Source organism: Stenotrophomonas sp. pho (genome assembly GCF_006228405.1).
GTDB lineage: Bacteria > Pseudomonadota > Gammaproteobacteria > Xanthomonadales > Xanthomonadaceae > Stenotrophomonas > Stenotrophomonas sepilia.
In genome coordinates this window covers 4,137,213-4,193,612 of record NZ_CP029759.1, presented here as the reverse complement: position 1 = coordinate 4,193,612, position 56,400 = coordinate 4,137,213, and the positions used below count along the sequence as shown (strand labels likewise).

The following is a 56,400-nucleotide window of genomic DNA, read 5'->3' as shown; positions in this document are numbered from 1 at the left end:
TCCCGCCCATGTCCGTCGACAACAACCAACGCGATCTCGAAGCCGGCATCCACACCGACCTGCAGGGACGCCTGACCTACGGCGGCTACCTGCGGCTGGACCAGCTGCTCAGCGCGCAGCAGCCGCTGTCCAGCCCGCCGCACCATGACGAGATGCTCTTCATCATCCAGCACCAGACCTCGGAGCTGTGGCTGAAGCTGCTGGGCCATGAGCTGCGTGCCGCAATCGGCTTCCTGCAGCGCGATGAAGTCTGGCAGTGCCGCAAGGTGCTGGCGCGCAGCAAGCAGGTGCTGCGCCAGCTGACCGAGCAATGGTCGGTGCTGGAAACGCTGACCCCGTCCGAGTACATGGGCTTCCGCGACGTGCTGGGCCCGTCGTCGGGCTTCCAGTCGCTGCAGTACCGCTACATCGAATTCCTGCTGGGCAACAAGAACGCGCAGATGCTGCAGGTGTTCGAGCATGACCCGGCCGGGCAGGCGCAGCTGCGCACCGTGCTGGAGGCGCCCAGCCTGTACGAGGAATTCCTGAAGTACCTGGCCCGCTTCGGCCATGCCGTGCCGGCGGTCTACGAGGCCCACGACTGGACCCAGCCACACGTGGCCGACGACGCATTGCAGCCGGTCTTCGAGCGCATCTACCAGGACACCGACCGCTACTGGCGCGAGTATGCGCTGTGCGAGGACCTGGTGGACCTGGAGACGGCTTTCCAGCTGTGGCGATTCCGACACATGCGCACCGTGATGCGGGTGATCGGCTTCAAGCGTGGCACCGGCGGTTCGTCCGGCGTGGGCTTCCTGGCCAAGGCGCTGGAACTGACCTTCTTCCCCGAGCTGTTCCAGGTGCGCACCAGCCTGCAGGCCGCGCCCCCGGCAGCGCTGGGCTGATCCCCATTCAGCTTGGTTCCCGGCCCGCGGCTGGATCGTTTCAGATGCAAGTTCAGGGAGCAGGCTGCCACCTGCCTCAAACGGCGTGTATTTGACGTGAACGCCAGAAGTCGGTGATCCTCGCGCGTTGCTCCAACTGCACAGCGGACGTGCTCGTCATCCACCGAACCAGGAAATCCGCATGAGCGTAAACGCCACTGCGAACACCCCAGAGCCGGCACTGCCGGACTTCAAGACCACGCTGGGCCACCCGCGCCCGTTGTGGATGCTGTTCATGACCGAGTTCTGGGAACGCTTTGCGTTCTACGGCATCCGCTGGGCGTTGGTGCTCTACATCGTTGCCCAGTTCTACAACGGCAGCGCTGCCGGTGAAGGCGACGCCAGCCGCATCTATGGCGCCTACCTGGCCCTGGTGTACGCCGCGGCCATCTTCGGCGGCTACGTGGCCGACCGGGTACTGGGCTACCAGCGCTCGATCCTGACCGGCGCGATCATCATGGCCGCCGGCCTGTTCATGATCTCGCTTCCGCAGGAGCACATCTTCAAGCTCGGCCTGGCCACGATCATCGTCGGCAACGGTCTGTTCAAGCCCAACATCTCGACCATGGTCGGCAAGCTGTACGGCCTGAAGGACGAGCGCCGCGATTCGGGCTTCACCATCTTCTACATGGGCATCAACATCGGCGCGATGATCGCCCCGGTGCTGACCGAGTACCTGGCCCGCAAGGTGTTCGGTACCGATGCGATGCCGTCCTACAAGGTCGTGTTCATCGCCTCGGGCGTGGGCATGCTGATCTCGCTGGTGTGGTTCTACATCGGTCGTGCCGGCCTGAAGGGCATCGGCGCACCGCCGGCCGGCGCGGAAGGTTTCGGCCGCATCATCATGGTGCTGGCCGGTGCCGTGGTCGCCATCCCGGTCGCGTACTTCCTGCTGGCCACCGGCGCCACCGCGCTGGCCTGGATCCTCGGCGCGATGTTCACCGCGCTGGCCATCCTGCTGCTGGTCGAGGGCATCCGCGAAGGCAAGGTGCAGCGCGACCGCGTGATCGCCATGCTGATCATCTTCGCCTTCAACGTGATGTTCTGGATGTTCTTCGAGCAGGCCGGCAGCTCGTTCACCTTCCTGGCCGAGAACATCGTCAACCGCCAGTTCAGCAGCTGGACCTTCCCGACCGCGTGGTTCCAGTCGGTCAACTCGGTGGCGATCATCACCCTGGCCCCGGTCATCGCCTGGATCTGGGTGGCGATGGGCCGCGCCAATCCGTCCATCCCGCGCAAGTTCGGCCTGGGCCTGCTGTTCAACGGCGCCGCCTTCGCGCTGCTGATGTTCGCCCTGTCGCAGATGGTGGTGGACGGCAAGATCCCGTTCTGGACCCTGTTCATGGTCTACGTCATCCAGTCGGTGGGTGAGCTGTGCCTGTCGCCTATCGGCCTGTCGATGGTGACCAAGCTGGCCCCGGTGCGCTTGGTCGGCTTCGGCATGGGCGGCTGGTTCCTGTCCACCGGCATCGGCAACAACCTGTCGGGCATCTTCGCTGGTGTGGTCAGTGGTGAAGGCGGCATGACGGTCGAGTCGGCCCTGAAGGGGTATACCTTCGGGTTCTGGGCCCTGATCGGCTCCGGCGTGGTGCTGTTCCTGATCGCCCCGCTGATCAACAAGCTGATGCACGGCGTCAAGTAATGAAGCGAGGGTAGAAGGCATGCGCAGCAAGCTCGGTGGTGCAATGGTGGTGGTCTGTGCGGCGCTGATCGGCGCCTGTTCCCAACCGCAACCGCCTGCCACCGCCGAGCCCACGCAGCCCCTGGATACCCGGCCCACCGAGCCGCCGGTCGCTGACCCCAGCGAACCGGTGGCCTCGGGCAACACCCCGGTGGCGGCGGACATTGCCGCCATCGCCGGGCTCGGCGCGCAGTTCGACCCGGCCCGCGACCCCGCCGATGACCTGGCCACCGCCAAGGTGGAAGCCCAGCGCGGCAAGAAGCGCATCCTGCTCGAGATCGGCAACGCCGCCTGCGATCGCTGCCGGGCGCTGGACGAAATGGTCGAGGGCAACGGCGACCTGCGCCGCTTCCGCGACGCCCACTACGTGTGGGTGAAGGTCAACGCCAGCGACGAACAGCCCAACACCGCCTTCTTCGCCCAGTTCCCGGTGATGGAGCGCGACTACCCGCACCTGCTGGTACTGGACGCCGATGGCAGCCTGCTGGTCTCGCAGGCCACCGGCGAACTGCGCAGGGGCGAAGCCTTCCAGCCTGCGCGGGTGAGCGCGTTCCTCAAGCAGTGGGCACCTGATAAACCGGAGTAGGGTAGTGCCGGCCGCTGGCCGGCAGCTGTGGTGGGGGCCGACCGCTGGCCGCCTACCCCGGTGGGTGCCGACCGCTGGCCGGCACTGATGCCGGGTCGCATCCACGCATGGCGTGGCTCTACTGCGCGCGCCGTCACACTCCCTGAATCGGCATCTCAACTTCGCAACGCGCTCGCCGTTACCGGCAAGGACCTCAGTCGACATCCCGTCGATGCTACCTACCGGAACGCCCATGCACAGCGACCACGCCGAACGATTGCCCGAACCTGCCAGCCACCTGGCCGAGGGTGGGGCAGGCGAGGGCGTGACTTTGCCGGCACAGGAAACCCTGTTGGACGACGCCGGCACCGGCGAGGAAACTGTCGAACTGGCCCCGCCCCGCCACCGCCTGCCGCAGATCGCGTTGCCCGACAACGTGGTGCTGAAGGGTGCGGTGCAGAAACTGGTCGAGCAGAAGGCGCGCCTTGATGCGCTGGCCGCCGAAGGCCAGCTGGCCGGACTGCTGCCGCCGGAATGGCAGGGCCATGGCGCGCGCGCGATCGAGCTGTCCACCTTCATCCGGGGCGTGCTGCCGTTCCTGCAGACCGGGGAGCGTGGCGAAACCGCGCCTGCCCGTCTGCCGGTGCGGCACGTGCTGGGGGATGACAGCCGATGGGGCCTGGAGGATGTCACCGAGCCGAAGTCGTTGGCGTGGTACCTGGCCAGTGACGAGCGCGCCACGGCGGGCAGCAAGGACGTCGCCGAGGCCTGGCTGGTCGGCGCGCTGGGCCTGGCGTGGATGCAGGAAGGGCGCAGCCGCCCGGGCTTCCTGCGTGCGATGGGCCAGGACAGTCTGGCGGCGCGGGTGACCATGCTGGGTTATCCGCCCGCCAACGAACTGGCGCTGTACAACGTCACCGCGCAGGGACAGCCGCAGATCTGGTGCGTGCATGGCCGCCGCCGCATGCGCCCGCTGGTGGCGCCGTGGCTGAGCGTGCCGCTGCTGACCGCTTACGGCGTGCCCGCCCCGGTGGCGTGGCCGTCCAGCTTCCCACCGGTGGAGGCCGTGGCCGAACTGCTGGCGACCGCCCGCCTGGGGCGCGCGCTGCCGGAAGTGGATCTGGCCAAGGCCGTGGCGAAGATCACCGAAGAGGCCGCATCTGAAGCCTGGCAGCCGGTCAGCCTGCTGCAGCTCAATACCTGGTCACCGCGTTGGCATTTCTTCCTGGGCACCTTCGTCGGCCTGCCGTCGCTGCTGCTGGTGGCTGCGGCGCTGGCGCTGCCCGGGGCCGTCGAAGCCGCCACGGTTGCCGCCTCGCTGGGCTTCGCCGGCGGCGCCATCGCAGCACTGGCCGTGCCGTGGATCCACGCAAGGCGCAAGCACCTGAGCTGAAAAAAGGGGACGGAGGGGATTAAGTCGTTTCAGGCACACCTGTGCTCATTACGACTTAATCCCCTCCGTCCCCTTTTTCGTTCAGACCCCTTCGCCCATCCGCTCCAGACCTTCGCCGGCCAGGCGCAGGATCAGCTTTTCCAGCAGTTGCTCTTCCTCGTCGCTCAGGACCGACATCAGCTTGCGGGTGATCTCGATCACCATCGGCGCGATGGTCTCGTACACCTCGAAACCGGCGGCCGACAGCGCCAATACCGAGCGGCGGCGGTCGTCGCCATGCGTCTCGCGCTTGATGAAGCCGCGCTCCAGCAGTCGGGCCACGGCGCGGCTGACCGCCACCTTGTCCATCGCCGTGCGGTCGGAGACCTCGCTGGCCGAGGAGCCCGGGTACAGCGCCAGGATGGTGATCACCCGCCACTCGGGGATCGCCAGACCGTAACGATCGCCGTACAGCTTGGCGATGTTGCCGCTGACCCGGTTGGACAGCACGCTCAGCCGGTACGGCAGGAACTGTTCCAGGTCGAGCAGGACGTGCGAGGAACGCAGGCGGGTCGAGGCGGGATCGGGGCTCATGTTGCGGTGCACCTTGCTGGTGGTTTCAAGTGTAACTATAAGGGGTAGGTCCAGACCCTGCATTCTCGCCGGGTCCCTACCTGCCCGCACCTGGTTTGTACCGATGCGGTACCGATTCGGAGCCACGCCATGAATACCGCAGTCCCGACCGCCTCGCATCCCAACCCCGGCATGCAGGTCACCACCTTCGAGAACCCGATGGGCATCGACGGCTTCGAGTTCGTCGAATTCGCCGCCCCGGCCGGCCGTGGCCAGGAGCTGCACGAGTACTTCCGGAAGATGGGCTTCAGCGCGGTGCTCAAGCACAAGCAGCGTCCGATTACCGTCTATCGCCAGGGCGACGTCAACTTCCTGGTCAACGAAGACCCCGATTCGTTCGCCGCCGACTTCGCCGAAAAGCACGGTCCGTGCGCCTGCGGCTTCGCCATCCGCTTCAAGAAGCCGGGCCAGGAGGTCTACCAGGCCGCGCTGGGCAACGGCGCCGAAGCCATCGCCTTCAAGCCGGACAGCAAGGCGGTCAGCGCGCCGGTCATCAAGGGCATCGGCGACTGCATGCTGTACCTGGTCGACCGCTACGGCGCGGCCGGCAGCATCTACGACGGCGACTACGAGCCGATCGCCGGTGCCGACCTGCACCCGGTGGGCTTCGGCCTGACCTTCATCGACCACCTGACCCACAACCTGTACTTCGGCAACATGCAGCAGTGGTCGGACTACTACGAGCGCCTGTTCAACTTCCGCGAGATCCGCTACTTCGACATCAAGGGCCTGAAGACCGGCCTGGTGTCCAAGGCGATGACCGCGCCGGATGGCATCGTGCGCATCCCGCTGAACGAATCGTCCGACCCGAAGAGCCAGATCAACGAGTACCTGGACGCGTACAAGGGCGAGGGCATCCAGCACATCGCCTGCTTCACCGAGAACATCTACGACACGGTCGAAGCGATGCGCGCGCAGGGCGTGGACTTCCTCGACACGCCGGAGACCTACTTCGACGTGATCGACCAGCGCGTGCCGAACCACGGTGAAGACGTGCCGCGCCTGGCCAGGAACAAGATCCTGATCGATGCCGATCCGGAAACCCACCAGCGCAAGCTGCTGCAGATCTTCACCCAGAACTGCATCGGCCCGATCTTCTTCGAGATCATCCAGCGCAAGGGCAACGAAGGCTTCGGCGAAGGCAACTTCACCGCGCTGTTCGAGAGCATCGAGCGCGACCAGATCCGCCGCGGCGTGCTGTAAGGTCTGCAGGCAATGTCGGCTTCCGGTCGACATTGCCTGTCCGAATGGTAGTGCCGGCCGCTGGCCGGCCATCTCTGGAGTTCCCATGTCCCCCGCCATCATCGCCCGCGGCTACCAGTCCGGCTTTGGCAACGAGTTCGCCACCGAGGCCGTCGCCGGCGCGCTGCCGGTCGGGCAGAACTCGCCGCAGAAGGTGGCCCACGGCCTGTACGCCGAACAGTTGACCGGCACCGCCTTCACCGCGCCGCGCGGCAGCAATCGCCGCAGCTGGCTGTACCGGATCCGTCCGGCGGTGACCCATGGCGAGTTCACCCCGTTCGCGCAGTCGCAGCTGCAATGTGATTTCGGCGCACAGCCGGCCTCGCCGAACCAGCTGCGCTGGAGTCCGCTGCCGCTGCCGGAGCTGCCGACCGACTTCGTCGAAGGCCTATACACGATGGGGGCAACGGTTCGCCCGATGCGCATGCTGGCGTGGGCATCCACCTCTACGCTGCCAACCGCGACATGGTCGGCCGCTACTTCTACGATGCCGACGGTGAGCTGCTGATCGTGCCGCAGCTGGGCGCGCTGCGCCTGCTGACCGAGCTGGGCGTGATCGAGATCGAGCCGCAGCAGATCGCGGTGATCCCGCGCGGCGTGCGCTTCCGCGTCGAGCTGCCGGACGGCCCCAGTCGCGGCTACATCTGCGAGAACTACGGTGCGCTGCTGAAGTTACCCGACCTGGGCCCGATCGGTTCCAACGGACTGGCCAATCCGCGCGACTTCGAGACCCCGCACGCAGCGTTCGAGGACATCGACGGTGACTTCGAGCTGATCGCCAAGTTCGAGGGCCGCCTGTGGCGTGCGCCGATCGACCATTCGCCGCTGGACGTGGTGGCCTGGCACGGCAATTACGCGCCGTACCGCTACGACCTGCGCCGCTTCAACACCCTCGGTTCGATCAGCTACGACCACCCGGATCCGTCGATCTTCCTGGTGCTGCATTCGCCCAGCGACACGCCGGGGACCAGCAACATGGACTTCGCGATCTTCCCGCCGCGCTGGCTGGTGGCGCAGAACACCTTCCGCCCGCCGTGGTTCCACCGCAACATCGCCAGCGAGTTCATGGGCCTGGTGCATGGCGCCTACGATGCCAAGGCCGAAGGCTTCGTGCCGGGTGGCGCGTCGCTGCACAACTGCATGAGCGGCCACGGCCCGGACGCGCCGACCTTCGACAAGGCGTCCAATGCCGATCTGTCCAAGGCGGACGTGATCAAGGACACGATGGCCTTCATGTTCGAGACCCGCGCGGTGATCCGCCCGACCGCACAGGCCCTGGCCGCCGGCCACCGTCAGGGCGACTACCAGCAGTGCTGGAACGGCCTGCGCAACAACTTCCGCTGACCCGAAAAAGGGGACGGAGGGGATTAAGCCGCAATCAGCACACGTGTGCTTGAAACGACTTAATCCCCTCCGTCCCCTTTTTCTTCAGGCCACCTCGGCGAACGCGTCGCAGTGCTCCAACGGCAGCGCTTCCAGCAGGCGTTGGCGTACACGCTGGCAATAGCCTTCCGAAGTCAGCCCGGGCAGCATCCGCATCGCCGAGTGCAGCACCTGCAGTACTTCACTTTCGGCGCGTGCCTGCTGCAGGTCGCGGAACAGCGCCGCCGCCTGCGGGTGGCGCTGCATTTCCAGGATGCCCAGCACATAGATGCGCGCGGACACCAGCGAGCGGCGGCGTTCGACCGCTGTGGCAGCAGCTGCGGCAGGTGTCGCGGGCTGCGGCTCTACCGTGGCTGCCGGCGGCGGTGGCGGGGCTGCGGCACCGGTGCCGGTGCTCAGGTAGCCGGCCTGCACCAGCTGGATGACCATCGCGGGCGCATCCTGGCCGAGCAGACCGGTCAGGTCGGTGATGCTGCGTTGGCCGTCGCACAGGATCAGCAACCGGCGCTGGCGCATGTCCAGCGGCGCGCGATGGGCCTGCAGCGCGGTTCGGGCGAGTTCGGTCTTGCGCGGTTGCATGGAAGGGACAGCCAGGTCGGTGCATGCCGAGCCTGAACGAGGGCGATGAAACCGCGATGACAATGCAGCCTCTGCACGCGCGCTGCGCTAGCGTGCAGCTACCTTCGTGCCAGGGAACCGCACCGATGAAGCACCTCCCGATTGCTGGTCTGTTGCTCCTTTCGCTCGCCGCATGCAGTGGCGGCCCCGACAAGCAGGGCGCCGCCGGCAGCGGCAGCGATACCCCGGCGGAAACCGCCTCGGCGACCGGTCCGGCCCAGTCGACGGATCCTGATCTGGCGGCCCGCCCGGCGAACGACCTCCGCAAGGACAGTCCGGCCCGCCTGGACGGCTTCGCGGGTGCGAAGCTGGGCACCGGCATCGCCGAAGTCCGCAGTGGTTTTGGCACGCCACTGCAGGGGCTGGGCACCGATGCCGCCGGCAAGCCGCTGTCCGCCGACGACGGCAACGACGGCTGCTACTTCCTTCGCCCGCAGGATGCCGAGGACCCGCGGCTGATGATCGAAGGCCGCAAGCTGGTGCGCTACGACGTGCGCAGCGCCGCCATCACCGCACCGGGCGGCGGCAAGGTCGGCATGACCCTGGGCGAGCTGCAGGTGCTGTATCCCGAGCGCGCAGACGTCGGTCCCGACAAGTACGACGAGAAGGCCCAGCACCTGCGCGTGCGGCCGGCGCAGGAGGGCGGGGCAGTGATCGACTTCGCGCTCGGTGCCGATGGCCGGGTGGGGGCCTGGCGGGTCGGGCAGACCCCGCAGGTCGACTATGCGGAAGGCTGTGGCTGATCCTTGATCCATCGCCCAGCCATGCGCTCGGGCCAAGCGTAGAATCGCGCCACCACTGCTGGGGAGTGCTCGATGATCGCCATTGCCATTGCCTGGTTCCTGCTCGGCCTGCTGCTGCTGGCACTGGGCGGGGACTCCATCGTGAAGGCCGTCTCTGGCCTGGCCCAGCGCTTCGGGGCCAGCCCGTTCACTGCCGGGCTGCTGCTGCTCGGCGTGACCACCTCGTTGCCGGAACTGGCGGTCAACGCACGTGCGCTGGCGGTCGGCCAACCGGAGCTGGCACTGGGCAATGCAGTGGGCAGCAGCATCGTCAATCTGGGCTTGACCCTGGCGGTGGCCGCCGTCGCCGCCCCCCTGCTGCTGCGCGCGCGCCTGCAGGCGGTGCTGTGGTGGTCGCTGCTGGCGGCCGCCGTGCTGCTGATCCTGTTCGGCCTGGATGGTCACCTGGTGCGCTGGGAAGGCGGCGTGCTGGTGGCGGGCTTCATCGTCGTGCAGGTGCTGCTGCTGCGCCGCGGCCGCGTCGAGAGCGCCGAGGTGCAGGTAGCCATCGCCGAATCCGCGCTGAGCCGCACCAGCCTGCCGTTGAACGTGCTGCGCGTGTTGATCGCCGCACTGACCCTGTACTGGGGCGCGCGCCTGGTGGTGGGGGCTGCCGCCGACTTCGGTGCCGCACTGGGCTGGACGCCGTTGCTGGTCGGCCTGCTGCCGGTGGCGATCGGCACCGCACTGCCCGAGGCGGCCACCGCCATTGCCGCCTCGCGTCGCGGGCATGGCGACATGGTGCTCGGCCACGTGCTGGGTTCCAGCGTGGTCAACCTGCTGCTGGTGATCGGCGCGATGGCGATGTTGCAGCCGTTGGCCTTGCCGGCCTCGTTCGTGCGCCTGGAACTGCCTGCGCTGTTGGCGTTCGCGCTGGTGCTGTACCCGATGCTGCGCGGCGACCTGAAGATCAGTCGTGGCGAAGGCGGGATCCTGCTGGTCGCGTTCGTAGGCTGGTTCGTGCTGGAGCTGCTGCTGGTCGGCGCACCGGCGTTGTAGATCCACGCCATGCGTGGATGCAGTCGATTTCGTGCCGACCAACGGTCGGCACCCACGGGGCGTCACCCTGCCGGCCAGCGGCCGGCACTACCGGTTCTGCGTGGTTTCTTCTTCCCGCACCGGTTCCGGCGGCGGCAGCTGCTCCTCGGCGGCCGGCTCGTTGCCCGGCAGGCTGGGGCGGGTTTCCATCAGCAGCGACAACGCCGCCTTGGCCATCATGTGCGCGCTGATCGGTGCGGTGATGAACAGGAACACGGTGATCAGCAGCTCGCGTGGCTGCGGGTCCTGGCCGAGGAAGATGTGGTAGCACACCGAGCACACCAGCACGCAGCCCACGCCCAGCGTGCTGGCCTTGGTCGGTGCGTGCAGGCGCTTGAAGAAGGTGGACAGCTTCACCAGGCCCAGTGCGCCGACCAGGATGAAGAAGCAGCCGAACAGCAGCAGGATCGACAGGACGATCTGGATCGCGGTGATCATTCGACGATGTCCCGGCGCAGCACGAACTTGCTCAGCACCACGGTGCTGCCGAAGCCGAGCATGGCGATGATCAGCGCCGCCTCGAAGTAGATCGGCGAGTTGAGGTACATGCCGAACAGCATCAGCTCAGCGATCGCGGTCACCGACAGCGTGTCCAGCGCGAGGATGCGGTCGGGCACGGTCGGCCCGCGCAACAGCCGCCAGGTGGCCAGCAGCATCGCCAGGCCGACCACGTGCATGCACACCACCAGGGTGGTCTGGATGACTTCAAAACCGGTCATGGGAAGATCTCCATCAACGGCGCCTCGTAACGGCGCTTGATCGTATCGATCAGGTCCTGCGGGTCCTCCAGGTGCAGCACGTGCACCAGCAGGTACTTGCGGTCGTCGCTGAGCGCGGCCGAGACCGTGCCCGGGGTCAGCGTGATCATGCTGGTCAGCGCAGCGATGCCATGGATGTTGGCAATGTCCAGCGGCAGCCAGATGAAACCGGGGTGGATGTTCTTCTCCGGCCCCAGTACCTGCAGGGCGACACGGATGTTGGACATCAGGATGTCCCACAGGGTCACGCACAGCAGTTTCGGCAACGGGCGCAGGGTGCCGATGCGGGCGAACTCGCGGTCCAGGCGTGCGGCGAACAGCGGCACCACCACGCCCAGCAGCAGGCCCAGCACGATCTGGCCAAGGGTGAAGCTGTCGGACATCAGCAGCCAGAACGCCACCACCATGATGCTCAGCATCGGCGACGGAATCAGGCGACGGAACAGGGAGCGCTGGGCGGTCATGGCTGGCGGATCTCCGGTGCAGTCGCACGCAGCTGCTGCACGTACTCGCTGGGGTGCAGCAGCTGCGCGGCGGTGGCGTCGGTGTAGCGCATCAGCGGTGCTGCGGCCAGGGTCATGCCGATGCCGTAGGCCAGCAGGATGCAGGCCGCGTACAGCTCGACCCGGCGCAGCCGCGCCTTGCGCGGTACCGGCGCTTCCGGATCGACCGGTGGCACGCGCCAGAACAGGCGGATGCCCCCCCGGGTCAGGCCCATGATCACCAGCAGGCTGCTGACCAGAACGGCGGTCCAGACCGGGCCGGTGTACTGCGCCGGCATGCCGGCCAGCAGCGCAGCCTTGGCCAGGAAGCCGGACAGCGGCGGCAGGCCGGCCACCGACACCGCGCCGATCAGGAACAGCACGGCGGGCGTCTCCTTGCCTGGCATCGGCGCGACCACTTCCTTGCGGTCGCTGGCGCCACCGCGACGGCGGCGGATCAGGTCGGCAACCAGGAACAGCGCGGCAGCGACGAAGCTGCTGTGTGGCAGGTAGTACAGGCCAGCCGAGAGCACCTGTGGCGTGCCCACCGAGAAGGCGATGAACAGCGTAGCCGCCGACACGATCACCAGGTACGAGATCAGCACGCGCAGGCGGGTCGCGGCCAGCGCGCCGAGGCCGCCCAGCACCAGCGTCGCGACGCCGGCCCACAGCAACCAGTCGCGGCCGTAGCCGGCCATCGCGCCGGCATCGTCGCCGAACCACAGCATCTGGATGCGCAGCACCGAGTACAGGCCGACCTTGGTCATGATCGCGAACAGTGCGGCCACGGCGGCCGGCGCGCGCGAATAGGCTTCCGGCAGCCACAGGTACAGCGGCATCAACGCGGCCTTGGCGCAGAACACCAGCAGCAACAGGCCCATCGTCGCCTTCACCAGGGTCAGCTGTGCCGGCGGTACCTCGGCGATGCGCTGCGACAGCTCGGCCATGTTCAATGAGCCCAGCGAGGCATACAGCAGGCCCAGCGCGACCAGGAACAGGGTCGAGGCGGTGACGTTGAACACCACGTAATGCAGGCCGATGCGCATGCGGAGGCCGCGGCCACCACTGAGCAGCAGGCCGTAGGAGGCGATCAGCATCACTTCGAAGAACACGAACAGGTTGAAGATGTCGCCAGTCAGGAACGCACCGTTGAGGCCGACCAGCTGGAACTGGAACAGCGCATGGAAGTGCGGCGCGCGGCGGTCCCAGCCCGAGCAGGCGTGCAGCAGGCAGGGAATGGCCAGCAGCAGGGTGGTCAGCAGCATCCACGCCGACAGCCGGTCGGCCACCAGCGCGATGCCCAGCCGCGACGGCCAGTCGCCAAGCAGGTAGACGTTGATTTCACCACTGGCCGTGGTGGCAAACAGCAACCCGACCGCCAGTGCCAGCGCCGACTGCGCGGTCCAGGCCACCGCCCGCTGCACCCTGGGGCCATAGCGGCGGTGTTCGACGAACAGCGACAGCGCCGCACCCAGCAGCGGAATCAGGATCGGCAGGATCACCAGGTGGTTCATGCGCGGTCCTCGCCCTGGCGCGGTGGCACGCGCTCGTCCTGCAGGTCGTCATCCGGCTCGTGGGCATCCACGTGGTCGCTGTGGTTGTCGCTGCGGCTGCGCATGGCCAGCACAATGCTCACCGCGGTCATCGCAAAGGCGATCACGATCGCGGTCAGCACCAGCGCCTGTGGCAGCGGGTCGGTGTAGTTGCCCAGGTGGCTGTCCACGCCTTCCTGCAGCACCGGCGCCTTGCCCAGCACCACGCGGCCGCCGGCGAAGATCAGCAGGTTGGTGGCGTAGGACAGGAAGGTCATGCCGAGGATCACATCGAAGCTGCGCGCACGCAGCAGCAGGTAGATGCCGATGGCGGTCAGCATGCCGATCGCGGTAGCCAGGGCCAGTTCCATCAGTGCATCTCCCCGGTGCGTGCCGAGCGGCGTTGCAGGTCGATCTCACCCTTGCGGGCGGTGCGGGTTCGCGACGGCTTGATCGTGCCCATCATCGACAGCATCAGCATGGCGCCGCCGAACACCACCAGATAGACGCCGATGTCGAAGCCGATTGCGCTGGCCAGCGGTACGTCGCCGATCAGCGGCAGGTGCAGGTCGAGATGGCCGCTGGTCAGGAACGGCACGCCGAACAGCATCGAGGCGCTGCCGCTGAGCAGGGCGATCAGCAGGCCCATGCCGATGCAGCGGATGTAGTCGAAGCCGAAGCGCGACTCCACCGATGCAGTGCCCTGGATCACATACTGGATCAGCAGCGGCACTGCCAACACCAGGCCGGCGATGAAGCCGCCACCCGGTGCGTTGTGCCCGCGCAGGAACAGGAAAATCGACACGGTCAGGGTCAGCGGGAACATGATCTGGGCCAGGTCGGCCGGCACCGGCAGCTTGATCGGCGGGCCGGGCATGATCTGCTCCGGTGCCATCCGCGTACGCCGCAGCAGCGCATGCACCACCAGCGCGGCGATGCCGAACACGGTGATCTCGCCGAAGGTATCGAAGCCGCGGAAGTCGACCAGGATCACGTTGACCACGTTCTGGCCGTAGGCCTCGGGCAACGCGCGGGCGAGCAGCTCGCCGGCCATGGTGTTCGGCGGCAGGGTCATCGCCGAATAGGCCAGCGCGCCAAGCCCGGCACCGGCGATGATCGCGATCACCGCGTCGCGGCGCTTGCGCCAGCGCGGCCGCTCAGGCCCGGACTGCGCGGGCAGGTAATTCATGCCCAGCAGCATCAGCACCAGCGTCACCATCTCCACCAGCAGCTGGGTGAGGGCCAGGTCGGGTGCGGACAGGAACACGAAGGTCAGCGCCACCATCAGGCCGACGCCGCCGACCAGCAGCACCGCCAGCAGGCGCTGCTTGTAGATGCGCAGGGTGGCGACCGCGCAGGCCATCATCACCAGCCACAGGGCCCAGCCCAGCAGCGGAATCGGCTGCGGCGCGGTCCAGTTCGGCGAGGCTGGGTTGGCCACGAACGGCGCAGCGGCAACCACGATCGCCACCAGCACCAGGCCCAGCAGCATGCGCTGCAGGCTGCCATTGGCGATGCCATTGGTCAGGCGCATCGCCAGCGCGGACACGGCGTCCAGCTGGGCGTGGAACACATTGCGGCCCGTGCTGACATTGGTCACGGCATGCAGGTTGATCAGCCTGCGCAGGCCGAAGTACAGCGCCACGCCACCGACCACGCCGATCGCGCTCATCGCCAGCGGCAGGTTGAAGCCGTGCCACACCGCCAGGCTGTATTCGGGCATGGCGGTGCCGAGGATCGAGGCCGCAGCGGCGTGCAGCACCGGCGCGACGGTCAGTGCCGGTGCCACGCCCACCGCCACACAGATCACCACCAGCAGCTCCACCGGCACCTTCATCCAGCGCGGCGGCTCGTGGGGCACGCGGTCCAGGTCGTGCGGGCCAGCGCCAAAGAAGGTGTCGTGCACGAAGCGCAGGCTGTACGCCACGCCGAACACGCCTGCCAGCAACGCCGCGATCGACACCGCCGTGCGCATGATGCCCGGGCCGCCGGCCGTAATCGCTTCGGCGAACAGCATTTCCTTGGACAGGAAGCCGTTGAGCAGCGGGATCCCGGCCATCGCCAGCGAGGCGATGATCGCCAGCGCGCTGGTGAACGGCATCAGCCTGCGCAGCCCCCCAGCTTGCGCATGTCGCGGGTGCCGGTTTCGTGATCGATGATGCCGGCGGCCATGAACAGCGAGGCCTTGAAGGTGGCGTGGTTGAGGATGTGGAACACGCCGGCGACCACCGCCATCGGCGTGGACAGGCCGAACAGCAGGGTGATCAGGCCCAGGTGGGAAATGGTCGAGTACGCCAGCAGGCCTTTCAGGTCGTGCTGGAAGATCGCGTTCCAGGCACCGATCAGCAGGGTCAGCGCGCCGATGCCGCTGACCGTATAGAAGAACAGGTCGCTGCCGGCCAGCGCCGGATGCAGCCGCGCCAGCAGGAACACGCCGGCCTTCACCATGGTGGCCGAGTGCAGGTAGGCCGAGACCGGGGTCGGCGCTGCCATCGCGTGCGGCAGCCAGAAGTGGAACGGGAACTGCGCGCTCTTGGTGAAGATGCCGGCCAGCACCAGGAACAGGGCGTACGGGTACAGCGTGCTGGCGCGGATCTGCTCGCCGGCGGCCAGCACCACATCCAGGTCGAAGCTGCCGACGATGCGGCCGATCAGCAGCACGCCACCGAGCAGGGCCAGGCCGCCGCCGCCGGTGATCACCAACGCCATGCGCGCGCCTTCGCGTGCGTCCTGGCGGTGCGACCAGAAGCCGATCAGCAGGAACGAGCTGATGCTGGTCATCTCCCAGAAGATCATCAGCAACAGCAGGTTGCCCGACAGCACCATCCCCAGCATGGCGCCCATGAACAGCAGCAGGTAGCAGTAGAAGCGGTGCGCGTTGTCCTGCTGGTTCAGGTAGTAGCGCGCATACAGCACCACCAGGGCGCCGATGCCGAGCACCAGCCCGGCGAACATCCAGGCCAGCCCGTCCAGGCGCAGGGTGAAGTCCAGCCCGATCTGTGGAAGCCAGGGGACCAGGGTGCGGACCACCTGGCCATCGAGTACTGCCGGGGTCAGCCAGCCGAGGATGGCCAGCCCGCCCAACGGCGCCAGTGCCGCCAGCCAGGCAGCAGTCGAGCGCGAACTACGGGGGAAGGCCGCAACAGCCGCTGCCATCAGGAACGGCAGGGCCAGCAGCAGGGGCAGGCTGGGGAGCATGCAGGGAATCCATGATTCACGAGCAGGTCAGGGAGAATAACAGGCTGCGAAATGTCGCCGAAACCCATCGAACAGCGATCAATTGCATGTAACGTTCGCTGATTCATTTTTTCTGCGGCGCAACATCACGTTCCTGCGGTCCCTCCCGGGTTGCTCTTGGGGGACACCCTACGCCCACGCAGGGAGACCGCAGGCCCTGTCGCACAGGGGCTGCCGTCAACGGACGGGAGGCGGGGAGCGAGTCACCGGCGCAGGCTGGCAGGGCCGCCGTGGAGTGTGGGTGATGGAATTCGCCCGTTCAGGAAACGACGGCCGCTGTCGACCGCCCGCGATCAGTAGCGCCAGTCGAGCTTGCGATAGAACTTGGCCATCACCCAGGCCGGGCCGATCAGCAGGTAGGTCAGGTCGGTCAGGAAGCTGGGCTTGCGACCCTCGAACGTGTGGCCGATGAACTGCGCGATCCAGGCCGCCACGAACACGCCCACCGCCAGCCAGCGCAGCGCATGCAGGCCGATCTCGGCCTCCAGCAGGCGGCACAGGCAGCCAAATACGAAGAACTGGACGAGCATGCCGATGCCCAGGGGGCGCGACAGCTTGTTGTAGAAGCACCAGGCGCTGAACATCGCGAACGCCGACCAGATGCCGTACTGGAACCAGGTGATCAGCGGCGGCAGGCACCACAGCAGGGCCACCACCGACCACAGGATCGCCGGCACCGCCACCACGTGGATGCGCTGGTTGATCACGTTGCGGTGGTCGTCGGAGTAGCTGGCGAAATAGCGGTCGATCGGCCGCGCAAGCTCGGTGGATGTCTGCATGCGGCCAGCATACTCCCGCCGGGCCCGTCAGTAGAGCCAGGCCATGCCTGGCTGCAGGTGTTCGTCGACGTTGCCGGCCAGCGGCCGGCACTACCGAACGCGCCCCCCGCCTTTCCGGCCGGGGGCGCAGGCGGGTCAGTCGACGCTGATCCCGGCCAGGCGCTGCAGCGCCTCAGCGTACTTGGCGCGGGTGCGCTCGATGATGTCGGCCGGGATGTTCGGACCCGGGGCGGTCTTGCCCCAGTCCAGCGTCTCCAGGTAATCGCGCACGAACTGCTTGTCGTAGCTCGGCGGGCTGGTGCCCACTTCGTACTCGTCGGCCGGCCAGTAACGCGAGGAATCCGGCGTCAGCATCTCGTCCATGATGTACAGCCGGCCATCGGCGTCGGTACCGAACTCGAACTTGGTGTCGGCCAGGATGATGCCGCGCTCGCGGGCGTAATCGGCGGCGAACTTGTAGATGCGCAGGGTGGCGTCGCGCACCCGCTCGGCCAGTTCCGCACCGACCTGCTTCACCATCGCGTCGAAATCGATGTTCTCGTCATGGTCGCCGACCGCGGCCTTGGTCGAGGGCGTGAAGATCGGCTCGGGCAGCTGTTCGGCCTGGCGCAGGCCATCGGGCAGGTCGATGCCGCTGACCTTGCCGGTGCGCTGGTAATCCTTCCAGCCGCTGCCGATCAGGTAGCCGCGGGCGATCGCTTCCACCGGCACCGGCTTCAGCTTGCGGGTGACCACCGCGCGCTTGGCGTACAGGGCCGGGTCCACGCCTTCGGGCAGCACGCTGGCCACGTCGATGCCGGTCAGGTGGTTGGGCATCAGGTGCGCGGTCTTGGCGAACCAGAAGTTGGAGACCTGGCAGAGCATCTCGCCCTTGCCCGGGATCGGGTCGGGCAGGACCACGTCGAACGCCGACAGGCGATCGGTGGCCACCATCAGCAGGTAGTCGCCCGGCGGGGTTCCGGCTGGCAGCCGCTCGCGCGGGATATCGAACACATCACGCACCTTGCCGCGATGGCGCAAGGGCAGGCCGGGGAGATCGGATTGCAACAGCGTGGTTGGCACGGGCACTCCTGGGGCGTTGTCGATACGGCTGCCCAACGGACCCGGCGGGCCCGCTGACCAGCGGGCGGCCTAGTGTAAAGCCCTCCGGGCCCGCTGTGACGTAAAATGAGCGTCCATTTCGTCGGTCGACCCCGGAGCGCCATGCGCTGGTACGGAAAACTGCTCGGATTCATCGCCGGCGCCCTGCTGTTCCGGCCCAATCCGCTGTTCGGCGCGGTGGTCGGCCTGCTGATCGGCCATGCCTTTGATTCGGACTGGTTCCGCCTGAACAAGGAGAACCCGTACCGGGAGCTGGGGCTGACTTCCGAAGCCACCGATGCCGAGATCGAACGCGCCTACCGCAAGCTGATCTCGCAGTACCACCCCGACAAGCTTGGCGGCGCCGCCCCCGAGCTGCAGCAGCAGGCCGAGCAGAAGTCGCGGCGGATCAATGCCGCCTACGACCGCATCAAGTCCCTGCGCAAGCGCTGACCCACTTTCCCCTCGTTGCAAGGCCCGGCCATGTCCCACTGCCTCATCGCCCCCTCCATCCTGTCCGCCAACTTCGCCCGCCTCGGCGAGGAAGTCGACAACGTCCTCGCTGCCGGTGCGGACTGGGTCCACTTCGACGTGATGGACAACCACTACGTGCCGAACCTGACCATCGGCCCGATGGTCTGCCAGGCCCTGCGCAAGCACGGCGTCACCGCGCCGATCGACGTGCACCTGATGGTCGAGCCGGTGGACCGCATCATTCCGGACTTCGCCGAGGCCGGTGCCACCTACATCAGCTTCCACCCGGAGGCGAGCCGGCACGTGCACCGCACCATCCAGCTGATCCGCTCGCTGGGCTGCAAGCCGGGCATCGTGCTCAATCCGGCCACCCCGGTGGACATCCTCGATTGGGTGCTGGATGACCTGGACCTGGTGCTGCTGATGTCGGTCAACCCGGGCTTCGGCGGCCAGGCCTTCATCCCCTCGGCGCTGGACAAGCTGCGCGTGGTGCGCAAGATGATCGATGCCAGCGGCAAGGACATCCGCCTGGAGATCGACGGTGGCGTGAAGGCCGACAACATCGGTGAGATCGCTGCCGCCGGCGCCGATACCTTCGTCGCCGGCTCGGCCATCTTCAACGCCAGGACCAGCTACCAGGACGTGATCGCGCAGATGCGCGCGAACGTCGCTGCGGCACGGGGCTGAGCCATGAGTACGGTGGCCGTGTTGAACATTCGCCCGGCCACCGTGGCCGATGCTGGCCTGATCCTGCATTTCATCCGCGAGCTGGCCATCTACGAGAAGGCCGAGCATTCGGTGCAGACCGATGAGATCGGCATCGCCGAGAGCCTGTTCGGCGCCGACGCCACCGCCCGCGCGCTGATCTGCGAGGCCGACGGCGAGGCCATCGGCTATGCGGTGTACTTCTACAACTACTCCACCTGGCTGGGCCGCAAGGGCATCTACCTGGAAGACCTGTACGTCAGCCAGGAAAAGCGCGGTGCCGGTGCCGGCAAAGCGTTGCTGAAGTACATCGCACGCCAGGCCGTGGCCGAGGGTTGCGGTCGTTTCGAATGGTCGGTGCTGGACTGGAACACTCCGGCCATCGAGTTCTACACCGCTGCTGGCGCGAAACCGCAGGATGAGTGGACCGTGTACCGGCTGCAGGGGCAGGCGCTGCACGATTTCGCCAACGGGTGAGGCGTGTGGCGGGTGCGAACCGCAACCCGGTGGGTGCGAACCTTGGTTCGCTCCCTGGGTACCCACCCCCAAAAAAGTTCTGGTGTCAAGTCTTTCGTGCAAATCACGCAAGGCTTGAAACCATATATGGGACAGTAGGTTAGCTCTTTTGGGGGCCGCATTGCAGGACTGCGGCTTGGTGGGCTAGGAGCCACATAAGAGCGTCGGTAGAGAAAGCCGCATCGCACTGTGTCGTGCTGGATTGCCGAGGAACGGCGAGCGTGCCGCACGATCATAGCCCAAGAGGCTGTTGATGGCATCCAGAATGAAGAACGCGCAGCCTGGGGCTGCGCGTTCAATGGATGCCGTTGGTATGCGACGCCATCATGTCGGCTTCCATGGCGCGCTCCGGGTCGCCGTGCCCTTCCTGAATCCCCGATCCCTCGCTATGAACGCCTCCAGCATGTGCGGGATCAACTTCTCGGCATCGACTGTTCGCCATGCGTTTGCGCGTGCAGCGCGGCGTAGCGGTCGAGGCCGGCTTTCAGGCTGACCGGACAGGCAAAGGTCATCTTGACGCTCTTGGTCTTGGGCACCGGCCCGAGCCGCAGCTTCTTGGTCGTGCTCATGCGAAGTTCCCCGATTGAAGAACAGCGGCTGGCAGGTAACTCAATATCTATGGATGATCGTGAAAGGACCATCGACGCGGGCCACTCTCCAGCTTGCATAATGTTCGGAACTGCACGCCGCGCGCATACTTGGCAATCGAAGTCACAGTGTCTGTGTTAGCGGACTATGACCGCTATTCGACAGTGACTGATCGATCGGAGGGGGAACGCTGTGGAACTGTATGAGAGGTGGTGTGAGTCCACCAAAGAAAAGAATAAGCGTAAGTATTACTGGACCTATGTCGAGAAGGACGGCGGTCGCGACGATATCTGCGAGGATCTCGCTGAGACCATCCGCTCTCACTACGACCGACTCGAACGGATCGCCGACGACGTAGAGCGACTCGGATACAAGGTCGCCGCCAAGATTCTCAGCGAAGCGATGCCTCAGACAGACAAGGGACGCTCCGGCGACCTCGGCGAAATCCTTGCGACTGAGCTGGTGGAAGAAGAGATTGGCCTGCGCGTCCCTGTGCGCCGACTTCGCTACAAGGATGGTCGCAACATGGCCATGCGTGGCGATGACTTCATTGGCGCCGGCTACGGCGGTGATGATGAAAAGCTCTGGCTCCTGAAGGGCGAGGCAAAGAGCAACAAGAAGCTTGGCAAATCCACGGTCACCAGTGCCCGTAAGGTACTCGACCGCGACGATGGCCGCTGCACACCAGACTCGCTGCTGTTCGTCGCCAATCGCCTGCTGGAGAGCAATGACCCCGACGACAACGCGCTGGGTCGCGATCTCCGCGACGAGGTGGGCCTCAAGTCCCTCCGTGCCGATCGCATTGACCACATGCTCTTCACCTTGTCGGGTAATGGCCCTCACGCCTCCCTGAAGGACGACCTCGACGCTGCTGGGACGAACCGTGACCACTACGTCGTGAACATCCACGTCGAGGACCACCAAGACTTCATCGCAGCTATGTACCAGGAGGCGGAAGACCTTGGAGACGCCTGACGAACTGACAGCCTTCCTCACCGCCGCGACCGTCGATGGCATCCTTGGCCGCCTCCTCTATCGTGGTGCTGCTTGGTCGTTGATGCGAGAAGCGGGTGTGTTGCCGCAAAACGCACCGCCATTGGGTGAGACCATCGAAACTGACCTCGCCGAACATGGCTTCGCCCTACTTCGGGGCGCCATGGCGCTACGCGCAAAGACTGGCGCATCCGACCTGACGAACAGGGCTTTCGAGCGAGCCGCCAACGCCTTTGAGGCTCTAGTGAGAAATGGTAATCCTGAGTCGCCAGATCGGGGGTTTCGTCGCACGATTGCCGCTTCTGCTTATCACTTGGCTGGCTACTCGGCCGTGGCCTATTCTCTCTTCAACGAGGCATCAGAAGACCTAAACACCGCGCCGGGCGAAACGGCGATCCGCCACCTGATCCTGCGCGACCTCGACAAGCTTCGCGGCTTTGTTCGCGAGTGGTTGGACGACGAGGCTCACGGTGATGAACAGATTGCCGAGGCGCTAGGGGGAGAAGAACCGGACATCGACGAGGTTCTGTCGGCCATCCTCAACACGACTATCTGCCGAGCCCTAGCACATTTTGACTTCGCGCTTGAAACGGGCGAGCCCGAGCCGATCGATAGCGCACGCACGTTGCTTGCCACTGCGATTAGCTTGGCAGACAACGCGGAAAATGTTCCGCTGTGGTGGATATCGAACCTTTGTCGCCATCTGATCGACGATCTTTGGTTGCATTCGTTGCATCAGAATCTGCCGACCGAACCGCCAGAGGGGACGGAGGAAAAATACCCGGACTTGCGCCGACTGTTCATCTCGTCGCTCTATGCCCGAAAAACTTCCGAAGTGGAGCTATGGCCATCGCAGCGCGAAGCGGCCCAGCGTTCAACGGACGTCACCGACGACTTGGTCGTCGCCTTGCCGACCAGTGCTGGCAAAACGCGGGTTGCGGAGATTGCTGCGCTAATGACCTTGTCGTCAGAGCGACGGGTACTGATCGTCACGCCATTGCGCGCATTGTCCGCCCAGACGGAGCGTTCCTTCAGAAAGACCTTCGCGCCTCTCGGCTTCAGCGTTTCCTCGCTTTACGGCGCCAGCGGCCTTTCGGCTGGTGACGAAGACGCCCTGCGCACCCGCGAGATCATCATTGCAACGCCGGAAAAGCTCGATTTCGCGCTCAGAAGCGACCCGTCCCTGATCGATGATGTTGGCCTAATCGTCCTCGACGAAGGTCACATGATCGGCCCGAGCGAGCGCGAAATCCGTTATGAAACGCTGGTGCAACGCTTGCTTCGCCGCGCGGATAAGGGCGAACGCCGGATCGTCTGTCTCTCCGCTATCTTGCCCAGCGGCGACGAACTTGACGATCTCACTGCATGGATTCGCTCTGACGAGCCAGGCGAGCCGGTGCGTTCCGACTGGCGCCCTACGCGGCAGCGGTTTGGCGCACTCACTTGGCGAGGAAAGGACGCTCTGCTTCGGCTCGACCTCGACGACGATGGACCCTTCCTCGATAAATTCGTTGTGGAGAAGGCCGCCCTAGGGAGAGAGAAGAAGCCTTATCCGCGCAAGAACTCGCACCTCACCTTGTTCGCGGCGTGGGAGTTCGCGAACCAAGGTAAGCGGACCTTGATCTTCTCCACTCAGGCAAATTGGGTCGAGAGCTATGGCAAGCAGGTCGTGGACCTCTGCAAGCGCGGCTATCTGGATTCGTTGCTGGAGAACGAAGCGTCGATTGCGCGAGCTATGGAGGTCGGCAAGGAATGGCTGGGCGAGGACCATCCCGCCGTCGCCTGCCTGAAGGCGGGCGTCGCGATTCACCACGGCCGGCTGCCGAGCCCGTTCCTGCGCGAGTTGGAAGTCCTTCTGTCCGAGGGGGTGCTGAAGGTCATCGTCGCGTCGCCGACGCTGTCGCAGGGCCTCAACCTCAACGCTGCCGTGCTGTTGGTGCCAGCGTTGTATCGGGCGTCCGAGAAGATCAAAGGCGAGGAGTTTGCGAATGTCGCCGGCCGCGCCGGGCGGGCCTTCGTGGACGTCGAGGGTCTCATCGTCCATGTCATGTTCGATAAGATCGATTGGCGGAGGAGGGAGTGGCGAAAGCTGGTCGCTTCCGCCAAGGCCCGAACGCTGAAGAGCGGCCTCATCCAGATCGTCGCCGAGATTCTTGATCGTCTGTCCCGCGAAGGTGTGTTAGATCGCGATGATGCCTGGGAATATCTCGCCAACGCCCGCGAAGCTTGGCGATCGCCCGAGGAAGAAGCTGCTGTTGCCGAACGCTTGGCTGCCGGTGCGGAATACGATGCCGATGCCGATGGCGACGACGATGAAGGCGGCAGCGATGGAGAAGAAGATGCCATCGACGAGGAGCCGCTGTCGCAGCTCGTTGAACGCCTCGATGCAACCGTGTTCGGTCTGATCGAAGCCTTAGACGCTGATCGTGCTGATTTGCCGAAACTCTTGGACGAGGCGCTTAAAGGATCGCTGTGGGCGCGTCAGATCGCCCGCGAGAATGAGAACGTTGCGCCTTTGCACAAGAAGGTGTTTGAGGCGCGCGCGGACCTCATTTGGAGAACCACCACGGCGCAGGCGCGGCGCGGGCACTTCGCAATGGGGGTTGGGCTTGAAGCCGGTCTCTCCATCGACGCCCTGGCCGATGAACTCGCCGAGATGCTCGACCGGGCCGACGACGCAGCATTGAGCGGTGATGTCGATGAACTCGCCGACGCCCTTGGCGGTCTAGGTGAGCGTCTGCTATTTATGCGACCCTTCATTCCCGACAAGGCGAATGCGCTGCCGGCGAACTGGAAGGCCATCCTGCGAAGCTGGGTATCCGGCGAAGATGTTGCCAAGATCGGAGCGCAGAACATGCGAGCGGTCGAAGAGGCTTTCACCTATCGCCTGGTTTGGGCGCTGGAAGCCGTCCGCACCCGCCGCATGTCCCTAGGATGGTTGCCGGACACAGTGGCGGGCGGTGCAGCGGCAGCGGTCGAAACCGGCGTCCCACGGTTCATGATGGCGATGCTGATTCGCGCTGGTCTGCCGTCGCGGCGCGCGGCGATGGCAGCCATTGAGGATGCAATGCCCGTCTTCGTCACACCGGCGGAGATGCGAGCCTGGCTTGAATCCGACGAGATTACGGCCTACACCGATGCCGGCAATTGGCCGACGCCCGATACTGCCGCACTATGGGCGCGCTTCCGAACTGAGGCTCTCAGTGGCGGCATTCAGAAATGGTCGGTTGAACGCTACAAGCGTCTGCTCGACATTGAGGCCGTCCCGCCTGCTGGCCTCTATCGGATCGTCACCGATGAGGGGGACGGACGGACTTGGCTGGCGACTCCTGACTACCAGCGGGTCGCCGCGTTCAAGAGGCCGGCGGTCGATCCTAAACCTAGCCTCTTTTCGGGTCAGCTTCCGGGTAATACGAGGCTCGTGGAAGCTTTGCGCGTCGGTCGCGGAAAACTGCTCTGGCCGCGTGCCAATGGGTGAATGGGCCATAGTCTCGCTTCGTCACGTGGGTTTCGGCGGTCCGGCTTTGGCCGTTCTTCCCTTGCTGAATCCCCGATCCCCCGCCATGAACGCCTCCAGCATGTGTGGGATCAGCGTCATGGCATCTACCGCCTCGCCATACGCCTGCGCGTGCAGCGCGGCGTAGCGGTCGAGGTCGGCTTTCAGACTGGCCGGACAGGCGAAGGTCAGCTTGACGCTCTCGGTCTTGGGCAGTGGCCCGAGCCGCAGCTTTTTGGTCGTGCTCATTGCGAAGCCCCCCGGTTGAAGAACAGCGGCTGGTACGGCCGCAGCACAAGATCCCGGTTGACGATGATCCGCACCGGCAGGCCGGGCCGGCTGGTCAGCATGGGCTGGATGTTCATGTTGCGCCGGGTGATCTCCTGGCCGACCTGATTGATGCTGTCCTGGGCGCTGTCGCGCCCGGCGATGACGATGCGGTTGCCGTCCTGGCGGTTCTCCGGCGCGGCCAGCTCGGCACCCACGCCCAGCAGCGTCGTCAGCACAGCGCCCGCGACGATGCGATCCCAATGCCAGTCCACGTCGTCTTCCAGGCCGGCGTAGCCGGCCGGGTCGGTGCCCACAAGGTTGTCGAGCGTCAGCGATGACGTGTCGGGCAGGATGACCCGGTTCCATACTACCTGCACGCGGCTCTGCCCGTAGCTGACTTGGCTGTTGTAACGCCCGAGGATGCGCGATCCCTGCGGGATCAGCAGGAACTTGCCCGTGGCCGTGTCAAAGACCGGCTCCGTCACCGTGGCGATCACGTCGCCGGGCAAGTCCGACTTGATACCTGTCACCAGCGCGCCGGCGATCACCGTGCCCGCCATCACCTGATAAGGCGATGCCGGCAGCGCCAGGTTGCCGGAATTGCGGGTTTCCGTAGAGCCGCCTTTCAGGAATGCCTCTTTCTGGTCTTGCCGGTTCTGCACGGCGGTCGGGTCGGCTGGCTGTGCAGCCACCGAGGCCGGCCCGGCAGCGAGTGGGTCGAAGGCCGCGAGCGCGCTGGCAGCGCCAGGCGCCCCCGGCGCCGCCTGCGCCACCGTGGCGGCGGCCTGGCCTTGGCCGCCCGAGCGGAAGAACACCGACGAAGCCGCCGCCGCATCAGCCTCCTTGCGCAAGGCATCCTCGGGATCGTGACCCGGCGGCGTATAGGCCGGCGTCACCGGCTGCTGCGAGTTCACGATGGCCGGGCCAAGATCGCCCGGTAGTGGCGGCCCCAGCTCGGGTGCGGCGGGCGGCAAGGCCGGCAGCTTCGAGTAATCGGTCGGCAGCGCGTCCAGCCCTTCGGACTTCGACACGCGATCGACGTTGTAAAGCTCGGCCTGCTCGCCGGCTCCGCGCCGCTGTGGCTGCAATGACCAGATCGTGGCGCCGAGCACGGCGACCGACAGGCTGCCGACGAGGATGGCCAGCGTGCGCCGGTTCAGGCGCGTGACCGGGCGCGGCTGGGCGCGCAGCGCCACCGCCTCGGGCGCGACCTTGCCCGCCTGCGGCGTGGCGAGGTCGGGGGTGTCGTCCTGGCTCATGGTCAGTTCCTCCGCGCAACGCCGTCCGTGCGCTCGATTCGCACCACGTCGCCCTTGTCGCCGCCCAGGCGCAGTTCGGCCGCGCCGAACAGCCGATCCACGATGTAGTACGGCGAGCGGAAGCGGTAGTTCACCAGTTGTCCATCGCCCTGCGCGCCGATGACGAACAGGGGCGGCAGCTCGCCTTGCGCGATGCCCGCCGGAAACTGGATATAGACCTTCTCGCCGTCATCGAAAGCGCGCAGCGGCTTCCACGGCGGATTGCTGCCGCTGATCGCGTAGCGGAAGCGCAGGTTCTCCAGCGCCAGCCCGGTATCGACCGGCGCTGCGGCGCTGGCCGCCTGCGCCTGGCGCTGCAAGGCCAGCATCCGGTCGCGCGGGTACTCCCAGGACGCCGACGCCATCCACGTCTTTTCCGTCGAGGTCAGCTCCAGCAGATAGGTGCGGCGGCTGGTCGTGATGACGAGATTGGTCTTGAGTCCCGAGCGGATCGGCTTGACCAGCACGTTCACGCGCAGGTCGGCGCCGCTGCCGCTGGACGTGTCGCCCACGATCCAGCGCACGGTATCGCCGGCGGCCACCGTCACCAGTTCCTCGCCCGGCTGGAGCGAAATCACGGTCACGCGGCCCACGGCCGCATAGACCTGATAGAGCGCGCCATCGGTGAAGGGCCACACCTGAATCGCGTTGACGTAGCCCTCGCGCGTGGGCGCGACGCGGGCCTCGGCGTTGGCGCGCGAGACACGCACCTTCTCGTCGGCCGGTTCCGGCGTAGGTTTGGCGTCTTCGGCCTCGGGCACCGGCATCAACTGCGCCGGCATCGGCAGCACCTCGGGCACGGCCACCACCTCCACCGGCGCGGGCGGTTCGGGCAGCGGCTGGGCCTGCACCGGCTCATCGAGCGAGATGGTCGGCGGCGGCTTGCCTTGCGTGGCGCAGCCCGTGAACAAGACAGTCGAAGCCAGCAGGATCACCGGCAAGGCGGATTTACGGAAAAGTGCATTCATGGTTTGGCTCCTTCGGAAGAATCCAGCTCGCGGCTCCACGACAAGCCGTTGACGTAGATGCCCAGGGGGTTCTTGCGCAGGCGTTCTTCGGTGCGCGGCGGCTGGAGCACGATGGACACCACGGCCGTCCACCGCTCCAGGCCCGCCGCGGCGCCGTTGACGTAGCGGCGCTCCGTCCAGCGCACGTTGAAAGACGTGTCGCTTGCGCGCACGACGCTGGTGATCTGCACCGTCACCGACTCGCGACCGATACGAGCGAACGGGTCACTGGTGCGGGCGTAGTCGTTGAGCACGGCCGCGCCCTTGTCGGTCGTGTAGTCGTAGGCATCGAGCCAGTTCTGCCGCACGACGATCGGGTCGATGGACAGTGAGCGCACCAGCGTCACGAAACGCGCGATGTGGTGCGCCGTCTGCGCATCGTTGGGCCGGTACGGCGTGGCCGCTTCGCCCACGGCGCGCACCTGGCCTGCGTTGTCCACCTCCACCACGTAGGGCGTCACGATGGATTGCGCCGAGCGCCACACCAGCCCGCCGGCCATCAGCAGCGCAAGCGTCAGGCAACCGAAGGCCATCAAGCGCCAGTTCTTCGCCTGGACGCGCGGCGAGCCGATGCGCTCGTCCCACACCTGGCCGGCAGCTTGGTACGGCGTGGCAGGCTGCGGCGTGTCGGCGTAGCGCACCTGCGGTTTCTTGAATCGCATGGTCAGTTCTCCTTATGAATCGGAATCGCGCAGGCTCGGCCCCTGGCCGGAGCCGCCGCCATCGCCACCGCGCAGCGCGTGGGCGGTGGTGGTCGCGGCGTGGGTGAGTTGCTGGCGGCGATGCAGGCGCTTGGCCCAAGCGGGCTGTTCCTGTGTCTGCGCCGTAGCGGCGCCGGATGCGGCCTCGCCTGCGGCACCCTGACCGGATGCCGCGCTCGCGCCGCCATCGGCGGCAGCGCCGTTCCAGCCAGCGCGGAAGGGAGCGGCCATGCGTTGCCCGGCAGCGGATGCACGGGATGCAGCCGCACGTCCGGCGGACTGCGCGCCGGTCTTGGCGACGTTGCCCAAGCCCGCCATCGCGCCCTTTGCGCCGCCGCCAGCGGCGGCGGAGCCGGCCTGGAACGCCGATTTCGCACTGCCAGCCGCCGACGTGGCCGCACGCGCACCAGCGCCGGCCAGCTTGGCGGCAGCCGGTGCCATGCGCGCGCCAGCGGCCACGGCACCGCCTACGCCCGTCGCGGCAGCACCAACAGCCACCGCCGTCCCGGCTGCGCCGATGGCAGCGCCTGCCATCGCACCCGCGCCGAGCTGCGGCGTACCGGACACAAGGCCCGTGGCGATGCCAGGGCCGAAGATCCCCAGCGCCAGCAAGGTGAGCGAGGCCAGCATGATGACCAGTGCGTGGTCGAGCGACGGCTCATCGGGATGGACTTGGAACTGAGTGAACAGGCCCGAGCCGATACCGACGATCACGGCCAGCACCAGAACCTTGACGCCGGAGGCCACCACGTTGCCCAAGACCTTTTCGGCCAGGAACGAGGTTTTGTTCCAGAGTGCGAACGGCACCAGTACGAAGCCCGCGAGCGTGGTTAGCTTGAACTCGATGAGCGTGATGAAAAGCTGGATCGCCAGCACGAAGAAGCACAGCACCACGACCAGCCAGGCGAGGAACAACACCAAGATGGCATCGAGGTTCAAGAACACCTCGGGAAATCCCATCATGTCGTCGAGCTGGAGGAAGATCGGCCCGCCCGCGTCAAGGCCGGTTTTCGCCAGCCGGCCCGGCTGCAAGAAGTTCTCCATCGTGATGGCAGAGCCGGTGGCGGTGATGCCCAATCCCGCGAACGAGCGGAAGACGATGCTCGCCAGCCAGTTGAAGTTGTTGATGATGTAGGCGAAGGCGCCGACGTACAGCACCTTGCGCAGCAGCTTGGCGATCACGTCCTCGCCCTGGCCGGTGGCGTGGCTCATGGCCCAATACAGGCCGGCGATCGTCATGTCGATGACGATCAGCGTGGCCGTGAGGAACGCCACTTCGCCCGCAGCAGCCCGAAACCCGAGTCGATGTAGGCGGAGAAGGTGTTGAGGAACTGGTCGATGATGGTCACGTCATTCATGGCGTGCCCTCCGGTTCGGTCGGCGGTGCCGGCGCTACGCCATCGGCTGGCTCATCGAAGCTCGGTGGGATCGACGGCAGGTCGGCCAGCGTCTGGTATTCATCTGGCCCGGCCTCGCCGGAAAAGAAGCGCCGTCGGAAGGCTTCGGCGGCGGCACGGCAAGCGTCCTCGCCCGTGGCCTGCATGACCTGTCGTGGATGGGCCTTGCATTGCTCGCGCAACGCCTTGAGCCGCACTGGATCGGCGGCCAAGGCATCGGCAAGGTGGTCGGCCGGCTGCTCGCCGCAAGCGGCCAGCAGCACGACACCAAGGGCGAGGACGCATCGCATGGCGGCCTCCCGTCAGTTGCCGTAGAAGTTCACGGACTGCGGCGTGTACGGCGTGCCGTCGCCGAGGAAGCGCCGCCGCACCTCGCGGGCGCGCTCCGTGGCTGCCGCCTGCCGCGCCAGCTCCAGCGCAGTCGCCCGGTCTTGCGTGATCTGGAGCCGCTGCGACTGGATCGACTGCTTGGCCTGCAAGGCCAGCAATTGATTCATGGCCTGCATCGCCTGCAACGCACCTTCGGCCGACTGGCTCTTGCCCACAAGATCGGCCAGCACGCTTTCGTCTTCGCCCAGGTTCTGCGACACCTGCGCCTGCATCTGCATGGTGGTCTGCAAGCCGTTGAGCGTGTTCCGCCAACGCTCCTGCGCGTCGCGGACCATCTGGTCGCCGCTGACGGTGGCGGCGTACTGCTCGGGATACAGGCGCGCGAACTCCCGATCCAGATTCGTCACGTCGTAGGCCAAGCCCCTGGCCTGGGCGATAAGCCGCTCGGTCGTCGCCAGATTGGTGCGCAACTGGTTCACCACGCTGGACGGCAGGCTGGCGAGGTTGCGCGCCTGGTTCATCAGCATCTGCGCTTCGTTTTGGAGCTGACGAATCTGGTTGTTGATCTGCTCTAGCGTGCGGATCGCGGTCAGCGTGTTTTGCACATAGTTGGTCGGATCAAAGACGATGCGCCAGGCCAATGCTGGTGAAGGCGTCAATGTCGTCAGCGACAGTGCGGCAGCAAGCGAAATGGAAAGCGCACGGATCTTCATGGCTGGTTCTCCTATGAGTGGTCGGCGGTACGGAGGGAATCCGGCGCGAGGCCGGGGAACGAGAGCAGCAGGTCGGCCGCCCAATCGAGGCCGCGATGGCGCAGCCAGGCGCCCGCGAAGCCGGGCACGCCGACATCCAGCAGCACGCGGTCTATGTCGCGCTGGTCTTGCGGCGTGGACGCGCCTGCGAAGGCGAGCGCCGTCAGCCCCAGGTCGAGGTCGAACAGACGGTTTCCGAGGCGGGATTGGTAGTAGTAGTCGCGCTTGGGCTGCGCGGTGGCAACGATTTCGATCTGCCGCCTGTTGAGGCCGAAGCCCTCGTAGATCGTGCGAATCTGCGGCTCGGTGGCCTGCGGGTTCGGCAGGAAGATGCGGCTTGCACAGCTCTCTATGATCGCGGGCGCGATGCTCGAATCCTTGATGTCGGCGAGGCTCTGCGTGGCGAAGATCACCGAGACGTTCTTCTTGCGCAACGTCTTGAGCCACTGGCGGATGCGCGCGGCAAACACCGGGTCATCGAGGAACAGCCACGCTTCATCGAGGATCAGCAGCGTGGGCGCCCCGTCGAAGCGTTCATCGAAACGCGCAAAGAGGTAATGCAGCACGGCCATGACGGCGGCCTTGCTGTGCATCAGCTCCTCCATCTCGAAGCACTGCACGTCGGCCATGCCGAGGCGGTCATGGTCGGCGTCTAGCAGCTTGCCGTGCGCGCCACCCAGCACATAGGGCGAAAGCGCCTGCCGCAGCGTGTTCGATTGCAGCAGCACGGAAAGTCCGTCATCGTGCGCTGCTCCACCGGCGCACCGGCGAGACTTCCCAGCGCCGACCAGATAGCCGCCTTCTCGTCGGGCCGACCGCCACGCCTTCGTGCAGCAAGCGGCCTTCGATCCATTCAGCGGCCCAGGTGCGGTAGCCCTCGCGGTCGATGCGCGCGAGCGGCTGGAAGGCGATTTCGCCATCCGTGCCCAGGTCGTAGTGTTCGCCGCCCAGGCCGAGGATGGCGGCCCGCATGGAGCGGCCCATGTCGAAGGCGAAGATGCGCGAGCCGCGATAGCGGCGGAACTGCATCGCCAGCGTGGCGAGCAAGACCGACTTGCCCATGCCGGTCGGGCCTGCGACCAGCGTGTGGCCCACGTCGCCGATGTGCGTCACCAGCCGGAACGGCGTCGCACCATCGGTGCGCGTGACGATCAGCGGCGGGCCGTCGAGGTGGTCGTTCTTCTCTGGCCCGGCCCATACCGCCGACACCGGCATCATGTGCGCCAGGTTCAGCGTCGAGACGATGGGCTGGCGCACGTTCGCATAGGCGTTGCCAGGGATCGAAGACAGCCAGGCATCCACGGCATTGAGCGTTTCGGGGATGGTGACGAAGCCCCGGCCCTGGATGGCGCGCTCCACCATGCGCAGCTTCTCGTCTGCGACGGCGGCGTCCTCGTCCGTGACGGTGACGGTCGCCGTCAGATAGCCGAAGGCAACTTGATCGCTGCCCAGCTCCTGCAAGGCAGCGTCGGCGTCGGCGGCCTTGTTGTTGGCGTCGGTATCGACCAGCGGGCTTTCCTGCTGGAAGATCGTTTCGCGCAGCAGCGCGATGACGTTCTTGCGCTTGGCGAACCACTGGCGGCGCAGGCGGGCGAGTTCTCTTTCCGCCTCGGCTTTGTCGAGGCAGAGAAAGCGCGTGCTCCAGCGGTACGCAAAGCCAAGGCGGTTGAGGTCGTCCAGAATCCCCGGCCAGGTCGAGGTCGGGAAGCCTCGCACCGACACCACGCGCAGGTGCTGGTCGCCCAACATGGGCGCCAGGCCGCCGACGAGCGCGGAGTCGGTCAGCAGCGCGTCGATGTGGAACGGCACTTCGGGCACGCCCACGCGATAGCGCCGCGTCGAGATGGTGGCGTGCAGGTAGGTCAGCGTCTGGCTGTCATCGAGCCAGGCGATTTCCGGCATCACGCCATCGAGCAGGTCAAAGACGCGATCGGTTTCCGCGACGAAGGCATCGAGCCGACCGCGCCAGTCCACGCCTTCGGTGGGTCGGTTCTCGTACAGCATTCCCGCTGCACGGGCGCGCGATTCCTCGGGCGGCAGATACACCAGCGTCAGGTGATAGCCGCTCTCGAAGTGGTTGCCCGAGTCCTCGAAGGTGGCGCGGCGTTCCTCGTCCACCAGCCAGGACAACGGTTCGGGAAAGTCGGAGTGCGGATAGTCGGCAGCGGGCCGGCGCTCGGCTTCGATGAACAGCGCCCAGCCTGAGCCAAGCCGGCGCAGCGCGTTGTTCAAGCGCGCCGACGTGGCGATCAGCTCGCCTTGCGTCGCGCTGTCGAGGTCAGGCCCACGAAATCGGGCCGTGCGCTGGAAACTGCCGTCCTTGTTCAAGACGACGCCCGGCGCGACCAGCCCGGCCCAGGGCAGCCAGTCGGCCAGCAAGGCCGGGCGCTGGCGGTATTCGGCAAGGTTCAGCATCGCGGCATCCCCTCACACGTCCAGCAGCGGGCGGTGCTTGATATGCCGTGCGAACACGGCCATGAACCGCGGATCGACGCGCGCTCCCCATACCGCCAGCGAATGGCCGACGATCCAGAGCACCATGCCGGGAATCCACAGTTGCAGGCCCAGCCCGACAGCGGCGGCCAGCGTTCCGTTGGCGATTGCCACGGTGCGCGGTGCGCCCCCAGCAAGATCGGCTCGGTAAGCGAGCGGTGCAAAGGCACCTCGAACCCGGCCGCGAAGCTATCCGGGCCGCTCATACGACAGCCCCGCCCGAGAACGAAAAGAACGAAAGGAAGAACGAGGACGCGGCGAAGGCGATGCTCAAGCCGAACACGATCTGGATCAGCTTGCGGAAGCCTCCCGACGTGTCGCCGAAAGCCAGCGCGAGGCCCGTAGCGATGATGATGATGACGGCCACGATGCGCGCCACCGGCCCCTGGATGGATTCAAGGATGGATTGCAGCGGGCCTTCCCAGGGCATCGAGGAACCGGCGGCCTGCGCCGTGCCGGCCAGGAGCAGCATCAGCGCGGCCAGCAGCAGCCCTTGCCCCGCAGGGCGGGCCAAGCTGCGCAGCCGCGCGAGGCCCGACGGGTGGGAAAGCGGATTTACGGAAACACGGAAATCATGGGCGTGCGTCGTCATGGAAGTTCTCCAGAAAGGTCGAGGGATGGGGAAGTCGCCGCAGCGGATGCGGCATCGGGGATCGGCAGCAGCTCAGGAAACGGCGTTTCCAGTGCGTCCGCCAGTTGGTAGCCCACGCCGTCGAAGCCGACGACGCGGGCGATGCTCTCGATGCGGCGCTTGCGCCCTCGCCCGGCGATGTGGATCACCACGTCCACGGCCTCGGCGATCAGCGCACGGGGCGGGTTCACCGCCACTTCGAGAATTAGTTGCTCCAGGCGCAGCAGCGCACCCAGCGCGGAGCCGGCATGGATCGTGGCGATGCCGCCCGGATGGCCTGTACCCCACACCTTGATGAGATCCAGCGCCTCGGCGCCGCGCACCTCGCCGACGACGACGCGATCAGGCCGCAGGCGCATGGACGAGCGCACCAGCTCGGTCATCGACACCACGCCTGCGCGGGTGCGCAGGGGAACGTGGTCGCGGGCCGCGCATTGCAGTTCCACCGTGTCTTCGAGCACCAGCACGCGGTCGCCGGTGGCGGCGATTTCGGCGAGCAAAGCATTGGCGAGCGTGGTCTTGCCGCTGCTGGTGGCACCGGCGATCAAGACGTTCTGCCGCTCGCGCACCGCGCGGACGAGAAAGCCCGCTTGCGCGGTGGTCATCATCCCGTCGATGACGTAACGCTCCAGCGGAATCACGCCGATGGCGCGCTTGCGCAACGCGAAGGCCGGCCCCGGCGCTGCCGGCGGCAAGATGCCCTCGAAGCGTTCGCCCGTTTCGGGCAACTCGGCGGACAGAAGCGGCTGGCCGCGATGGACTTCTGCGCCAACGTGGGCCGCGACCAGGCGGATGATTCGCTCGCCGTCCGCCTCGGGCAGTTCCACGCCCATCGGCGCGCGTCCACTGGAAAGCCGATCCACCCAAAGGGTGCGATCAGGATTCAGCATCACCTCCACCACGTCCGGGTCTTCAAGTGCGGCGGCGATCAGCGGCCCCATCGCCGTGCGCAGCATCTGGATGCGGCGGTCGAGCGACGTGGCACTCATGGACTGCGGAACGGCGCTCATGACGCACGCTCCTGCGCTTGCGCGGCTGCCGCCGCGTCTTCCCTCCGCATCGGGTCGGGATGCAGTTCCTCCACCACGTCGCGCACCAGGCTGCGGCCCCGCAGCAGGTGGCGGCCAAGCTGCTCGGTGAACTGCTCGAAGCGCGCTTTGCCCTGCGCGCGTGCCGCGTCTTGGCGCGCCTCGGGAACCGGCGTGCTTACGGTCAGGTAGTAGCGGATGAACAGCGCCAGCGTTTCGATGGCGATGTTCTGGTCGCGCTCCATGCGCTCGGCTTGGCGCGACAGGCGATCAAGCCGCTTGGCAATGGCCGCCTCGCGCTGGTCGGCAGCATCGGGCGACAGCCACGATGTGAGCGCCGCCGCGACAATGGACGACTTGGACACGCCTTTCTTGGCGGCCAGCTCATCGAGCCGCTTGGCGTGCTCGGGCTGGATAAAGAGGTTCAAGCGATAGTGGCTCATAGCTCGATTCCGTCGTTGGGGTCGAGGGAAGCCAGCCGGGCCGTGCGCTGCATGGCTGGATCGAGCTGGCGCGGAAGGGGAAGCGGCAGGTCGTCGTCGTCATCGAGCAGCCCAAGGTCGGCCGCAGGCGCGGCCAGCCCGGGGTCGTAGGCGACGGTTTCGGAAAGCTCGGGCTGGCGGCGTGGGCCGCCGTCGTCGGTCGTACCCAAGTTCTCCAGGCCATCGGCGGATGCCGTGGCTGGTGCGGCAGGCACGGCAGGAATGGCCAGCCCGCTCCAGTCGTCGGCGCGGGCCGGCGGCGCGTCGGCATACTGCCCATCCGCCAGCGCGGGCGGCGGCAGCACGCGACGCTTGAAATTGGCGTCCGCGTAGTAGCGCAACTTCTTCGCCTTGATCGGCGCCACGCTGGACACCATCACCACGGCCTCGTCGGGCGGAAGCTGCATCACCTCGCCCGGCGTCAGCAGCGGGCGGGCCGTCTCCTGCCGCGACACCATCAGGTGGCCCAGCCACGGTGCGAGCCGATGGCCCGCGTAGTTGCGCTGCGCGCGCAGCTCGGTCGCGGTGCCGAGCGTTTCGGAAATGCGCTTGGCCGTGCGTTCGTCGTTCGTGGCGAACGTCACGCGCACATGGCAGTTGTCGAGGATGGAGTGGTTTTGCCCATACGCCTTGTCGATCTGGTTCAGCGACTGCGCGATCAGGAAGCTGCGGATGCCGTAGCCCGCCATGAAGGCCAGCGCCGTCTCGAAGAAGTCCAGGCGCCCCAGCGCCGGGAACTCGTCGAGCATCAGCAGCAGCTTGTGGCGGCGCTCGATGCCATCGGAGCCGTCGAGCGATTCGGTGAGGCGCCGGCCGATCTGATTGAGGATCAGGCGAATGAGCGGCTTCGTCCGCGAAATGTCCGAAGGCGGCACCACGAGGTACAGCGATACCGGATGCTCGGCAGCGATCAGGTCGGCGATTCGCCAATCGCAGCGCGAGGTGACTTCGGCCACCGTGGGATCGCGGTAAAGGCCGAGGAACGACATGGCCGTGGACAGCACGCCCGAGCGTTCGTTGTCGCTCTTGTTGAGGACTTCGCGTGCAGCGGATGCCACCACGGGATGCGGGCCACCACCTTCCTCGTTCACGAGGTGCGGCGTGGTCATCATCCGGTGCAAGGTCAGCTCGAAGGGGCTGGCCGGATCGGATAGGAAGTTGGCGACGCCGCGCAGCGTCTTGTCTTCGCTTGCGTAGAGCACATGCAGGATGGCCCCGACCAGCAGCGCGTGGCTGGTTTTCTCCCAATGGTTCCGGCGCTCCAACGCACCTTCGGGATCGACCAAAATGTCTGCGATGTTCTGCACGTCGCGCACCTCATGTGCGCCGCGCCGCACCTCCAGCAACGGGTTGTAGGCGGCCGACTTCGCATCGGTCGGGTTGAACAGCAGGCAATGCGAAAAGCGCGAACGCCAGCCGGCGGTGATCTGCCAGTTCTCGCCCTTGATGTCGTGGATGACGGCGGATGCTGGCCAGGAAAGCAGCGTCGGCACCACGAGGCCCACGCCCTTGCCCGAGCGCGTAGGCGCGAAGGTCAGGACATGTTCCGGGCCTTCATGCCGCAGGTACTGGCGGTCGTGCTGGCCGAGGAACACGCCGGCCGGCTGCGTGAGGCCCGCCTTGCGAATGTCCTCCGCATTCGCCCAGCGGGCCGAGCCGTAGGTCGTGACCAAGCGCGACTGCCGCGAGCGCCAGATCGACATGCCGATGGCGACCACCACGGCCACCAGACCGCTGCCGCCCGCGATGGCCCCGCCGGTGTCGAACACGCGCGGCGCATAGGCATCAAAAGCGAACCACCACTCGAACAGCCGCCACGGGTGATAGATTGGCGTACCAAAGAAATCGAACCAGGGCGAGCCAAGGCGTAGCTGATAACCCAGGGCGGCGGCTGTCCATTGTGTGGCTGCCCACACGCCGGCGATCACGATGCCGAACACCACGGCAACCTGACCGAACAGCACGTTCGTCCCTTGCATAACCCAGCCTCCGATCACGGCACACGGAGGTGCCGCAGCACTGAGGATCAAGGCGTGCGTGCGGGCCGGTCAAAGGCCGTTATGGCGGGAATTCAGGCTGAAAAAGCCAGATTTCTTGCAGGGGCGAAAGCAATAAAAACGCCGCAAGCGCAAGTACGCTGCGGCGTAGTGAGGTAACAGCGAGAACTTTGTCGCTGCGATACGACTGTGGCGGACGTTACGGGGACTTTTGCTCCGGCCGATCACCGAAGAAGCGACGTTTGGCGGCCTCGGCCGCGCGCACGCAAAGTTCGTCGCCGACCTTCGCGCGATCCTCTTTGCATTGGCGCTGGATTTCCTTGATGCGCTCGGGATGGGCTACGAGGAAGTCCACCGTTTCCGAAGGTTGGGATGGGCCGCATGCCGTCAGCGTGGCGGCCACCATCAGCAGCATCGCTTTGTGCATGGTTCCATTCCTTTTCATCGGATAGGTTAAGACTCCTCGGCGGCGTCAAGGCTATCCGCCGAATCAATGAATGCCACTCGTTCGATGAACCGGGCCAGCATCTCGCATGGTTCTGTATCGCGGCGTAGCAGATAGGTCGTGAGCATTGGCGGCTTGCCCGCCAAGCGCCGGGGCACGACACCAGGCTCGCGGCTAGATGCGATATGCGCCTCGCCTGCCAGTCCCAAGGCCAGGCCAGCGGAAACCAAGGTCATCATCACATCGAAGGTTGCCACGCGCTGCGCGATCAGTGGCTCCTGTTCGAGCTTGCGTAAAAAACGATCGACCTGACGAGCGTGGCCTTCGCAGATAGCAGGGTCGCCCAGTGCCAGCGGATAGCGCAGCACTTCCTCCAGCGGCACCTTCTTGAAAGAGAGCAGTGGATGGCGAGCCGGCACCGCCACCATCAATTCGTCTTCCCACGCGGATGTAACCACGATGCCATCGCCTGCATCTTCGGCCATCGAAAAACCTGCGTCGTACAAGTCATCATGCAGACCCTTGATCTGCTGAGCGAGCGGAACCTCAAATAGTCGAATCTCGACCTCGGGATCTTCTTCACGGCATTGCGCCAATAGCATCGGTAGGCGCGATGGCGTGATGCCGTCTGACAGCGCGATGCGCAACTGTCCGTGAAAACCATTGGCAGCGGACTTTACGCTATCGCGGGCTTGATCCAATGCGGTGAAGACACGCCGGACGTGTTCCAGAAACAGGCGTCCCGCGCGGGTCAGTTGCGTGCGGCGGGTGGTGCGAACGAAAAGACGGGCACCGAGTTCTTCCTCTAGTTCCTTGATAGTGCGGGATAGCGGCGATTGGTCTATGTGCAACCGTTCGGCGGCGCGGGCGAAGTGGAGTTCTTCGGCGACAGCCAAGAAGCATCGAAGGTGGCGTAGTTCCATTGCGATGCCTCTGCCATGCTATACGGGGAGAAAAAGTGGATAGATTGAGACTGGCCGGCGCTTCTGCTTCTTCATGCTATTGAACGCGGAAGGCGTGAACCTTTGCGCGATGGCTACGGCTATCCAAACGTGCCAGCTCACACATTGCACGCGCATCACCGGACGCCCCGTTGTTTCGCTTCACGAAGGGCTGCACTAACAAGGATTGCGAGACAGCCCAAAAAAAGCAGGCTTCCGCCCCAAAGCGGCTCGACTTTCACGGCGAGGACAAGGGCAGCCACGAGTGCGACGAGCACTAGCGTTGCCGTAGTGAGCCGCGCGTCCGCGAGGAACATTCCGAGAAGTTCCTGGGCAACTTCACGAAGAATACTCATTGCACCATCTCCATACGCACTCGCCGAAGCCGGTATGCGGTTGCAAGACCGACGGCAAGGAACACACCTGCGAATACCACCAATGCCAGATCCTGGCCCGGCCAATCGACGCCGAGACCTTCGCCCGTCCAGAAGACGCCAAAGGCAGACAGCATGACGCCGACACCGAACTTCAAAGTGTTCTCCGGCACCCGCGCCAGAGGCTTATGGACAATGATTCCGATGGTGAGGACGACGATGCAGGCCGCCAATGCTCCCAAGGCAGCCGGCCATAGCAGCCCTCGACCGGCACCTACGGCAATGACGATGAATACAACCTCCAATCCTTCCAGCAATACCGCTTTGAACGCAGTCATGCCGGCGATCCAGTTGAGCGACGCGCGTTGACGAGTGCCCGCGTCAGCGAGTTGCGCGGACTCAGATGCGAAAATGGCCGCCTCGTCATGTAACGGGATAACACCTGCCGCTCGGAGAATCGCTTTGCGAAGCCATCCCATCCCAAACAGAAGAAGCAACACCCCAATGACGAACTGGAGTAAGTGAAGGGGTACCTGGTTGAGCAATGGGCCTAGCACCACAATCACCAGGGCGAGCACAATGAGCGCCGCAGCGGTGCCAAGTGCCGCCGGCTTCCATCCGCGCAAGATGCCGACCGCTAGAACGATCGTGAACGCTTCCACAACCTCGACAAGCGACGCAAGGAAGGCGGCTCCAATAGCGGGCGCAGCGATATTCCAGGCAATAGAGTTCATTGGGTGCCAACTGGGTTGTAGTGTTTGCTACCGATATGCTAGAATTATCGTCGTGTTCACAACATAAGTCAAGGAGCACACACACGTGCCGCCAACACCGTCAACTTTTGATGAGCGAATTGCGAACAGCATCGAGCGAATGAGTCCGGCAGAGCAGCGCGTCGCGGTGTTCTTTCAGGAGAACCGCGAGCAGGTTTTAATCGCGTCTGCCGCCGCGCTGGCGGCGAAAGCAAATACCAGTGATGCCACGATCGTGCGTACAGCCAGGGCCTTGGGCTTTGCCGGTCTTGACGATCTTCGGCGCGCACTTGCCCGCGAATTGCGTGATTCAATCTCGCCTGCCGATCGGCTCACTCGAACACTAGGCGAAGTTGGCTCCAGCCTGGCAGTAGCTTTCGACGTGACGATGGAAATCCACCGGCAGTCGCTTGAAGGTGTCTGTCGTTCGATCAAGCCCGAGGACTTTGAAATAGCCGTTCGCAGCATGATCCAGGCTCAACGAATCCTCGTTTTCGGCTTGGGGCCATCAAGCGCCATAGCAACCTATCTCGTCCTGCAACTCAAACGCTTCGGATTGGATGCCGCGAGCCTGACTAACAGCGGCCTTCTTTTCGCTGATGATCTGCGGTCATTGCGCAAGGGGGATCTCGTTGTCATTCTTGCTTATGGACGAGTGTATGAAGAACTGGCCTTGCTGCTGGGTGAAATCAAACGGCAGAAGCTGGGGTCGCTGCTTCTGACGGACACGCTTGCCGCCAAGCTCCGGCAGCAGGTCGATCAAGTTCTTCCCGTGGCACGGGGACGTGCGGACATGCTGAGCATGCACACGGCAACGCTCGGCCTCATCGAAGCCTTGCTGGTGGGCATCGCGACTCAGCGGCCCACTGAGACGGTCGCAAGTCTAAAGACACTCAACGACCTGCGGAAAAAGTTGGTGGGCAAAGCGGTGAACCTACCTATACCGAAGGACGATGGCTGATTCATATGCCACCGGCGGTAGCGATCAAGATTCCAATCCATGTGAATCTCAAGCTTTTCTAAAGAAGCGCGATATGCCGCGCCAATCACCTTGGAGCAACGATGTTGGATTGGAGTGCAATCATCCTCGGCATTATTGAGGGGATAACCGAGTTCTTGCCGATTTCCAGCACCGGGCATTTGCTCATTGCAGAGCACTGGCTTGGTGCTCGATCGGATACATTCAATATTGTGATCCAGGCTGGCGCCATGCTGGCTGTAACGATTGTTTACTGGCGTCGTCTGATCACGCTCGCCGTGAGCTGGCGCCAACCTGAGAATCGTCTCTATATTGGTAAGCTGGCACTTGCCTTTCTGATTACCGCCGTGCTCGGCTTCGTTGCCAAGGCGGCCGGCCTGGAATTGCCGACTACGCTTTCGCCCGTCGCGTGGGCACTCATCATCGGTGGTATCTGGATGATGGCTGCCGAGCGATTCTCAGAAAGGCGTAGCTCCCAAAGAGAGGTGACTTGGACTGTCGCCATTGCTGTGGGACTTGCGCAGATCGTGGCGGGCATTTTTCCCGGCACGTCACGCTCGGGCGCAACTATCTTTGCGGCGATGCTGACAGGAACAGGCGATCGCGCAGCCGCGACCGAATTTGCTTTTCTTGTTGGCATACCGACGATGTATGCCGCAAGCGGTTATGAACTATATAGTCAGTTCAAGCATGGCGGTGGACACGAAGATTGGGCAGCTCTCGGTACTGCATTCATCGTGTCCACCGTCACGGCATTTGTCGCCATCAAATGGCTGCTGTCCTACATTCAGACACATCGGTTTACAGCGTTCGCGATCTACCGAATAGCACTGGGCGCGTTATTGCTGGTGATCGCGGGCCGAGGTTGGATGTGATCCAAACGCGGCCAGAGTTTCAGCACTGGCGTAGCTCTTCCTCTCGATTCTTGGAGAAGAGCCATATCTTGACCTGATCGAGTAGCAAGGCGATCAGCAGAACCAGCCCCAGCATGGCGACCAAGAGCACGAGCGAGACAGGCGCCATAAGGAAGCCACCGGCAGCCAGCACGGTTGCGAGAACGACATTGCCGATAGTGGCAGCGGCGACGAACTTGCCAGGCAGCAGTGACCAGCACCGACCCGGCGTGCGCGAGAGGTAAATCGTGGCTTGGGCCGAATACATGAGATAGGCGAACATCAGCGCCTGGACTTGCGGCACGGGAAGTTGCAACCGGGTGAGCGCAAACCACAGAATCACGAAAGCCAGAATCAGCCAGCCGATGGCGAGGACGCCGCCGAGCCGCGCGATTTCTCTAACGTTCCACCGTTCTGGCGACGAAGAAACCCATGACCGATCTGTCGCTAGCGTGATCGTCACCACGTCGTTGAGAACAACGATGACGGCGATCAGAACCAACGGCGTGACGAAGAACCCTGTAGCGATATAGCCGAAGGTCAGCAAGGCGGCGAGTTCGACCGTCCTTGCAATTTTCGTGATCGTCCAGGTAAGCATCCGACGAAACACGCGACGGCCGCCCGATACCACAGAGGCGACCCCTTCGAGGCCGGGATGAGTCAGGACAACTTGCGCTGCGGCTTTTGCAACGTCCGAAGCAGCCTGCACGGCAATCCCGACCTCGGCTTGTTTCAGAGCCGGAGCATCGTTCACGCCGTCACCTGTCATGCCAACAATTCGGCCTGCTCGTTGAAGCGACTGCACGAGCCGGAATTTTTCTTCGGGATAGAAGTTGGCAAAACCATCGAACTGGAGTGGAGTCGCCAGGCCGCGCGTGGCATCTCCGAAGCGGTCGCCGAGTCCAACTTGGTGGCTGATGGCCTTGGCCGTATCGACGGTATCGCCTGTCACCATGAGGATCTTGATGCCAAGTGACTGGATGGTCTTGATGAGTGCACTCGCGTCCTCGCGGAGCGCATCGGCTAACGCCAGCAAACCTCGGATGCGTAGATTACCTTCGGTACCGGCAGCTACCGCTAGAACTCGCGCGCCGGTCGCAGCCACGACTTGCAGAATGGTGGAAAACTCAGGGGGGATGAGGCAAGCGATGTAACGACCGCCGGCGAGCCAAGCACAACATGGACGAGCGGGCCATTGTCATCGGGACGAACATAAGCCTCTGACCGCTTGACTGCGGGATCGAATGGAATGAACTTCTCGCGGACATGCTGGGGGATAGCACGCTTTCGTAGCGCGCCCAGGATTGCCACCTCTAGCGCACCTTGCGTCGCTTCGTCGCAAGCGGCAGCGGCCCAGGCAAGCACATCATCATCTTTCTCCCCTGGAAGCGCGGCAATTCCGGCGAGCGTCTGCCGATTTTGGGTCAGTGTGCCGGTCTTATCTACGCACAGCACGTCCATCGTCGCGGCTTCTTGAACTGCCGATAGGCCGGTAACGAGCACACCCTCGTTTGCCAGCCGTCGAGCTTCCACGGCGTTGGCTACCGTGAAGGCCGCTGGCATCGTCACGGGCACCGTCGCAATAATGAGTACGAGGAAGAAGGGAACCAGCGGCAGTAAATCCTCGCCGCGCCAAAGCGCGACGATAGCCAGGATCGCAGCGAGCACGGCGTCGATGGTCACGAGATAGCGCACAACGGAGAACAGAAGCTGCTCAAGATGGCTGGCCGAACTGGCGGTTCGCACCAATTCCGCTGTGCGCCCGAAGTAGCTGCGTGCCCCTGTTTCCGCGACTGTTCCTGTCGCATTGCCGCGCCTGACCGTTGAACCCGAATAGATGGTTTCGCCCTTGCTGCGCGAAACCGAGGTCGATTCCCCAGTCAAAGCCGCTTGGTCAACGTCCACCGTCCCCTCGTCAATCACGCAATCTGCCGGAACCAGATCACCCGTAGTTACGGTCACGTAGTCGCCAGGGACGAGTTCGCGCGCCGGCAGAAGGCGCCAGTTGCCATCCCGACATACGCGCGCGTTGACCCGCAGCCGGCTACGCAAGAGGTCGAGCGCGGATTGCGCACGACGCTCCTGAACGCCGCCAAGGATCGCGCTGAAGGCGAGCCACCCTGCAATGATGGCTGGCTCAATCGTCTTGCCAAGGGCAACCTCAAGCACAAGGGCGATTTCGAGCATCCAAGGGATCGGCCCCCATAGGCGCTTCACGATCGCGCGTAGGCGGCTCGGCGGCTCCTCACGAACCTCGTTGTAGCCATGTTGTGCAAGTGTTGCTTGCGCATCGGCCTCCGAGAGTCCCTGCTTGTTGTGCGGGGCGACTTCCATACGGACTTCTCCTAAAGCGAGCGGCATGACCGCTGCGACTGGCAGTCTTGTCGCAATTGCCACAAAATTAAATGATTATTGCAGCAATTGCGACATGCACACAGAGGCGCGTATTGGGTGCGCTTCTGTTGGCGGCTACAGGGGTGGTTGGAAATCGGCGATTTTTGGTAGTTCCACCGGCACGCCGCCGGCATCGCACAGATGCTTTGCGCAGAGCGCGCCGCGCAGCCGCGGGGTAGCCTGTACGGCAAAGTGGAAGATTGCGTTTTCTTCTACGCTGCCGCGAATTGCGTCGCTGCCTGGGCCGCGTGCCCAGATGCCCACATCCTCGCCGCTGTGCGTTTCGCCCGAAAGCGGCACCGTGGATTCCTGCATGTAGTCCGGGTCTTCCGTGTCCACGCGGGTCAGGTCGGGGCGGCCAGTGGCAGGCTGGAAGCCTTCGCCCGTGTGCGGGTACCTCTTCGATCCGGCCGGCTGCGATTTGCTGGCGCCGGTATAGCCGGGGCCATTGGCGTAGCCGAGAGTGGTGTAAGGCAGGCCGATGCCATCGGTGGCCAAGCCGACCGTATTGTCCTCGCCACTGCTGCCATGCACCTTGCCCAGTATCGGGTTGCCGCGCATCGGGTAGCCGGCAAAGGTCATCGTGTGCGAATGGTCGGCGGTGACGACAATGAGGGTGTCATCAGCGGATGTGACTTCTGCGGCGACGCGCACCGCATCGCTCATCGCCACCGTATCGGTCAGTGCGCGGTAGGCGTTGCCGGCGTGGTTGGCATGGTCGATGCGGCCACCTTCGACCAAAAGCACGTAGCCTTCAGGATTGCGCGACAGCCGGGCGATCGCGGCGCGGGTCATCTCCGCCAGCGAGGGTTCGCCGGCGGCATCCTTCGGGCGATCATGCTCGAAGTGCATGTGATCCGGCTCGAACAGGCCGAGCAGCGGCTTGTCTGCCGGCGCGGCATCGAGCAACCGCTTGTTCCAGACATAGGCACCGTCGGGGTGGCGCTGCTGCCATTCGGCGATCAGGTCGCGGCCATCAAGGCGTCCGCCTGTCTTGTCGCCGTATTCGGGGTCGTGCTGCGAAGTCGGCATGAAATACTTGCGACCACCGCCCATCAGCACGTCGAACCCGCGCCAGAACGGCGTTTCGACGATTTGGCGTGCGATGTCGATGCAGCCGGCGGTTTTGGCGGCCTGTGGCATATCAGCATCGCCTTCCCAGTTACGTTCGGCCGAATGGGCGATGGTGGCGCCCGGTGTGGCATGGGTCAGGCGCGTGGTCGTCACCACGCCGGCGGACATGCCGGCGCTCGCAGCCAGCTCCCACATTGTCAGCATCGGCGATGCCAACGCGCCGGCGCAGTCCTGGCGCTTCGGGCCTTGGCTAATGCTGAGCACGCCGGCGCGAGTCTTCACACCAGTGGCGATCGCGCTCATGGTGCCGGCCGAGTCGGGCGTTTGCGAATCGGTGTTGTAGGTCTTGCTGAGCGCGGTATCGGGGAAGTTTTCCCACGATAAGCGGTTTTCCTCGCCGCTGCCGCCCTTGCGTTGCCCCTCGAAAATGCGCGCAGCAGTTACCGTGGTAAGGCTCATGCCATCGCCGAGGAAGATGATGACGTTCTTTGCATGGCCGTGCATTGCGCCACGCGCGGCGGCCTGCGCTGCACCATCGCGAAACCACCAAGCCGGAGTTTCGCCGTCCGGGTGGTGAATGATCGGAACAGCGATATGGGAGTCAGCAGCGTTCGCGAGCGGTGCCGTGGTGTGCGGGGCGCTAGCGCAAGCGGTAAGCATGAATGCACAGGCGAAAGGGATTACGCGCCGTACACACTCTTTCGTTCGGCCTGATGACGCCTTGCGCGCCCCGGATTGCAGTATTGCTAGAGCATCGACTTCATGGGGTCGCGGTTTGTTGTGCGGGACTACATACACAGGTATCTCCTAAAGCGGTGGCTTGACCGCTACGACGGGAAGAAGGTTGTAAACACTACAATAACTCATTATGATTGCAGTATTTGCAACATTTCAACCGTCATCTACGACGCCCGGCGACCGTCCATATGGAGTTGCGCGCAAACGCTTTCGCCGACGATGCGCTGACGGTCTACACCGCAGGGGAGCGAGTGCGCCCAATGTCCCACGACACCCCGCCACCCCGCACCGTAGCGGCGAGCTGCTGTCCCAGCCTCTGCTCGATCACCGGCTTCCACGGCACCAGCGAGAAGCCCATGCCGTCATCGAGCATCGCGTAGCGCCCGCTGGCGAGCATGACGCTGCGCCGGTAGATGCCGACAACGCGCTGACCGTCGGCCACCGGGCGATGCTCTAGGCCGGTATCGGCGGCAATGTCCTTCGCGGCCTGTGCCAGCTCCCGATTGCGAAGCGTGCCCAGCAGGTTGCGCGCCAGGATCACGCGCCGCCCGCGCCGTTCGGCCAGCCCCTGCTCGGCGAGGAAGTCGGCGCGCTGCTGCATGGCCTGCTTAGCCTCTGCGCCAAAGCCCAGGTCGCCCAGGCCCGAGTCCCCGCCGATCAGTTGCTGGTCGAGCCAGGTGGCCCCGATCACGCGGGCCTGCCGCTCGATGGGCAGGTGCGATTTCAGCTCCACGGCCACGCCGCCCAGGCGCTGCGCGTCGTACTGACGGCCACGCTCGGGCAGGTCGTCCGGCACCTTCCATAACCCCTCGGCCACGCGCTCCACGATGCCGGCGCGGCGCAGGGCTTCCAGCCGGCGGACGTGGGTTGCTACAACCTCTTGCGGATCGCGGCCGGGCACGGCCTGGCCCTGCGCAATGGCGAGGTGGTGGTCGGTGCGGTACAGGCCACCGCTCGCTAGCGCGGCGATATTGCGGTCGGCGGCGCGCACGTCGGCCGATCCCTTCACCTCCACCACGGCGCCGGTCGGATAGTTCGCCAACTCGTCGCGGGCGTTCAGCGCGACGTAGTGGGCCTTGCCGTCCACGCCGTCGATGACCAGATAGCCCCGGTCGCGCAGCTCGTCGGCCAGCCCCTTCGCCGCCACGCGGCCAAGGATGGTTCGGCCACTTACATCGGCATCTTGGCCCGGCTCGAACACCGCCAGCTCGCGCGGCTCGCCGCGCATGGCACGCTGCATGGTGCGGATGATGTCGCCGCGCTCGCCCAGAGCGCGTAGCGTCTTTTCGGCGTCGGCATGAATGCCCCAGGTGCCGGGTTGCGTCTCGTCGGCCAAGCCCAGGCGCTGCAAATGTTGCAGCCGGCCGATCAACAGCAGTCGCTGGCGTTGCAACTTCGGTTCGTTGAAGCGTTCGATCTGCACTCGGCCGTCCTCGCCGGCCTCTCGTTGCAGGGTACGGTCGAGGCACGTCCACCGCTCTTGCTCCACCTCGCGCTGCAAGGTCTGCTGGATCTCCAGCTCGGTGCGCGGCCCCAGCCATTCGGTCGCCAGTTCGGCAGCGCGATGGCGGAAGCCATCGGCGATGTAGTCGCCCGCGATGATGAGGTCTTTGCCCGTGTCGTCGCGCCCGCGCACGACGATGTGCGTGTGCGGGTTGTCGGTGTTCCAGTGGTTGACGGCCACCCAATCGAGGCCCGTACCCAGGTCAGCTTCCATGCGGCCCATCAGGTGGCGCGTGTAGGTGCGCAGGTCTTCCAGCTCGGCACCGTCCTCGGGCGAGAGGATGAAGCGGAAATGGTGTCGGTCGTCGGCGCAGCGTTCCTTGAAGGCGTCGAGGTCGGCGGCATCGGTCTGCGGCCCGTAGGCTTGGCCCGGCTCGCCATCGCGGCCCACGCCATCGCGCTCGACGTACCGCAGGTGCTTGGCGAGCGACTGCGGACTGGCCCGCTGCTGGTTGACCAGCAGCGTCTTGATGGTCACGCGCCGCGACATGGGCCTGAGCTTCGCACCCGCGAAGCGCGCCGCCGTATGGCCGCGCCCGAGGCGCGAGCCGGGCCGCTGGCCGGTGCTGCGCACTGAGGTCGGACGACGCACCGACGACTTGCCGCTGCTGGCCTTGCCTGCCTGCTTGAGTACCTTGGAGACGAAGCTCTGGCCCCGGTTCTTCGGAGCGCTGGGGCGGACGCGGAAATCATCGTCGCGGCGGTTGGTCATGGCTGCGCTTCCTGCAAGCTCTGGCGTGTCCGGTCGTGCGAGGCACGCGGACATGCCTGCATTGGCCCGGGCCTCGCGCCATAAGCAGCACGGCGGCGAAGCCGCTCCGTGCTGCCCAACCCCCACGTGCAGACTGGCTTTGCGGGCCGACAGGTGCCGCACCCTTTTGTCTTGCCTTCCGCCTTTGCCCCTCGCTGTCGCTCCGGGCGTCGGCGGCCCGGCGGCGCTGCGCTGCTTGCAGCCAGCGCGCCGGCGAACGCGCCAATGGCCGCAGGCCGGGCGCGTTCGAGGCAAGACGCCTGCACGCTGGATGGCTGCGCCGGATGTTGCGCGAGGCGCGGCGCGAATGCGCCCGCGCTGCACGCGCGACGACACGGCAGCAGCCACTGGAACGACATGCTCGATGGCACGATGAGAGGCACGGCAACGTGCAGCGAATCGGCGGCCATCATGGGCGTGTCTCCAGCCAGACCGGGTGCGCGATGCCGATCACGGCGGATGCGCTGACCGGGCCGAAATAGCGGCTGTCAAACGACGCCGGATTGGTCACGCTCAACAGGAACAGCTCGCCCGGTTCGAGGCGGCGGCAAAGCTGCAAGGATGGCAGCGGCCGGCCCAGCCGGTCGGCAGGCAGCGCGGCGGCCGCAGGCACGCCGTCGATGCGTACCTGCCCGGCGACGATGCAAACGTGTTGCGGCGCGACTGCGCCCACACGTTTGAGCAGCGGAACGCGGGTCGGCAGGTAGCCGCGCTGCGCAGCCAGCATGGCGGCCCTGTCGGGCAGCGGCACCAGCACAATGCTGTCCACGGACAACGGACGTGGCAGCGAGGCGGTGCGCAGGTCGAGCGGCTCGATGCGATACCAGCCGACCGCCACGCTGTCGGACGGGTTGTAGGTCAGACGCGGCAGCGGCGACACGAAAGCCGCCCAGGCCAGCGCAGCGAAGCCGACGGCGGCGAAGCCCGCCAGCACGATGCGAGCGCGCAGGCGCGAGCGAGGATGCGGCGCGACTTCGTGCGTGCATGTGGTGTTGGATTGGGTCGTCATGGCAGCGCCCTTCCGGCCAGCCAAGCGGCGTGCCGCTCGGCGGTGTATTCGGGCAGCGCTAGGCGGGCCGCCAGACGGTTGCCCAGCGTGCGCCAGTACGCGGGCGACACGTCGATGGCGGCGATGTCTTGCCCTTCGATGCCGTCGATGCGTTCCAGCACGACACGCACCGCGTTTTCGCCTTCGGCGTGCAGCAGCAGGCGTGCGCCCGGCTGCACGCCGGGGATGCACTGCATGTCGTCCAGCGGCGTGGCGGCTTGCATCACCATGAGCTGCCAACGGATCGTGCCGTAGTCGTTTGCTTCCCAGCGCACGCGGCAGAACATTGCACGCGGCAGGAACACCGCGCAGCGCCGCCAGCGGTCGAGCCGCAGCATGCGCGCCGGTTCGCCGAAACGCAGGTAGAGCTTGAATCGCGGTTCAATGTAGGCGAGCGATACGCGAGTCAGCGGCACGCTGCCGGCCTGGCCGGCGAGCGTCGAAAGCGAAGGCGGCAGCGCAGCAGCCGTCGCCGCCTGAGCGGCAGGCAAGGCGGATGCGTTCATGGCAGGTTCTCCGTGCGGTTGTCGGGGAACTCTCGTTCCAGTAGTCCGCGCAGCAGTTCGGCCACGGTCACGCCCTGGCCGAAAGCGGCGATCTTGATGCGCGCGCGCAGCGCGGGCGTCACGTCGAGGGTCAAGCGTGCGGTGTAGAGGTCGCCCTTATTGAGCGCATCGGCATCGCCCTGGCGAATCCACGCCTCGGCGTGCGGATTCGCGGGCGGACGTGCGCCGATGCCGACGCGCTTGCTGCGCAGGCTGCTCATGTCGGCCACCGCAGCAGTTCATCGGCGAGCGCGGCGATCTCGCGTGCGGCGGCGCTGTCGGGCGCTGTCTCGCGGGCGAGCCGGCCAGCGGCCACGCTATCGGCGAAGACGATGCGCTGGCGCACTTCGCTGCGCAGCGCCGGCAGCGGCTGTTCGGCCAGCGATTGCCGCGCTTCCCTGCCGATGATGGTGGTGCTGACGCGCCGATTGATGACGAAGGCCGCGCGCAGCGCAGGCCGGAACACCTGTGCCTCACGGATCAGCGCCACCATCTCGGCGCTGGCCCACAGGTCATACGGGCTGGGCTGCACAGGAATCAGCACGCGCTCGGCCGCCAGCAGCGCCGAGCGCGCCAGGGCGGCGATGCGCGGCGGGCCGTCGATGATGACGTGATCGGCGCGGCGCGCCAGCTCGGGCGCTTCCTGATGCAGTGTCTCGCGGGCGAGGCCCACGGCGCTGAACAGCCGTGGCAAGCCCTGCTGGCTTCTGCGCTGCGTCCAGTCCAGCGATGAACCCTGCGGGTCGGCGTCCAGCAGGATGACGTGCAGACCACGCAGCGCCAGCTCGCCGGCGATGTGGGTGGCGAGCGTGGTCTTGCCGACGCCGCCTTTCTGGTTGAGAAACGCGAAGATCATGGCGCGGCCCTCGCTGCTGGAAAGCCGGCCTGGCCGTGCCGTTTCGCGGTTGTCCACCGAAACGGCGCGCTTCTACTAAAAGTTAGAGATTTATAGTTAGGTAAGTTAGAGGGGACGCAAACCCGCGCCGTTACTGGCTTTGCGGCGTTTTCGTACTCCTGATAGCACGAGGGTCGTACTCCCGATAGCACGATACCCGGTACTCCTGATAGCACGAGGCCGTTCACACCTTTTCCCGCAGTTATCCCCGTGCCGTGAACGGCACGGGCCGGAAGGTCAGCAGTTCCAGCCTTTCGCCCGGCATCGGCTCGATGCCCAGGACGTAGCCGGGCAGCGACTGCCGCGCCACCAGCATGCGCAGGTCGTAGGCGAAGTCCGAGAAGCGGGCCGCGCTGCCCGACTTGCGGTAGAGGTGCCGGAAGTCGAATTGCCAGCCGTGCTCCTGCCGTCCGCCGTGCTTGCGCACCAGGCGGTACAGCCAGCGTTCGATGCCGCCCTTCAAGCGGAAATAGGCAGGGTCGATGGTCAGCACCAGGGCGGCATCTAGCACGCCGGCATAGAACCAGTCCGGCAGGATCAGCTCGATGCCCAGCGGCGTGCCGCTGGCGTCGGCCAGCTCGCGCCATTCGTTCACCCACGAAAAGCGGTGCAAGCGCCGCCCAGTGGTTTCGCGGATGGAAGTCGCCACGCTGGTCGATTGCAGCCGGTCGAGCGCGGCTTTCAGACGCTGGTAGTCGTTGAGGGACGTGCCGCGCCCGATGAAGCGCAGGATTTCGTAGGGCGTGGCGTGTATCCAGCGCGACGGGCGAATGCCTGCGTCGCGCGCCTCCACGATCTGCGAGGCCGCCCAAATCAAAACGTCGGCATCCCAGATCGTTGCGATGCCGTGCTCCTGCGTTCCCTCCACGCGGATGGTGATGCCACCCGCCCGGAAGTCGATCGGCTCGGTGCGCCGCGACTTGGCGAGCGAGAAGAACGGAAAGGCCATCAAGTCCTGGCTGTCGCGCGGCGCCATGTCGCCCGGCAACGCGCGGAACAGGTCGAGCTGTTCCCGCTGCTGCGATCGCTGCCCCGGCGGCAGCGATGGGCTGGACATGACGATGGCCACCGGCGAGCCGACGATCAGCGGCCATCACGGTAGTCGCCCGCGTGACGCTCGGCATATTCCGGGTCGGATGTGGCCTCGTAGCTGCGCTGGTCGGCCCAGGCATTGAGGTCGGACACCGCGTACATGACGCGGCGGCCGAACTTGCGGAACTTCGGGCCGCCGCCGATCACGCGCTGTTTCTCCAGCGTGCGCGGCGACAGCCGCAGGTATTCGGCGGCTTCGTCGTTGGTCAGGTAGCGTTGGGGCTGCACGGGCGCAGCGACAGCAGCGGCGGCAGGCCGCAAGGGAGCGGGTCGCACGGGATGTACCTCCATCAAGCCCGGCCACACCACGCGGCCGGATAGAGGCACTTTCAAGAAAGCAAGGCTTCTTGCTCAGGGACGTTTTGCAGGGGATGCAGCGCGTCCCTGTGCAACGGGCGGAAGCTGTGCAAGGCGGCGATAGCCTCCGCGCATCAGCGCATCGCCCCGGCGTACCAGCCGGCGAACGCGGGCGCGCAAGGCGCTGTCGGCGTACCAGTCGTCGGCAACGGCATCGACGCCGAATAGCCCTTCGGCCACGTCGCGCAGGGATGCGCCAGCGAGGGAGCCGTCGAGCGCCTGGAGCGTGTTCAACTCCAGCAGCGCAGCGGGGGCCGGCCGCGACCGTGCTGTTCCCGCTGGCGCTGCATCGCCAGCGGCGGCCAGCTTGTCCAGTTCGGTCGCCAGCGCCTGATAGCGTCCGCAGGATGCGGCGCAGGCGCGAATGGCATAGGCGTAAGCCATGCCGTCGACCAAGCCGGGAGCGATCACCAGCCGCAGGCAGCAGCCCGGCCAGCGTGTCAGCAGCACCAGGCGCTTACCGTCGTGGATCAGGTGCTTCTGGCCGGGGAGGCGCCAGAATGCGAAGGCCACCGCGTCGGGCGGCGGGTCGGCGTCCGGGTAGAGCTGCACCACCGCATCGTGATCGGGGAACCAGGCCGGATGCGCGTCGCGCGCATCCAGGGCGGGATCTTCCAGCAGGCGCAATCCCCAGCGCGCGGCGGCCTCTGGCCGGCGCCGCCGGCGCAGCCAGTCGCGGCGGTAGTCGGGGTGGCGGCGCAGGTATTCCCAGGCCAGCGCGGGGCCGTCGAGGTGCAGCGTGTAGAGATACGCGGCGGTCGGATACCAGTGTTCGGCGCTCGGGTCAGCCATGACGCAGCCTCCTGTCGTTCAGCAGGAACGTCGCCACGGATTCCGCCGTGCGGGAGCTATCGGGCCGCCATCAAGTCGTCATCGAAATCGGGATAGGCTGTAACTGCTGGTGTCAAGACTGATTCGCTCCAGGGCATTGCGGAAATCGTCTGAATGCGACGACTGCGCCGCCACGAAAATGGCGCGCAGCATGGAGCACCGTGCAGCAGCCCGCGCCAAAGATCATGACTGTTTGCAACAGAAGCGCACCGCTTCGGTGCAAGAGTTCGGATTCAGACCGCGCAGGTCTTGGGTAAGACTGAAATAGTCAGAATGCGCCGTCGTTGGCTGGGACTGCTCAGTCGGTGATCGAGCCGTTTTCCTCGGCCAGCCGCAGGTACTCCGACAGCAGCCGCACGGGCTGGAAGTAGCGATCGCGCATCACAGGTTGCTGGCGCGGCCCGACGATGGACGCCAGATCGGACAGCTTCACATGGCCCAGGCCGGGCATGCCTATTCCCAGGTCGATCAGCCCCAGGCCGTATCGCCATCGGCCGGGTCGAGCGCGGCCAGCAGCCAGGTGGTGTGTGCGTCAGGCGTGAACAGTCGCACCACCGGCATCGGGTCGATGCCCCGATCAGCGGCGAGTGCCGCGCCGACGGCGAGCAGTTGCGCCCGCTGTTCAGCGGTGACGAGCGGCTGGGTCATGGCCCGAATCCCCACGCATCCGAGGATGCACGGATACGATTTTCCACCGAAGCGCGGAACCCCCGAAGCGGATGCGTGCTTTGGCGGGAAAGCATGAAGGCGCAAGCCATCGAATCCGTACATGCACGGAAACGCAGAAGCGGAATTACGTAGGCCAGGAAAGACACGGATGCGGTTCCCCGATTCTGTCGGAATCCGCCCATGCGGATTTCCGTAAAAGCACGAAAGCGGTTCGGCCAACAGGAATGAACACTTTAGATTGTAGCCCTATTGGGTGCAATGGTCTGTCATCTTGGTTTTTACGGGGAAACCAAGTTGGTGACAGCGAAACACTCATTGGCGACGGCAATACGGACGATCAGGAAAGCGCGTGGCTTGAGCCAGGAAGCGTTCTCCGACGTGTCCAGCCGCACCTACATGAGTTCGCTGGAACGCGACTTGAAAAGCCCGACCATGCACAAGCTGACCGAGCTGTGCGAGGTCATGGACGTGCATCCGTTGACGTTGCTGACGCTGGCCTATGCTGGCGACAGCACGCGCAAGGCCGATCAGCTTCTGGTGCAGGTGCGCCAGGAGCTTGAGGCGGTGTTGAAGGAACGCGACACGCCATAGGCGCGTGCGTGACGTGCTGCGCCAGCAGCACGGCGCCCCGCCGCAATGGGCGGGGCGCGGTGGGCGGCCGTCAGGCCGCCTTGGGCTTGCTGCGCGACCAGATCAGGTCGTGCGTGCCGTCTTCGTTCTCGATCAGGCGGGCATAGACCGTCGCCGGGAACGAAGGGTCGTCGAGGGATACGGACACGTAGGGCCGCCCGGCTTCGCTGGTCTTCTCCCACGCCGCGCCGATGTCGTGGCCGGCCGCCTGAAGGCGGAAGTCGGGGGCGTTCTCGGTGTCGCCCTTGTCGTTGGGAATCAGCTTGATCTTGACGTTCAGGGTCAGGGTGCGGAGCTGGCCGGTGAAGCCGTCTTTCTCTGCGGTGAAGGTGCCGATGTTAGCCATGATGTTTCTCCTTTCGGGTTGAACGAGGTCGCGCCAGTGCGTCCTTGTTGTGATCCGGCCGGCGGGGGATGGGCTGGCCGCACCGCGCAGCGGTCGCAACACCGTGGAGAGCCTGGAAGCGAAAAGAATTTGTCCCGAGAGGAATGCGCGTAGCGCAGGGGAAATTGTTTTCGCTGGAAGGTTGCGGCCATGAAGCCCAAGGCGCAGCCGTTCCCTCGCCAGGATTCACGACAAGCCAAGGACGCACAGGCCGCCCGCTCCCGAATGGAGATGTGGCCGACTCGGCATCCCCGCGTGACGGCTTCACCGGCTTGCACCCTGGCACTGGCAAGGCCAACACCCCAACGACAAGCGAGAACGCTCCTTGCCGCAGATTACGGCGACGGGCTTGAGGCGTGGCGTGGATGCTCCATAGCGAGGCCGGGTGGCGTGTCGGTAAACCGTCCTTCGTGACGTACAGGCGCGAACCGCCAGCGTCGAGGACGGCACGCTTTGGCTCAACCTGCCGCAGCAAGCCGGGGCGTAGCCCCACAAGCCCCGCCCAGTACGGCGGGGCGCTAACCTGGCTAAACCGGCAGTGCCAGTTCGGCAGTATTCGTGAGGTGCCAAGCTACGCGTGGCGGGGCTGGGCCATGCGCCGCCCCCCCCCCCCCCGGAAGAAAGCGTCGGCTCGAAGGCGTGAGGGATTGAAGCCGAATAGCCGTGACGGCAAAAGTAGCACGGGGCGCAGCCCGAAGATCCGGCGGCACATCGTGCCGACACGTCCATACAGCCTTAACACCCAGGTAGAGTGACAACGGAGAATGACTCGTCACAGCTATTATTCGACAACGAGTCATCAAAGGAACAGGGAGAACCATATATGCCATATCCCGTTGTGCCGTGGGAGCACGTTGCACCCAATTACCATCGAGGTACGATTCTGCTGGGCAATGGGGCTAGCATTGCTGTTTCACCGAGTTTTGGCTATGGCTCGTTGCTGGATCATGCCCAGCGAGCAGGCTTACTCGGAGCTGACGTACAGCAACTCTTTGGCTTTTTCCGAACCTCCGATTTCGAGTTGATCCTTCGACTGGTCTGGCAAGCGTCAAACGTCAATAGGTCACTACAGATACCAGACAATCGCACGCATCAAGCCTACCTGAATGTCAGAGAGTGTTTGATTCAAGCCGTTCGCGACGTGCATCCTGCATATGATCTAGTGAGTGGTCATTTGCCAAGCATGTACCAGTTCCTCAGAGGGTTCGATACGGTAATTTCCTTGAACTATGACTTGCTGGTCTATTGGACGATGACCTATGGACTCGACATTCAGGACGGACATCTATTCAAGGATTGCTTCCTGGGGAATGGCATGTTCGACGATGCTTGGCAGAGATTTCGAGCCCCCTATAGGGAACGGACTAACACCTTGGTGTTTTATCCGCATGGAAGTCTGGCTCTGTGCCGAACTGCAGTGGAGCAGGAGTTCAAGATTCACAACGCTGGGGAAGGTTTGCTGGAGGCCATCCTTGCGGAGTGGCGCAGTGAGCGCGTTGTGCCGCTGTTTGTCAGCGAAGGGACGATGCTGCAGAAAGTTTCCTCTATTCAGAACAGTTATTACCTTTCTACGGTGTACCGGGAGGTACTTACGTCACAGCGGTTCACATTGACGTTATTCGGCTGGGGACTCGGGGAGCACGATCGGCATTTATTGCGACGGATGCGCGGAACCGGCATCCAACGGGTGGCAGTCTCCGTTTTTGGTGGCAATCAGGTCTATTGCAACCATGCCTACCAAGTCATTCAGGATGATTTAGGGCCTGTCCATGTGGACTTCTTTGATAGTGAAAGCCCTGGATGCTGGATTCATGCGGTTCCGCCGGCGTTACCAGGACCTG

Annotated in this window: 51 protein-coding genes and 8 pseudogenes (1 of these 59 cut by a window edge); 17 read left to right on the top strand and 42 right to left on the bottom strand. The window is 65.2% G+C overall.

Annotated features, from left to right (window positions below):
* The first annotated feature begins 8 nt into the window (after window positions 1-8).
* The 4 genes from DL544_RS19580 (at window position 9) to DL544_RS19565 (ending at window position 4,562) form a co-directional block, all read left to right on the top strand.
* Window positions 9-884, top strand: coding sequence for a tryptophan 2,3-dioxygenase (locus DL544_RS19580; RefSeq protein ID WP_005419892.1), 876 nt, complete (start codon window positions 9-11; stop codon window positions 882-884).
* A gap of 181 nt (window positions 885-1,065) precedes the next feature.
* Window positions 1,066-2,565 (top strand): peptide MFS transporter, encoded by a 1,500-nt coding sequence (locus DL544_RS19575; RefSeq protein WP_139727869.1) that lies wholly within the window; start codon window positions 1,066-1,068, stop codon window positions 2,563-2,565.
* A gap of 19 nt (window positions 2,566-2,584) precedes the next feature.
* A complete protein-coding gene (locus tag DL544_RS19570; RefSeq protein ID WP_069138720.1) occupies window positions 2,585-3,190 on the top strand; it encodes a thioredoxin family protein in 606 nt (201 codons plus the stop codon).
* Window positions 3,191-3,422: 232 nt separating this feature from the next.
* Complete coding sequence (locus DL544_RS19565; protein WP_139727868.1) at window positions 3,423-4,562, top strand: hypothetical protein; 1,140 nt, start codon at window positions 3,423-3,425, stop codon at window positions 4,560-4,562.
* Window positions 4,563-4,643: 81 nt separating this feature from the next.
* Here the strand turns inward: DL544_RS19565 and DL544_RS19560 are convergent, their stop codons facing one another.
* Entirely contained in the window at window positions 4,644-5,198 is a 555-nt protein-coding gene (locus DL544_RS19560) for a MarR family winged helix-turn-helix transcriptional regulator (protein ID WP_139727866.1), read from the bottom strand.
* Between the two features lie 66 nt (window positions 5,199-5,264).
* Here DL544_RS19560 and hppD point away from each other — a divergent pair, with 66 nt between their 5' ends.
* Window positions 5,265-6,377 carry a 4-hydroxyphenylpyruvate dioxygenase gene (hppD, locus tag DL544_RS19555; RefSeq protein ID WP_176556936.1) on the top strand — a complete coding sequence of 371 codons (1,113 nt, stop codon included), beginning with the start codon at window positions 5,265-5,267 and terminating at the stop codon, window positions 6,375-6,377.
* A gap of 85 nt (window positions 6,378-6,462) precedes the next feature.
* A pseudogene (gene hmgA / locus DL544_RS19550) lies at window positions 6,463-7,760 on the top strand (homogentisate 1,2-dioxygenase).
* 84 nt (window positions 7,761-7,844) lie between these two features.
* Here hmgA and DL544_RS19545 read toward each other — a convergent pair.
* The gene (locus tag DL544_RS19545) at window positions 7,845-8,378 is read right to left on the bottom strand and encodes a hypothetical protein (protein ID WP_069138716.1); all 534 of its coding nucleotides are present in this window, start codon (window positions 8,376-8,378) and stop codon (window positions 7,845-7,847) included.
* Between the two features lie 125 nt (window positions 8,379-8,503).
* On the opposite strand from DL544_RS19545, the gene DL544_RS19540 reads away from it, so the two are divergent.
* Both DL544_RS19540 and DL544_RS19535 read left to right on the top strand, forming a co-directional pair.
* Window positions 8,504-9,160: a hypothetical protein gene (locus tag DL544_RS19540; protein WP_005419872.1), complete on the top strand. Its 657-nt coding sequence runs from the start codon at window positions 8,504-8,506 to the stop codon at window positions 9,158-9,160.
* Window positions 9,161-9,232: 72 nt separating this feature from the next.
* A complete protein-coding gene (locus tag DL544_RS19535; protein ID WP_065186523.1) occupies window positions 9,233-10,198 on the top strand; it encodes a sodium:calcium antiporter in 966 nt (321 codons plus the stop codon).
* Between the two features lie 87 nt (window positions 10,199-10,285).
* Here the strand turns inward: DL544_RS19535 and DL544_RS19530 are convergent, their stop codons facing one another.
* From DL544_RS19530 to DL544_RS19495, 9 genes and pseudogenes are all read right to left on the bottom strand, one after another.
* A complete protein-coding gene (locus DL544_RS19530) occupies window positions 10,286-10,675 on the bottom strand; it encodes a Na+/H+ antiporter subunit G (protein ID WP_005419868.1) in 390 nt (129 codons plus the stop codon).
* Window positions 10,672-10,956 carry a K+/H+ antiporter subunit F gene (locus DL544_RS19525; RefSeq protein WP_005411334.1) on the bottom strand — a complete coding sequence of 95 codons (285 nt, stop codon included), beginning with the start codon at window positions 10,954-10,956 and terminating at the stop codon, window positions 10,672-10,674. The genes DL544_RS19530 and DL544_RS19525 overlap by 4 nt, the downstream gene beginning before the upstream one ends.
* Entirely contained in the window at window positions 10,953-11,459 is a 507-nt protein-coding gene (locus DL544_RS19520; RefSeq protein WP_005419867.1) for a Na+/H+ antiporter subunit E, read from the bottom strand. The genes DL544_RS19525 and DL544_RS19520 overlap by 4 nt, the downstream gene beginning before the upstream one ends.
* A complete protein-coding gene (locus DL544_RS19515) occupies window positions 11,456-12,991 on the bottom strand; it encodes a monovalent cation/H+ antiporter subunit D (RefSeq protein ID WP_065178873.1) in 1,536 nt (511 codons plus the stop codon). The genes DL544_RS19520 and DL544_RS19515 overlap by 4 nt, the downstream gene beginning before the upstream one ends.
* Entirely contained in the window at window positions 12,988-13,380 is a 393-nt protein-coding gene (locus DL544_RS19510) for a Na+/H+ antiporter subunit C (RefSeq protein WP_111188333.1), read from the bottom strand. The genes DL544_RS19515 and DL544_RS19510 overlap by 4 nt, the downstream gene beginning before the upstream one ends.
* Window positions 13,380-14,519, bottom strand: a pseudogene (gene mbhE / locus DL544_RS22635) (hydrogen gas-evolving membrane-bound hydrogenase subunit E); the annotation flags it as partial. The gene DL544_RS19510 and the pseudogene mbhE, both read right to left, overlap by 1 nt.
* A gap of 504 nt (window positions 14,520-15,023) precedes the next feature.
* A pseudogene (locus tag DL544_RS22630) lies at window positions 15,024-15,964 on the bottom strand (proton-conducting transporter transmembrane domain-containing protein); the annotation flags it as partial.
* Between the two features lie 575 nt (window positions 15,965-16,539).
* Window positions 16,540-17,025, bottom strand: a complete 486-nt coding sequence (locus DL544_RS19500; RefSeq protein ID WP_069138712.1) for an Mpo1 family 2-hydroxy fatty acid dioxygenase — start codon at window positions 17,023-17,025, stop codon at window positions 16,540-16,542.
* Between the two features lie 135 nt (window positions 17,026-17,160).
* On the bottom strand, window positions 17,161-18,087 hold the full coding sequence (locus DL544_RS19495) for a phosphoribosylaminoimidazolesuccinocarboxamide synthase (RefSeq protein WP_032954595.1): 927 nt from the start codon (window positions 18,085-18,087) through the stop codon (window positions 17,161-17,163).
* A 141-nt stretch (window positions 18,088-18,228) separates the two neighbouring features.
* Between DL544_RS19495 and DL544_RS19490 the strand changes: the two genes are divergently transcribed.
* Genes DL544_RS19490 through DL544_RS19480 form a run of 3 tightly spaced genes read left to right on the top strand, consistent with a single transcriptional unit; the run spans window position 18,229 to window position 19,761 of the window.
* Entirely contained in the window at window positions 18,229-18,558 is a 330-nt protein-coding gene (locus DL544_RS19490) for a J domain-containing protein (RefSeq protein ID WP_005419845.1), read from the top strand.
* Between the two features lie 30 nt (window positions 18,559-18,588).
* A complete protein-coding gene (rpe, locus tag DL544_RS19485; RefSeq protein ID WP_005419843.1) occupies window positions 18,589-19,266 on the top strand; it encodes a ribulose-phosphate 3-epimerase in 678 nt (225 codons plus the stop codon).
* A gap of 12 nt (window positions 19,267-19,278) precedes the next feature.
* The gene (locus tag DL544_RS19480; protein WP_065178874.1) at window positions 19,279-19,761 is read left to right on the top strand and encodes a GNAT family N-acetyltransferase; all 483 of its coding nucleotides are present in this window, start codon (window positions 19,279-19,281) and stop codon (window positions 19,759-19,761) included.
* 363 nt (window positions 19,762-20,124) lie between these two features.
* Here the strand turns inward: DL544_RS19480 and DL544_RS19475 are convergent.
* Window positions 20,125-20,312: pseudogene (locus DL544_RS19475) on the bottom strand (DUF2274 domain-containing protein).
* A 268-nt stretch (window positions 20,313-20,580) separates the two neighbouring features.
* Between DL544_RS19475 and DL544_RS19470 the strand changes: the two are divergent.
* Both DL544_RS19470 and DL544_RS19465 read left to right on the top strand, forming a co-directional pair.
* Window positions 20,581-21,363, top strand: a complete 783-nt coding sequence (locus DL544_RS19470; protein WP_024889303.1) for a HamA C-terminal domain-containing protein — start codon at window positions 20,581-20,583, stop codon at window positions 21,361-21,363.
* A complete protein-coding gene (locus DL544_RS19465) occupies window positions 21,350-24,859 on the top strand; it encodes a DEAD/DEAH box helicase (RefSeq protein ID WP_139727863.1) in 3,510 nt (1,169 codons plus the stop codon). The genes DL544_RS19470 and DL544_RS19465 overlap by 14 nt, the downstream gene beginning before the upstream one ends.
* 21 nt (window positions 24,860-24,880) lie before the next feature.
* On the opposite strand, the gene DL544_RS19460 is transcribed toward DL544_RS19465, so the two are convergent.
* The 17 genes and pseudogenes from DL544_RS19460 to DL544_RS19380 form a co-directional block, all read right to left on the bottom strand.
* Complete coding sequence (locus tag DL544_RS19460) at window positions 24,881-25,126, bottom strand: DUF2274 domain-containing protein (protein WP_139727860.1); 246 nt, start codon at window positions 25,124-25,126, stop codon at window positions 24,881-24,883.
* A complete protein-coding gene (locus tag DL544_RS19455) occupies window positions 25,123-26,406 on the bottom strand; it encodes a TraB/TrbI/VirB10 family type IV secretion system protein (RefSeq protein WP_024889306.1) in 1,284 nt (427 codons plus the stop codon). Before DL544_RS19455 ends, DL544_RS19460 begins: the two co-directional genes overlap by 4 nt.
* Window positions 26,407-26,408: 2 nt before the next feature.
* Window positions 26,409-27,413 carry a P-type conjugative transfer protein TrbG gene (trbG, locus tag DL544_RS19450; protein WP_024889307.1) on the bottom strand — a complete coding sequence of 335 codons (1,005 nt, stop codon included), beginning with the start codon at window positions 27,411-27,413 and terminating at the stop codon, window positions 26,409-26,411.
* The gene (trbF, locus tag DL544_RS19445) at window positions 27,410-28,114 is read right to left on the bottom strand and encodes a conjugal transfer protein TrbF (protein ID WP_139727858.1); all 705 of its coding nucleotides are present in this window, start codon (window positions 28,112-28,114) and stop codon (window positions 27,410-27,412) included. The genes trbG and trbF overlap by 4 nt, the downstream gene beginning before the upstream one ends.
* A gap of 12 nt (window positions 28,115-28,126) precedes the next feature.
* Window positions 28,127-29,511 (bottom strand): annotated as a pseudogene (gene trbL, locus DL544_RS19440) (P-type conjugative transfer protein TrbL).
* Window positions 29,508-29,840 carry a hypothetical protein gene (locus DL544_RS19435; RefSeq protein WP_139727856.1) on the bottom strand — a complete coding sequence of 111 codons (333 nt, stop codon included), beginning with the start codon at window positions 29,838-29,840 and terminating at the stop codon, window positions 29,508-29,510. The pseudogene trbL and the gene DL544_RS19435 overlap by 4 nt, the downstream one beginning before the upstream one ends.
* A 12-nt stretch (window positions 29,841-29,852) precedes the next feature.
* Window positions 29,853-30,593 carry a P-type conjugative transfer protein TrbJ gene (gene trbJ / locus DL544_RS19430; RefSeq protein ID WP_139727854.1) on the bottom strand — a complete coding sequence of 247 codons (741 nt, stop codon included), beginning with the start codon at window positions 30,591-30,593 and terminating at the stop codon, window positions 29,853-29,855.
* An 11-nt stretch (window positions 30,594-30,604) separates the two neighbouring features.
* A pseudogene (trbE, locus tag DL544_RS19425) lies at window positions 30,605-33,047 on the bottom strand (conjugal transfer protein TrbE).
* A gap of 12 nt (window positions 33,048-33,059) precedes the next feature.
* Window positions 33,060-33,331, bottom strand: a pseudogene (locus DL544_RS19420) (VirB3 family type IV secretion system protein).
* Window positions 33,328-33,717 carry a TrbC/VirB2 family type IV secretion system protein gene (locus tag DL544_RS19415; RefSeq protein WP_064496217.1) on the bottom strand — a complete coding sequence of 130 codons (390 nt, stop codon included), beginning with the start codon at window positions 33,715-33,717 and terminating at the stop codon, window positions 33,328-33,330. The pseudogene DL544_RS19420 and the gene DL544_RS19415 overlap by 4 nt, the downstream one beginning before the upstream one ends.
* Window positions 33,714-34,766 (bottom strand): P-type conjugative transfer ATPase TrbB, encoded by a 1,053-nt coding sequence (gene trbB / locus DL544_RS19410; RefSeq protein ID WP_064496218.1) that lies wholly within the window; start codon window positions 34,764-34,766, stop codon window positions 33,714-33,716. The genes DL544_RS19415 and trbB overlap by 4 nt, the downstream gene beginning before the upstream one ends.
* Window positions 34,763-35,227 carry a ribbon-helix-helix protein, CopG family gene (locus DL544_RS19405; protein WP_064496219.1) on the bottom strand — a complete coding sequence of 155 codons (465 nt, stop codon included), beginning with the start codon at window positions 35,225-35,227 and terminating at the stop codon, window positions 34,763-34,765. The genes trbB and DL544_RS19405 overlap by 4 nt, the downstream gene beginning before the upstream one ends.
* Entirely contained in the window at window positions 35,224-37,245 is a 2,022-nt protein-coding gene (locus DL544_RS19400) for a conjugal transfer protein TraG (protein ID WP_064496220.1), read from the bottom strand. Before DL544_RS19400 ends, DL544_RS19405 begins: the two co-directional genes overlap by 4 nt.
* Window positions 37,246-37,462: 217 nt before the next feature.
* Window positions 37,463-37,690 (bottom strand): EexN family lipoprotein, encoded by a 228-nt coding sequence (locus DL544_RS19395; protein ID WP_064496221.1) that lies wholly within the window; start codon window positions 37,688-37,690, stop codon window positions 37,463-37,465.
* Window positions 37,691-37,716: 26 nt separating this feature from the next.
* Window positions 37,717-38,631: a LysR family transcriptional regulator gene (locus DL544_RS19390; RefSeq protein WP_064496222.1), complete on the bottom strand. Its 915-nt coding sequence runs from the start codon at window positions 38,629-38,631 to the stop codon at window positions 37,717-37,719.
* Between the two features lie 155 nt (window positions 38,632-38,786).
* On the bottom strand, window positions 38,787-39,005 hold the full coding sequence (locus DL544_RS19385) for a hypothetical protein (protein WP_064496223.1): 219 nt from the start codon (window positions 39,003-39,005) through the stop codon (window positions 38,787-38,789).
* Entirely contained in the window at window positions 39,002-39,757 is a 756-nt protein-coding gene (locus tag DL544_RS19380; RefSeq protein ID WP_064496224.1) for a COG4280 domain-containing protein, read from the bottom strand. The genes DL544_RS19385 and DL544_RS19380 overlap by 4 nt, the downstream gene beginning before the upstream one ends.
* 85 nt (window positions 39,758-39,842) lie before the next feature.
* Here DL544_RS19380 and DL544_RS19375 point away from each other — a divergent pair, with 85 nt between their 5' ends.
* Both DL544_RS19375 and DL544_RS19370 read left to right on the top strand, forming a co-directional pair.
* Entirely contained in the window at window positions 39,843-40,736 is an 894-nt protein-coding gene (locus DL544_RS19375) for a MurR/RpiR family transcriptional regulator (protein ID WP_139727852.1), read from the top strand.
* A gap of 101 nt (window positions 40,737-40,837) precedes the next feature.
* Window positions 40,838-41,629, top strand: coding sequence for an undecaprenyl-diphosphate phosphatase (locus tag DL544_RS19370; protein WP_209444367.1), 792 nt, complete (start codon window positions 40,838-40,840; stop codon window positions 41,627-41,629).
* Between the two features lie 19 nt (window positions 41,630-41,648).
* Here DL544_RS19370 and DL544_RS21405 read toward each other — a convergent pair whose 3' ends face one another.
* From DL544_RS21405 to DL544_RS19305, 12 genes and pseudogenes are all read right to left on the bottom strand, one after another.
* Window positions 41,649-42,752: an HAD-IC family P-type ATPase gene (locus DL544_RS21405; protein ID WP_209444368.1), complete on the bottom strand. Its 1,104-nt coding sequence runs from the start codon at window positions 42,750-42,752 to the stop codon at window positions 41,649-41,651.
* On the bottom strand, window positions 42,725-43,981 hold the full coding sequence (locus DL544_RS21400; RefSeq protein ID WP_209444369.1) for an HAD-IC family P-type ATPase: 1,257 nt from the start codon (window positions 43,979-43,981) through the stop codon (window positions 42,725-42,727). Before DL544_RS21400 ends, DL544_RS21405 begins: the two co-directional genes overlap by 28 nt.
* 135 nt (window positions 43,982-44,116) lie before the next feature.
* Window positions 44,117-45,775 carry an alkaline phosphatase gene (locus DL544_RS19360; protein ID WP_064496226.1) on the bottom strand — a complete coding sequence of 553 codons (1,659 nt, stop codon included), beginning with the start codon at window positions 45,773-45,775 and terminating at the stop codon, window positions 44,117-44,119.
* Window positions 45,776-46,085: 310 nt separating this feature from the next.
* Window positions 46,086-48,068, bottom strand: a complete 1,983-nt coding sequence (locus tag DL544_RS19355) for a relaxase/mobilization nuclease domain-containing protein (protein WP_064496227.1) — start codon at window positions 48,066-48,068, stop codon at window positions 46,086-46,088.
* Between the two features lie 448 nt (window positions 48,069-48,516).
* Window positions 48,517-49,116 carry a S26 family signal peptidase gene (locus DL544_RS19345; protein ID WP_021162757.1) on the bottom strand — a complete coding sequence of 200 codons (600 nt, stop codon included), beginning with the start codon at window positions 49,114-49,116 and terminating at the stop codon, window positions 48,517-48,519.
* Window positions 49,113-49,661: a DUF2840 domain-containing protein gene (locus tag DL544_RS19340; protein WP_021162758.1), complete on the bottom strand. Its 549-nt coding sequence runs from the start codon at window positions 49,659-49,661 to the stop codon at window positions 49,113-49,115. Before DL544_RS19340 ends, DL544_RS19345 begins: the two co-directional genes overlap by 4 nt.
* Window positions 49,658-49,921 (bottom strand): hypothetical protein, encoded by a 264-nt coding sequence (locus tag DL544_RS19335; RefSeq protein ID WP_023123968.1) that lies wholly within the window; start codon window positions 49,919-49,921, stop codon window positions 49,658-49,660. Before DL544_RS19335 ends, DL544_RS19340 begins: the two co-directional genes overlap by 4 nt.
* The gene (gene parA / locus DL544_RS19330; protein WP_023082450.1) at window positions 49,918-50,556 is read right to left on the bottom strand and encodes a ParA family partition ATPase; all 639 of its coding nucleotides are present in this window, start codon (window positions 50,554-50,556) and stop codon (window positions 49,918-49,920) included. The genes DL544_RS19335 and parA overlap by 4 nt, the downstream gene beginning before the upstream one ends.
* A gap of 241 nt (window positions 50,557-50,797) precedes the next feature.
* Entirely contained in the window at window positions 50,798-51,664 is an 867-nt protein-coding gene (locus tag DL544_RS19320; RefSeq protein WP_021162761.1) for a replication initiator protein A, read from the bottom strand.
* A gap of 14 nt (window positions 51,665-51,678) precedes the next feature.
* Window positions 51,679-51,915: a helix-turn-helix transcriptional regulator gene (locus DL544_RS19315; protein WP_463672809.1), complete on the bottom strand. Its 237-nt coding sequence runs from the start codon at window positions 51,913-51,915 to the stop codon at window positions 51,679-51,681.
* Window positions 51,916-52,038: 123 nt separating this feature from the next.
* Window positions 52,039-52,836: a DUF2285 domain-containing protein gene (locus DL544_RS19310; protein WP_021162763.1), complete on the bottom strand. Its 798-nt coding sequence runs from the start codon at window positions 52,834-52,836 to the stop codon at window positions 52,039-52,041.
* A gap of 337 nt (window positions 52,837-53,173) precedes the next feature.
* A pseudogene (locus DL544_RS19305) lies at window positions 53,174-53,523 on the bottom strand (DUF2958 domain-containing protein).
* Window positions 53,524-53,802: 279 nt separating this feature from the next.
* Between DL544_RS19305 and DL544_RS19300 the strand changes: the two are divergent.
* A complete protein-coding gene (locus DL544_RS19300) occupies window positions 53,803-54,135 on the top strand; it encodes a helix-turn-helix domain-containing protein (RefSeq protein ID WP_023123966.1) in 333 nt (110 codons plus the stop codon).
* Window positions 54,136-54,205: 70 nt separating this feature from the next.
* Here the strand turns inward: DL544_RS19300 and DL544_RS19295 are convergent, their stop codons facing one another.
* Window positions 54,206-54,520 (bottom strand): DUF736 domain-containing protein, encoded by a 315-nt coding sequence (locus DL544_RS19295; protein WP_021162766.1) that lies wholly within the window; start codon window positions 54,518-54,520, stop codon window positions 54,206-54,208.
* 862 nt (window positions 54,521-55,382) lie between these two features.
* Here DL544_RS19295 and DL544_RS19280 point away from each other — a divergent pair.
* Window positions 55,383-56,400 carry the 5' portion of a DUF4917 family protein gene (locus tag DL544_RS19280; RefSeq protein ID WP_023123965.1) on the top strand. 5 nt of this gene lie beyond the right edge of the window, so the window shows 1,018 of its 1,023 coding nt (coding positions 1-1,018); its start codon is at window positions 55,383-55,385; its stop codon lies beyond the right edge, outside the window.

Coding starts and splice junctions, on each gene's coding strand:
- DL544_RS19530 (WP_005419868.1), bottom strand. CDS start 10,675: ATGATCACCGCGATCCAGATCGTCCTGTCGATCCTGCTGCTGTTCGGC.
- trbJ (WP_139727854.1), bottom strand. CDS start 30,593: ATGAAGATCCGTGCGCTTTCCATTTCGCTTGCTGCCGCACTGTCGCTG.
- DL544_RS19360 (WP_064496226.1), bottom strand. CDS start 45,775: ATGCTTACCGCTTGCGCTAGCGCCCCGCACACCACGGCACCGCTCGCG.
- DL544_RS19455 (WP_024889306.1), bottom strand. CDS start 26,406: ATGAGCCAGGACGACACCCCCGACCTCGCCACGCCGCAGGCGGGCAAG.
- DL544_RS19415 (WP_064496217.1), bottom strand. CDS start 33,717: ATGACGACGCACGCCCATGATTTCCGTGTTTCCGTAAATCCGCTTTCC.
- DL544_RS19380 (WP_064496224.1), bottom strand. CDS start 39,757: ATGAACTCTATTGCCTGGAATATCGCTGCGCCCGCTATTGGAGCCGCC.
- DL544_RS19390 (WP_064496222.1), bottom strand. CDS start 38,631: ATGGAACTACGCCACCTTCGATGCTTCTTGGCTGTCGCCGAAGAACTC.
- DL544_RS19385 (WP_064496223.1), bottom strand. CDS start 39,005: ATGAGTATTCTTCGTGAAGTTGCCCAGGAACTTCTCGGAATGTTCCTC.
- DL544_RS19370 (WP_209444367.1), top strand. CDS start 40,838: ATGTTGGATTGGAGTGCAATCATCCTCGGCATTATTGAGGGGATAACC.
- DL544_RS19405 (WP_064496219.1), bottom strand. CDS start 35,227: ATGAGCCACTATCGCTTGAACCTCTTTATCCAGCCCGAGCACGCCAAG.
- DL544_RS19515 (WP_065178873.1), bottom strand. CDS start 12,991: ATGAACCACCTGGTGATCCTGCCGATCCTGATTCCGCTGCTGGGTGCG.
- DL544_RS19355 (WP_064496227.1), bottom strand. CDS start 48,068: ATGACCAACCGCCGCGACGATGATTTCCGCGTCCGCCCCAGCGCTCCG.
- DL544_RS19340 (WP_021162758.1), bottom strand. CDS start 49,661: ATGAACGCATCCGCCTTGCCTGCCGCTCAGGCGGCGACGGCTGCTGCG.
- DL544_RS19570 (WP_069138720.1), top strand. CDS start 2,585: ATGCGCAGCAAGCTCGGTGGTGCAATGGTGGTGGTCTGTGCGGCGCTG.
- DL544_RS19300 (WP_023123966.1), top strand. CDS start 53,803: ATGGTCTGTCATCTTGGTTTTTACGGGGAAACCAAGTTGGTGACAGCG.
- DL544_RS19540 (WP_005419872.1), top strand. CDS start 8,504: ATGAAGCACCTCCCGATTGCTGGTCTGTTGCTCCTTTCGCTCGCCGCA.
- rpe (WP_005419843.1), top strand. CDS start 18,589: ATGTCCCACTGCCTCATCGCCCCCTCCATCCTGTCCGCCAACTTCGCC.
- DL544_RS19520 (WP_005419867.1), bottom strand. CDS start 11,459: ATGACCGCCCAGCGCTCCCTGTTCCGTCGCCTGATTCCGTCGCCGATG.
- hppD (WP_176556936.1), top strand. CDS start 5,265: ATGAATACCGCAGTCCCGACCGCCTCGCATCCCAACCCCGGCATGCAG.
- trbB (WP_064496218.1), bottom strand. CDS start 34,766: ATGAGCGCCGTTCCGCAGTCCATGAGTGCCACGTCGCTCGACCGCCGC.
- trbF (WP_139727858.1), bottom strand. CDS start 28,114: ATGCGATTCAAGAAACCGCAGGTGCGCTACGCCGACACGCCGCAGCCT.
- DL544_RS19545 (WP_069138716.1), bottom strand. CDS start 8,378: ATGCAACCGCGCAAGACCGAACTCGCCCGAACCGCGCTGCAGGCCCAT.
- DL544_RS19310 (WP_021162763.1), bottom strand. CDS start 52,836: ATGGCTGACCCGAGCGCCGAACACTGGTATCCGACCGCCGCGTATCTC.
- DL544_RS19400 (WP_064496220.1), bottom strand. CDS start 37,245: ATGCAAGGGACGAACGTGCTGTTCGGTCAGGTTGCCGTGGTGTTCGGC.
- DL544_RS19490 (WP_005419845.1), top strand. CDS start 18,229: ATGCGCTGGTACGGAAAACTGCTCGGATTCATCGCCGGCGCCCTGCTG.
- DL544_RS21400 (WP_209444369.1), bottom strand. CDS start 43,981: ATGGAAGTCGCCCCGCACAACAAGCAGGGACTCTCGGAGGCCGATGCG.
- DL544_RS19510 (WP_111188333.1), bottom strand. CDS start 13,380: ATGGAACTGGCCCTGGCTACCGCGATCGGCATGCTGACCGCCATCGGC.
- DL544_RS19500 (WP_069138712.1), bottom strand. CDS start 17,025: ATGCAGACATCCACCGAGCTTGCGCGGCCGATCGACCGCTATTTCGCC.
- DL544_RS19525 (WP_005411334.1), bottom strand. CDS start 10,956: ATGACCGGTTTTGAAGTCATCCAGACCACCCTGGTGGTGTGCATGCAC.
- trbG (WP_024889307.1), bottom strand. CDS start 27,413: ATGAATGCACTTTTCCGTAAATCCGCCTTGCCGGTGATCCTGCTGGCT.
- DL544_RS19395 (WP_064496221.1), bottom strand. CDS start 37,690: ATGCACAAAGCGATGCTGCTGATGGTGGCCGCCACGCTGACGGCATGC.
- DL544_RS19580 (WP_005419892.1), top strand. CDS start 9: ATGTCCGTCGACAACAACCAACGCGATCTCGAAGCCGGCATCCACACC.
- DL544_RS19560 (WP_139727866.1), bottom strand. CDS start 5,198: ATGCAGGGTCTGGACCTACCCCTTATAGTTACACTTGAAACCACCAGC.
- DL544_RS19295 (WP_021162766.1), bottom strand. CDS start 54,520: ATGGCTAACATCGGCACCTTCACCGCAGAGAAAGACGGCTTCACCGGC.
- DL544_RS19535 (WP_065186523.1), top strand. CDS start 9,233: ATGATCGCCATTGCCATTGCCTGGTTCCTGCTCGGCCTGCTGCTGCTG.
- DL544_RS19565 (WP_139727868.1), top strand. CDS start 3,423: ATGCACAGCGACCACGCCGAACGATTGCCCGAACCTGCCAGCCACCTG.
- DL544_RS19335 (WP_023123968.1), bottom strand. CDS start 49,921: ATGAGCAGCCTGCGCAGCAAGCGCGTCGGCATCGGCGCACGTCCGCCC.
- DL544_RS19575 (WP_139727869.1), top strand. CDS start 1,066: ATGAGCGTAAACGCCACTGCGAACACCCCAGAGCCGGCACTGCCGGAC.
- parA (WP_023082450.1), bottom strand. CDS start 50,556: ATGATCTTCGCGTTTCTCAACCAGAAAGGCGGCGTCGGCAAGACCACG.
- DL544_RS19460 (WP_139727860.1), bottom strand. CDS start 25,126: ATGAGCACGACCAAAAAGCTGCGGCTCGGGCCACTGCCCAAGACCGAG.
- DL544_RS19345 (WP_021162757.1), bottom strand. CDS start 49,116: ATGACGACCCAATCCAACACCACATGCACGCACGAAGTCGCGCCGCAT.
- DL544_RS19435 (WP_139727856.1), bottom strand. CDS start 29,840: ATGCGATGCGTCCTCGCCCTTGGTGTCGTGCTGCTGGCCGCTTGCGGC.